We start from the raw sequence: 50,132 nt of genomic DNA, 5'->3' as shown, positions 1-50,132 counted from the left end.
AGAGGGGACATTTCTATTTCGCTAAGAACGGGGACATTTCTATTTCGCCTTGACACCCGATCCACCTTTTCGTTGACGACGGCACAGGCGGGTGTTACCCTTCCCGCCCAGCACCGCAGGCACTCTGCCCAGCGAGGCCAACAGGCCCCGAAACACCACGGCCTGAACGCGAGATGAAAAGGGGAAGGGTCCTCTTTTCGTAAATGGTAGGACACGGCACGTGAGCGCGCCGTTCGGACGCTTGGGGATGCGTCCCTACCGAGCCATCGGAGAAGGAGGCGGCCTCCGTTCGCCGATGGTGATCTCTCTTCACCCTACAGGGGTAATGGATGGTTCGGGTCGTGCGTACGTGTGTTGTTCCGCGCTCGTTTTCAGCATGGCCTTGGACGGTGGGAGCGCCTAGATGCGAAGACCAGCCGGCTTGCCGGTCCTAGTTTTCTGCCTCACGTCGATTTCAGCTTGTAGTTTGATTCCCGGTGTCGGCAATCCGCGGGCGGCCGACAACGCACGCCGGCCCGCCGACAGCGCCCCCAAGGCCCAGAACGCGTCGACACACGCGCGTGATCGAGCAGCCGACGATCCCATCGCGGCGGTCATCACGACGTCGGAACGCCACTACGTCAACGGTGAGCGTGAGCTGGAGACGGGTCACCTCGATCGCGCTCGTGAGGAGTTCGACCTGGCGCTTCGGGTGCTGACCGAGTCGCGGTGGGGGGCGCGGTCGGATGTGCGCCTGAGTCAGCAGTTCGATCGGCTCGTCGACCGGATTAGCGCACAAGAAGCGCTTGCCCTCGCCAGGGGGGATGGCTTCACCGAGAAGCCTTCGGAGCCAGCGCTCATCGACAAGGTCCTCGAGATTACGACCTTCAATCCGCCGCTGCCGGCGGAGCCAAACGTGCACGAAACCGTGGAACGAGACCTCGCCGCCACGACGCACGACATCCCCATCCCGTCGAACGAGCGGGTCCTGCAGTACGTGCAGCTCTTTCAAACGCGGCTGCGCGATCACATCGAGGGGGGCTTGACGCGGGGTCAGCAGTACCTGCCGATGATTCAAGAGGTGTTCCGTGCCGAGGGCATTCCCCTCGACCTCGCCTACATCCCGCTCATCGAGAGCGCCTTCAAGCCTGCGGCGTTGTCGCGCGCACGCGCCAAAGGCGTGTGGCAATTCATGCGTGGAACCGCTGCGGAGAACGGCCTCAAGACCGACTGGTTCATCGACGAGCGCGCCGATCCGGAAAAGGCCACGCAAGCGGCGGCGCGGTACCTGAAGACGCTCAAGCAGATGTTCGACGGGGACTGGCTGCTGACGCTGGCGTCGTACAACGGAGGGCCAGGACGCGTGCAGCGTGCAGTGCAGCGCGCCAAGACGGCCGATTTCTGGCGACTGTCGAGCAACGCGAAGTATCTCCCGCGTGAGACGCGCGAGTACGTCCCCATGATTCTGGCGGCGATCATCATCGCGCGAAATCCGGCGCAGTACGGCTTCACATTGAGTGACGACGAGCCGCTTCGCTACGAGAAGGTACCCGTCACGCGTGCCGTGGACCTTCGGCGCGTGGCGGAATGGACCGGTGTCCCCGTCGATGAGATCCAAGCGGCGAACCCGGAGCTGCGCCGCTGGACCACACCGCTTCGCAATTCGAGCTACGAGCTCAAGGTCCCAGAAGGGACGGCTGCCCAGCTACGCACACGGCTGACCCGCGCGGAGCGGGATGAGCTCGCGACCCTGCAGTGGTACACGGTGAACCGCGGCGACTCGCTGAGCAAGATCGCCAGTAAGCTGAAAGTACGACAGGCGGATCTTGCGGACGCCAATAGCCTCTCCAAGCCCTACGTCCTGCAGATCGGCCAACAGCTCGTCGTGCCGCGCGCGCCGGCGTCCACACTGCTCGCGTCCCGCGCCCAGCGTGGGGGCACCAGCCTCGCTGCCGCGAAAGACAACGGCACGGGCGACCCCAACGGCGGTCCCCTGACGTACCGCGTACGTCGAGGCGATACGCTCTACGGCATTGCCCAGACCTTCGACGTTTCTATCGCGGAGCTCAAGACCTGGAATGGCCTCAGTGGCAGCCGCCTCGATCCGGGGGATCGGCTCACCGTCTACACAGCACGCAGCGCCCAATAGGGACGCCTCGGCGAGGCGTCCCTACCTTCCATCTCTGGCAGGGCGCGTTCGCCGAACGCGCCGGTTGCAATCACCACCGCTAGGGCAGGGCACGTTCGCCGAAGGCGCTGTGTTGCAATTACCACCACATAGGAGTCCCGCGAACGCTGCAGTTTCCGCATGCTCGTTCGCGACCCACGATCAGGGCAGCGAGCGCCAAGTGACTGGAGCGGAACACCTTCAGCGCGGTTTCTGGCTCACGGGAATCGTGGCGGCATCGTGCATCGCTTCTTGCACTCAGGAACCGCGTGCTGGCGCGACTGCGGACGGCTGTCCTGCACGGGCTCGAGGCCCAACTGGTCGACGTCGAAGTCGACGTGTCGTCCGGACTGCCGCGCTTTGCCATGGTCGGTCTACCAGACGCCAGTGTGCGCGAGAGTCGCGACCGTATCCGCAGCGCGATCAGGCACTCTGGTCTGGAGTTCCCACAGCACCGCATCACCGTCAATCTGGCTCCCGCGGATATCCGCAAGGCGGGTAGCGCGCTCGATTTGCCGATTGCTCTTGGCGTTCTCGCGGCGCAGGGCATCGTGGAACGACGTGCGATCGACGACATCCTGGTGGTCGGCGAGCTGTCACTCGACGGCGGCGTGCAGCCCGCGCACGGCATCCTCTCTGTGGCAGCCGCGGCCAGGCGCCACGGTATTCCGTCGCTGCTGCTCCCGAAGGACAATGCAACAGAAGCGGCCGTGGTGGGCGATCTGCGCGTCCTCCCCGTGGACTCTCTTTGCACCGCGGTCGAGCTCGTCACGCATCCGGATCGTGCTCCAGCGCTGCCTGCCGCACCAAAGCATCCCGTCGCTGCGGAGCCCGACTTGGCAGACGTTCAGGGCCAGGCGTTTGCCAAGCGCGCGCTGGAGATCGCCGCTGCCGGCGGTCATGCCATGCTGCTCGTCGGTCCGCCTGGTGCTGGCAAGACAATGTTGGCACGACGCCTGCCAGCCCTCCTGCCACCGTGGAGCTTCGAAGAAGCACTCGAGACGACAGCCGTCCATTCCGTGGCGGGCACGCTTCCGCCTGGCGCCGGCCTGCTGCCCTGTCGTCCGTTCAGGGCGCCACATCACACGGCGTCGGCAGTGGCGTTGGTGGGTGGTGGCTCGCATCCCCGGCCCGGCGAGATCAGCCTCGCACACAACGGTGTCCTCTTCCTCGACGAGCTCCCAGAGTTCGAGCGGCACGCGCTGGAAGTGCTGCGCCAGCCGCTCGAAGAGGGCCAGATCGCCATTGCGCGCGCCAGTCGGACCGTGCGGTTCCCCGCGCGGTTCCAGCTCGTGGCGGCCATGAATCCCTGTCCCTGCGGCTTCCTGGGTCACCCCATCCGGACGTGTCGCTGCACGCCTCGGGACGTCGCGCGCTACGTGCACCGTATCTCCGGGCCGCTGCGCGATCGCATCGATCTCGTCGTCGACGTGTCGTCGGTCACCGTGCGGGAGCAGCTCGCCGAGCCGACGGGCGAGCCCACGACGGCCATTCGTGACCGTGTGGCGCAGGCGCACACGCGCCAACGGGCGTATTGGCCGGATAACGCCATGGGCGTGAATGCCATGCTCGAGGCACAGCAGCTCCGTCGGTGGTGTCGGCCTGGCCGGGCGGGCTTGCATCTCCTCGAGCGAGCCAGCGAGCGGCTCGGTTTGAGCGCCCGCGCGCACACACGGGTCCTGCGAGTCGCGAGAACGATTGCGGATTTAGCCGGAGATGCGGAGCTTCGCACCGAGCATATTGCCGAAGCTCTGCAGTTCAGGGCCGACACCCTCAATCACCCGCGCGACCCCTAGTGGGCTGTATCAGTCATTTGTGAAGTGGCTTGCGGAGCGCGGCGCCCGGCTGGCCAGGCGCGAGGAGGGAGCATACAGGCCGTATGTGACCGACGAGCAACGCCGCCAGGCGGGATGCCCCGCCCGCAAGGCGCTTTACAAATGACTGATACAGCCCACTAGTGTCAGCACGCAGAGCGTCAGCACGCTTGACTGCCGAGAGGGTCGATGCGTCGACGGAGATGGCAGCCGCTGCGGATGCCTCGCGCGGCCGCACGTTGGTGCCTGGGATCGGCGCGGGATGGAGACGCGCGCTGCGCCTCTCTCACGCCGCCGCGTGCGGGTCGGGAAACGGGTCAAACGTGGCGAGGTTCTCGGTGAGGTGGGCTCCACGGGCCGCGCGACAAGTGCACATCTCCACTATGAGGTCTCGACCAACGGCCGGCGCGTCAATCGCATCAGTCTCCTGGTCTCACGGCAGTGACCTTGTCACAGCCCCCACGAGCCCGTAAAATGACGGGAGAAGCGGGGCCGCCCTGAGGCCCTACGTCCACCTGGTAACACTCCTTGATCGTCGATACCCTTCTCGCCAAGGTCTTCGGGACACAGAACGAGCGTGAGCTCAAGAAGCTGACGCCCGTCGTCGCGCGCATCAACGAGCTCGAGTCCTCCATCCAAGCCCTGAGTGACGAGGATCTCCGCGCGCGCACGCCGCAGCTGCGCGAGCGCGTGGCGGGCGGCGAATCATTGGACGACCTGCTGCCGGAGGCATTCGCCATCGTGCGCGAAGCGGCACGGCGGGCGCTGCAGATGCGCCACTACGACGTGCAGCTCATTGGCGGCATGGGGCTGCACCACGGCACGATCGCGGAGATGAAGACCGGTGAGGGCAAGACGCTCGTTGCCACCCTGCCGGCGTATCTGAACGCTCTCGAAGGCCAGGGCGTTCACATCATCACCGTCAACGACTACCTCGCCAGACGCGACTCGGAATGGATGGGACGGATCTACCGCTTCCTCGGTATGACCGTTGGCGTCATCCAACACGAGCTGAACGACGCGGACCGCAAGGCGGCGTACGCGTGCGACATCACGTACGGGACCAACAACGAGTTCGGCTTCGACTATCTTCGCGACAACATGAAGTTCGAGCTCGGCTCGATGGTGCAGCGCGGGCACCGGTTCGCAATCGTCGACGAGGTCGATAGCATTCTGATTGACGAGGCGCGGACGCCGCTCATCATCTCGGGCCCCGCGGAGGAGTCCACAGACCTCTACTACGAGGTGGACCGCATCATCCCGCGGCTCAAGAAGGGCGCGGTGATCCAGGGCAACGTCAAGGCCGAAGAGCGCGAGGCGCTCGAGCAGACCGGCGATTTCATCATCGACGAGAAGCACAAGACATCCTCGCTCACCGAGAGCGGCATGGCGAAGTGCGAGGAGCTGCTGGCGCAGCGGCTGAGCCCCGGCGGGCTGTACGACCCGTCGAATATGCCGTTACTACACCACATCAACCAGGCGTTGCGCGCCCATACGCTGTTCCGTCGCGACATCGACTATGTCGTCAACGAGAATGGCGAGGTGATCATCGTCGACGAGTTCACCGGGCGCTTGATGCCGGGACGTCGATGGAGCGACGGCTTGCATCAGGCGGTCGAGGCCAAAGAGAACGTCAAGATCGAGCGCGAGAACCAGACGCTCGCCACCATCACGCTCCAGAACTACTTCCGCAAGTACGCCAAGCTCGCGGGCATGACCGGCACGGCCGAGACCGAGGCAGAGGAGTTCGGCAAAATCTACAAGCTCGACGTGGTCGTCATCCCAACCAACCGACCGCTCATTCGGCTCGAAGAGCCGGATCTGGTCTTCCGCACCGAAGAAGAGAAGTGGGACGCGATCGTTGGCGAGATCATCGAGAAGCACGAGACGGGCCGTCCCGTGCTGGTCGGCACGGTGTCGATCGCGAAATCAGAGCGCATTGCGGGGCTCCTCCATCGGCGGGGCACCAAGCACGTGGTGCTCAACGCGAAGTTTCATGCCAAAGAGGCAGAAATCGTCGCGCAAGCCGGGCGCAAGAGCGTTGTGACGATCGCCACCAACATGGCAGGCCGCGGCACCGACATCCTGCTTGGCGGGAACGCGGAGTTCCTGGCGCGGCAGGCGTGCCTGCGTGAGGAGGGCGCCGAGCGGCTCGCCAAGGGGCAGGAGCGCTTCGTCGACGACGAAGAGTTCGTCTACTTCTACCACATCGATGGCTTCTTCCGCGTGCCCGCGCCGATCTATCAACGCTATCTCGAGGCGTTCAAGGCACAGTGCGACGCTGAGCACGACGAGGTAGTGGGGGTTGGAGGGCTCCACATCATCGGCACCGAGCGGCACGAGGCGCGGCGGATCGACAATCAGCTGCGCGGCCGCGCGGGCCGTCAGGGCGACCCCGGCTCATCGCGCTTCTATCTGTCGCTCCAAGACGACCTGATGCGGATCTTCGGGTCGGCCAACGTCTCTGGCTTGATGCAACGACTCGGGATGGAAGAGGGCGTCCCGATCGAGAGCCGGATGGTGACCAAGGCCATCGCACGCGCACAGAAACAGGTGGAAGCGCAGAACTTCTCGATCCGCAAGCATCTGCTCGAGTACGACGACGTGATGAACAAGCAGCGCGAGAACGTCTACGCGCTGCGCCGCCAGATCCTCGAGGGCAAGATTCGGCTCGAGGATGCCGACGTAGGCATGCGCGAGTACCTCCGGGTGCTCGGCGAGGAAGCGCTCGATTCCTGCATCGACACGTACTGCAGTGCCGACACCGACCCCGCGGAATGGGACATCGGCAAGCTGCGTGAAGAAGCGATGCAGATCTTCGGTCTCGAGGCCGCGGACCTGGACGGGATCCCCTTCGAGCAGCAGAGCGATGAAGAGCTGAGCGACACGCTCTGGGCGGTCGTCTCGAAGAAGTACGACGCCAAGGAAATGACCGTCGGCCGTGAGATCCTCGCGCTGCCCGAGGATCTCGCGCTCCGGATCATCGATCGAGCGACGCTCGAGCGGGTGTCGGCCCTCGAGCCGGGCGCGCGCGACGCGGCAGCCGGACGGGCGGTTCTCGAGCCCATCGAGCGGAGCCTGGCGCTCCAAATCGTCGATCAGCAGTGGAAGGATCACCTCTACAGCCTCGATCACCTCAAGGAAGGTATCGGGCTCCGTGGCTACGGCCAGCGCGACCCGCTCGTCGAATACAAGAAAGAAAGCTTCAGTCTGTTCCAGGCGATGAAGGAGCGGATCGATGACGAGACGGTCAAGTACCTGTGGCGGCTGCGGCCGGTCCTGACCATGGGACCAGAGATGCCCGCCCGGCGGCAGACGCCCCGGCGACCGGCGGCGGCCCTGGAGGCGCGGCACGAGGCAGCGCCCGCCTTCGTGGGCGGAGGACGTGCCCCAGCATCCGCCGGTCAGCCACGGCCGGCGCGGACTGGTGGCGATGACGTGGTGCGCACGGTCCGGCGGGATATGCCAAAGGTCGGACGGAACGACCCGTGCCCGTGCGGCAGCGGCAAGAAGTACAAGAAGTGCCACGGCGCCGCCGCACAGGAGAGGTCAGCGCATTGAGGTGGTAGATGGTAAACCTATGGAGCTGATGATCACCGCGCTCACGCCAGGCTCGCAGATCGAGCGAGGCCTCGTCACGGCGCTGACCTTTGACGATGTACTGTTGGTGCCGCGCGGGTCGGATGTGCTGCCGAGCCAGGTAGACGTCTCGACACGTTTCACACGCCACCTTCGACTCAACGTGCCGCTCGTCACGGCGGCCATGGACACCGTCACCGAGTCTGAGATGGCCATCGCCATCGCACAGCAAGGTGGTCTTGGAATCATTCACAAGAACCTGTCGATCGAGGAGCATGCTCGAGAAGTGGACCGCGTCAAGCGCTCCGAAAGCGGGATGATCGTCAATCCAATCACGCTCTCACCGCAACATCGGCTGAGCGATGCGCAGACGCTCATGAGGCAGTACCGCATCTCGGGCGTGCCGATTACCGACGACGGACAGAAGGAGGGCCATCTCGTTGGCATCCTCACGAACCGCGACCTCAGGTTCGAAGCGAGGCTGGACCGCCCGATTGCCGAGGTGATGACGCGACGGGATCTGATCACCGTGCCTGTCGGAACGACCCTCGACCAAGCGCGCGAGATCCTGCACGAGCACAAGGTTGAAAAGCTGCTGGTCGTGGATCAGGAGTTCCGGCTCAAGGGCCTCATCACCGTCAAGGACATCCAAAAGGCCATCAAGTATCCCCGGGCCTGCAAGGACGAGCTCGGTCGCCTGCGTGTCGGCGCCGCGATTGGCATCGCCAAAGACACGATGGAGCGCGCCGAGGCGCTCGTCACGGCACATGTCGATGTGCTGGTCGTCGATACGGCGCACGGTCACTCGCAGGGTGTGCTCGATGCGGTGGCCACCTTGCGCAAGCGCTTCCCGGACATCGACCTCGTCGCCGGCAACGTGGCAACGGCCGCCGGCACCGAAGCCTTGAGCCGGCTCGGCGTGGACGCAGTGAAGGTAGGTATCGGATCCGGATCGATCTGTACGACGCGCGTCATCGCCGGGATAGGCGTGCCAATGATCACGGCCATCGCCGAGTGTGCGCGTGCCGCAGAACAGTTCGGCGTGCCGATCATTGCAGATGGGGGCGTCAGATACTCCGGCGATATTCCGAAAGCGCTCGCCGTGGGCGCGAGCTCGGTGATGATCGGAAGCCTCTTCGCGGGGACCGACGAAAGCCCCGGCGAGATGATTCTGTATCAGGGCCGGAGCTTCAAGGACTACCGCGGGATGGGATCGATTGGCGCGATGCGCCGAGGCAGCCGCGACCGCTACTTCCAGGACGAGTTCGAGCTCGAGGCGATGGCGGACGGTGACGGAGCGGAGAAGCTCGTGCCGGAAGGTATCGAGGGACGTGTCGCTCACAAAGGGAGCGTGGCTGCCATGGCGCACCAGCTGGTCGGCGGCCTGCGGGCGAGCATGGGCTACTGCGGCGCCCGCACCATCGAGCAGCTACAGCGCGAAGCACAGCTGATTCGCGTCACCCCGGCGGGCCACCGCGAGGGCCACGTCCACGACGTCATCATTACCAAGGAAGCACCGAACTACCGCGTCGAGTGAGAAGTCACCACGAAGGTCACGAAGGCTCAACCACGAAGGACACGAAGAAGAATTTATTTGATGTCCTTCGTGCTCTTCGTGGTTGAGCCTTCGTGACCTTCGTGATCTTCGTGGTTTAACTCTCGTGACCTTCGTGGTTGCTCCTCGCGATCTTCGTGGTTGCCGACGCCTCTCGAGGAAGGTCGAGGCCAACGATCGTCACCTGCCGGTTGTCGTCACCCTCGTCTTCCAGTCGCACTTCGACGGCGCCAGGAATCGGACGCGGTAGGCGATCGGCCCACTCGATCGCGATGATACCGTCTGGTGCGAGCGCATCGAGGCCGAGGTCGTCGACCTCGCCGGGCGATAGCCGGTACAGGTCGACGTGGTAGAGCGGAAGCTTCCCGCCACGGTATTCCTGGACGAGCGTGAAGGTGGGACTACTCACCTCCTCCGCTGGGACGCCGAGCCCCTCGGCGAGGCCGCGGACGAACGCCGTCTTGCCGGCCCCCAAGTCCCCGAACAGCAGGAGCACGCCGCCGGGCTCGAGGCGCGCCGCCAGCCGCGCCGCCAGGGCGATTGTCCCTGGCTCACTGATGGTGACCGTGCGGATCAGATGGGATCTCCTCGAGCCTCGTCTCGGCCGTCATGGCCGGCACCAGACTGCAGCTCCAACACGGCGTCGCCCAAGTGATCGAGGAGGTCCGAGGCGCTCATCGCCACCTCGCCACAGTCCGCCTGCGCAAGATCACCCGCGAGCCCGTGCACGTAAGCGGCCAGCCGAGCGGCCGCCTCCGGATCGAGAAGCTGCGCGAGCCATGCAGCGACAACACCGGTCAGGACATCGCCAGTGCCGCCGGTTGCCATACCTGGATTGCCCGTGACGTTGATGGACACGGCGCCGTCTGGCGACGCGACGAGCGTTCGGTGCCCCTTGAGAATCACATGAAGGTCGCGCTGCTCGGCGAGGGCACGAGCGGCGGCCACGCGGTCGGCCTGGACTTCGTTGGTCGGAGATCCCAGAAGACGCGCCATCTCCCCCGGGTGCGGCGTGATGATGATGTCCAGGCCATCGCGGGCGTGAAGGCGCAGCGGATCGGCCGCAAATGCGTTCAGCGCATCGGCGTCCAGTACCAAGGGGACGCCGGACTGCTCCAGGAGGCTTATCAGGAACGTCGTGATCGCGTCGCTCGTCCCAAGCCCTGGGCCGATGGCAATGACGTCGGCCGGTTGAGCCAAGACGATCTCGAGCGCTTCTGCGATGATGCGCCCCTCCTCGTCCTCCGGCAATGCGACCGTCATGTACTCGGGCGCCATGACGGCGAGCAGCGGCTGGCAAGAGCGCGGCGTGGCAATCGTCACGAGGCCGGCGCCCGACTTGATGGCTCCCATGGCCGCGAGATGCGCCGCGCCGGTCTTCCCCATCGAGCCTGCCACAATCAGGATGCGGCCGAAATCCCCCTTGTGCGCGTCCGGATCGCGCACCTCGACGTGGGCGCCCAGCATCTCCTGTGTGACGACCTCGAGGCGCGGTCCCTCGACGGCATCGATGACCGACGGAGGAATGCCAATGTCGGCCACGACGAGGTCACCGCAGTGGCGTGAGGCCGGTGGCAGCACATGCGCCGGTTTTGGGGCGCCCATCGTCACTGTGAGCGTGGCCTGCACGGCCTCGCCCATGACCATGTGGGCGTCGCTGGCCAAGCCGCTCGGCACGTCCACGGCCACGACCGGCACGCCGGAGGCGTTGAGGTCCGCGACGACCGTCTGCAGCACGCCGTGAAGCGGCGCCTTGAGGCCGGTCCCAAAGATCGCGTCCACGACGATGTCGGCGGCCAGTGCCTCGGAGGAGTGGAGCTCCCACGATTGCTCGTCGCCAACCTCGACGACCGACACTCCCAGCCTGCCGAGGATCTCCAGGTTGGCGCGAGCGTCGCCCGCGACATCCTGCACGCGGCCAATCAGGAACACCCCAACGTCGAGCACGCGGTCGAGGAGCGTGCGCGCTACCACGAACCCGTCACCGCCGTTGTTGCCACGGCCTGCGACCACCGCGACCCGCTTGTCGGCGAGCGGTTTGAACCACGCCTCCATGGCAGAGACGACCTGGCGACCGGCGTTCTCCATGAGCACCAGGGAGGGAATGCCAATCTCGTGGATCGTGTATCGGTCGGCCTCACGCATTTGCGTGGTGTTCAAGACGCGCATAGCGGGTAATCTACCATGCTCACCCAGGCCCTGCCGTCGCTTGCGGCTGCCATCCGAAGCGAGTACAACTGAGACAGGGTCCGCATCGACGAGGAGCATGCATGGCAGCCACGGTGAACATCGATGGACGCATCTGTAGCGAGCGTGAGGCCACGGTCTCGGTCTTCGACCACGGCCTGTTGTTTGGCGAGGGCGTCTACGAGACGCTGCGAACCTACGATGGCACACCGTTCCTCTTCGCGCAGCACCTCGCACGGCTCCGCCAGTCGGCCGAGCGGATCGCGCTTGTTCTGCCCTTTAGCGACGCCGAGCTTCTCGACCGTCTGCACGCGACCATGAGTGCGGCGGATCTTCCGGGAGAAGCGTACGTCCGGATTCTCTTGACGCGGGGCGTCGGCGACATCATGTACGATCCCCGAGCCTGCCCCTCCCCTACGCTCATCATCATCGTCAAGCCGTTCGTGGCGCCACCCGAGGTGACGTACCAACGCGGTGTGAAGATCTCCTTGGTGTCAGTGGTCCGCAATCACCCGGAAGCCCTCAACCCGCGCATCAAATCGAACAATCTAATCAACAACGCCCTGGCCATGCAGGAGGCATACAAGCACGGCGCCTTCGAAGCCCTGATGCTCAACTACAGGAGCGAGATCTCCGAGTGCGCCCAGAGCAACTTCTTCATCGTCCGCGACGGCGAGGTGCTCACGGCTCCGCTCGAAGCCGGGATCCTACCGGGCATCACGCGCGGGCTGGTGTTCGAGCTCGGCGAGCAGCTCAGTCTGCCGGTACGTGAGGCGACGTTGCGCTACACAGATCTCCCGGTGGCGGACGAAGCGTTCCTGACCAGCACGACACGTGAGATCGCACCGGTCGTCATGATCGATGATCTCACCATTGGAACAGGGCGCCCTGGGCCCATCACAACGCGACTTCTGTGGGCCTTTCGAGGTTCGAGGCTGGAGCTCGAAAGAGCGAGGTTAGAGGTTAGAGGTTAGAGGCTCATGTGAACTCTGCGCTCAGACCTCCTCATACTGCTCGACTGGTGGGCAGACGCACATCAGGTTGCGATCGCCATACGGGTTGTCGACGCGGCCGACCGGCGGCCAGACCTTCGAAGGCTTGACCCACGGCAGCGGAAAGGCCGCTTCTGCTCGAGTGTACGCGTGTGACCAGTCGTCCGAAGCCACGGCGGCTGCGGTGTGCGGCGCTTGCTTGAGCACATTGTCCTTTGGATCCGCCTGGCCATCGATGACCGCCTGGATCTCCTCACGAATCTGCAGCAACGCGTCGCAAAACCGATCCAGCTCTCCTCTCGGCTCGCTCTCGGTCGGCTCGATCATCAGCGTGCCGGGCACGGGGAATGAGACGGTCGGCGCGTGAAAACCGAAGTCCATGAGCCGCTTGGCCACATCTTGCTCGTCGATGCCGGAGGCGTGCTTGAGAGGCCGCAGGTCGAGAATCATCTCGTGCGCCACCCGATCACGGGCGCCCGTGTAAAGAATCGGGTACGCACGCTCGAGGCGCGCCTTCATGTAGTTGGCGTTGAGGATGGCGATTCGCGACGCGTCGGTCATCCCATCCGGGCCCAACATTCGCATATACGCATACGATATGAGAAGCACCAAAGCACTGCCCCACGGTGCCGCAGCGACGGCCTGAACCGCTCGCGCGCCGCCGCTCGGCACGATCGGATGCCCCGGTAAGTACGGTGCCAGATGCGACGCCACCGCGATCGGTCCCATCCCTGGCCCTCCCCCGCCGTGGGGGATGGCAAAGGTCTTGTGCAAATTGAGATGGCACACGTCGGCACCGATGAGCGCTGGGCTCGTCAGGCCGACCTGGGCGTTCATGTTGGCGCCGTCCATATAGACCTGCCCGCCGTGCTCGTGCACGACGGTGCAGATTTCTCTGATGCGCGTCTCGAACACCCCGTGCGTGGAAGGATAGGTAATCATGAGTGCGGCGAGCGAGGGCGCATGCTGCGCCGCCTTCTGGCGCAGATCATCGACATCGACGTTGCCACGCTCGTCGCAGGCGACCACGACAACGCGCATGCCGGCCATGACCGCGCTTGCTGGGTTCGTCCCGTGGGCAGACGAGGGAATCAGGACGACGTTGCGCTGTGAGTCACCGCGGTCGCCGTGCCAGGCGCGAATCACTAGGAGACCTGCCAGCTCGCCTTGAGCTCCAGAGTTCGGCTGCAACGACACGCCGGGGAGGCCTGTTATCTCTCGGATCATGCCCTCCAGCTCACGGAGCACCTGTGCATAGCCCTGCACCTGTTCGAGCGGAACGAAGGGATGCACGCGTCCGAGCTCTGGCCATGTGATCGGCAACATCTCCGATGCGGCATTGAGCTTCATCGTGCAGGAGCCGAGGGGAATCATCGACGTGTCCAGGCCGATGTCCTTGCGCTCGAGCCTGCGGATGTACCGCATCATCTCGGTCTCGGATCGATGCGCCGTGAATACCGGATGCGTCAGGTATCGGCTCGAGCGGGCGAGCGATGCCGGATAGCGCCGATCCTCTTCGGCCCGCCAAGGGGCCGGCCGTCGATCGTCGGCCAGCGCGGGCGCGGTCCCCGTGTGAGAGTCCGCAGAACCGGCATCAGGCGCAGACTGACCGAGCGCCTGCGCGAAGGCGCCCACGATTGCCGCGACATCGGCGGCACCGGTCGTCTCGTCCAGGCTGATGCCAACGTCACCGTCATCGAAGTAACGCAAGTTCATTCGCGTCTCGAGCGCCGCCTCCCGCACGCGGTCGAGCGGCAACCGGCCGCCGCTTGCGCCGCCCATTCGCAGCGTGTCGAAGAAGTCCGTATTCCGCTGCACACACCCGAGTGCGCGGAGCCCTTCCTCGAGCGTACAGGCGCGTCGGTGCACGCGATGAGCGATGTCGCGGAGTCCGTCAGGCCCGTGATACACGGCGTAGAAGGCGGCGATGTTCGCGAGCAAGGCTTGCGCCGTGCAGATGTTCGACGTGGCCTTGTCACGCCGGATGTGCTGCTCGCGCGTCTGTAGTGCCATGCGGTACGCCGGCTCGCCATGCGCGTCGACGGAGAGGCCAATGAGGCGCCCCGGCATCTGACGGACGTACGTGTCTCGGGTGGCGAAGAACGCCGCGTGCGGACCGCCGTAGCCAAGCGGCACGCCAAACCGCTGTGCCGACCCCACCACGACGTCTGCGCCCATCTCACCGGGCGGTACAAGCAGTGTGAGCGCCAGCAGGTCGGTCGCGACAGCAACGAGCACCCCCGCTTCATGCGCCTGCTCGATGATGGGCCGCAGATCTGTGGCGAGGCCGTTGCCGTCGGGGTACTGCAGCAACACGCCAAACACACGCTCATCGAGGTCGAGCTCCGATGTCGGCACCACACGCACGTCGAGGCCGAGCGGCTCGCCGCGGGCTTGGACGAGCGCGATGGTCTGCGGGAAACAGGTGTCGGCGACGAGGAAGAGGTTCGCATCCCTACGCGCCTGTACGCGTCGCAGCATCGTCATGGCTTCCGCTGCGGCGGAAGCCTCGTCCAACAGCGACGCATTGGCTACCCCCATGCCCGTCAGGTCGCTCACCATCGTCTGAAAGGTGAGCAGCGCCTCCAGCCGCCCCTGTGCGATCTCGGCCTGGTACGGCGTGTAAGGGGTGTACCAGCCGGGGTTCTCCAACACCATGCGCAGGATGACGCTCGGTGTGATCGTGTCGTAGTAACCGAGGCCGATGTACGAGCGAAAGACCTGATTGCGCGCCGCGATGTGTCGAAGGCGCTCCAAAAAGGCGAACTCAGACTCGGCGGGCGGCAGGTCGAGCGGACCAGCGCGACGAATATCAGGCGGAACGACCTCGTCTATCAGGGCATCGAGCGATGCGGCTCCAACGAGGCGGAGCATGTCGCGGCACTCATCGGGCCTGGGACCAAGGTGGCGCAGGGCAAACTCGTTCTTCAACGGGGTGGCCTCGGGGTCAGGGATCTACTCTTCCACCAATTCCGTGTAGCGCTCGCTGGAGAGGAGCGCGTCAGCCTCGTCGCCATTGGCGAGACGCAGCTTGATAATCCAGGTCTCATGCGGACTGGAGTTGATCCGTTCCGGATGCTGTTGCAGCTCGCCGTTGATCTCACTCACCTCACCGGCGACGGGAGAGAACAGCTCCGAGACCGCCTTCACTGATTCTATCGTGCCGAAGGCTTCGCCTTTGGCCACGGTGCGGCCCACCTCGGGCAGCTCGACGAACACGACGTCGCCCAGTTGCTGCTGGGCGTAGTCGGTAATGCCTACCTCCGCGTGGCCATCACCCAGGAGGCGCAGCCACTCATGGTCGTTGGTGTACTTCAAGTCAGCTGGATACATCAGCGTCCGCTCCTGGAGCGTTTGTAGAAGGGTAGCGGCACGACGCGAGCGGCGACTCGACGGCCGCGTACGTCCACTTCGAGCTCACGGTCCACGACAGCATCAGCCGCCGGTAGATACGCCATGCCGACAGCCTTCTTCAGGAAGGGAGTCTGCGTTCCACTGGTCACGACTCCCGCTTTCGTGCCGTTGAGATAGACCTCGTAGCCGTGTCGCGCGATGCCGCGGCCCAGCATCTCGAAGCCGACGAGCTTTCGCGGCACACCCTCGCTCTTCTGCGCGCGCAGACGGTCGGATCCGAGGAACTGCTCCTTCTGCCATCCAACGATCCAGCCAAGATCCGCCTCGAGCACCGTCGTGGTCTCGTCCATGTCCTGGCCATAGAGACGCATGGCCGCCTCGAGACGCAGCGTATCGCGCGCACCCAGGCCACACGGCCGGAGATCGACGCCAGCGCCCGCCTCGAGTACTGCGTTCCAAACGCGCTCTGCCGTGGCTGGGGGAACGAAGACCTCGAAGCCGTCCTCACCCGTGTAGCCCGTTCGAGAGATGAAGCCTCTCACGCCGGCAACCTCACCGTTGGCGTAGCGGTAGTACTTCAGACCAGCCAGCTCGACACCGGTCAGCGGTTGCAGAATCTCGGGCGCAGCGGGCCCCTGAAGCGCAACGAGGGCATAGCGGTTGCTCGTGTCGACGACGACGACATCACCGGCGTCGGTCGTGTGCTTGCGGATCCACGCGATGTCTTTCTCGATGTTGGCGGCGTTCAACACGAGCAGGAAGTGCTCGTCGGCCAGGCAATACACCAACAAGTCATCGACAAAGGTGCCTTCGGGCGTCGTAAGCGCCGAATATTGAATCTGGCCCGGGCTCAGGCGGCTGGCGTCGTTGCTGGTGAGGTATTGGAGTGCGGCCAGCGCGTCTCGGCCGGCAAGCTCGACTTCACCCATGTGGCTGACATCGAAGAGGCCCGCACGCGTCCGAACACTCATGTGCTCGTCGACGATACCCGTGTACTCGACAGGCATCTCCCACCCGCCGAAGGACATCATCCGAGCGCCGTGCGCGAGATGTCGGGCGTGGAGAGGCGTTTGCTTGAGTGAAGGGACCGGCTGCGTCATGGGTCAGGGTGCGCAGCTGGTGGTGACTCTCAGCATGGAGGCCGGCGTCCCTTGGAGGACCTTCCCCAGCGGCACAGCCCAAGAACGGTACTATGGCGCTCTTACAGGGTCAAGGCGCTCCTCCCCCACGGCAACCTCGCCTTGTGAATCGGCCGGCGAATCGGCGCCAACCGATTGTGGATCGTGGCCGTTGCTCGATTTCAGCGGGTACCGAAGGTAGGCCTGCAACGTGTGGTAGCTGATGTCGAGGATGCGGCAAGCTTGCCGCTTTCTCCCGCCGCAGCGCCTGAGCACGAGCCGTGCGTACCGGCTGCCCCACGCTCGCATGGTGTCGTCCGTTTCGTCCTTTGGTAGGAGCACCTCTCGATAGCGGCCGGTGATTCCAGGAGGAAGGTCGTCCAGCTCAATCACAGGGCCCTCGGCGAGAGCAACGGCGCGCTCGATTACACGCTCCACCTCGCGTACGTTGCCCGGCCACTCATAACCCAAGAGCGACTCGAGCGCCTCCGGCCCGATCTCCGCCGGTCCCAACGCTCGGTGGCGCTTGAGCAGAGCCGTGGCGAGATCGACGATGTCCTGGCGCCGCGTGCGGAGAGGTGGCACGTAGATCTCGAGGGAGTTCAGTCGATAAAAGAGATCCAGTCTGAAGCGCCCTTCCGAGACGAGCTGCAGGAGATTGCGATTGGTCGCGGCAATGAGGCGAATGTCGACCGTGCGAGTCCCGTGGCTACCCACCCGCTCCACGGACATTTCTTGCAGCGCGCGGAGCAGCTTGGCCTGGGCACGGGGCGTCAGATCCGTGACTTCGTCGAGAAACAACGTGCCACCATCGGCGTGCTCGAACTTGCCGCGCCGCCCCTTGACGCCGGTGGCCGTCCGCTCCTCGATGCCGAAGAGCTCCGCCTCCACCAGCGTGTCGACCAACGCGGCGCAGTTGACGGCGACAAACGGCCCACGTCTCCGGCGGCTCAATGCATGGATGCGGCGCGCGACCAGCTCCTTGCCCACACCGCTCTCCCCCTCGATCAGCACGGCAAAGTCGGTCCGCGCGACCCGCGCCACACGATCGAGCAGGAGCCGAAAGGCAGGGCTCGACCCGATGAGCTCTGGCACTTGCATGGGTGGACACAACAGGGAGGGTATGCGTAACGTGCCCGTGCGCCACCGATCCAGCTCCACGACGAATCCCGCGGCCAGGACACCTTGCTGCAAAATCGCCATCTGACGCGGTCCAAAGCCTGCGCCGTCACGGGGCACCGCCTCGAGCACCACCCCCGGCATGACCTCGAAGAGCACCCCATGCTCAGGCGGTGCGGGCGACGCCCCGCCAGGTGCGAGTGTGCCCTCGCGGATGTGCGCCCAGGCCGCGTCGGCCATGTGCGTCAGCGCCGCCTCGAACTGCGCCCGCAATAGCCCGCCTGGCATCGTCCGCCACGCCGTCGACAGTGCCGTCCAGACCTCGAGCTCTGACTGATCGCCCGCGCCTGAATTGACTCCTACGTCCAAGGTTCTGGTCATCGAAGATCTCCGGTGGTCGCCGTCATTGCGACCACCGTGTGACAAGTGGGATGCCACGGGCTCTCGTGATGGCTCAAATGGGACGCGTGGGTGATTGCTGGTATGTTTTGCAACGTCTCCGCTCCTCCGCGATACTTACTTCCCCCATTCCTCGCAGGATTCTCAGCCAGAAGCTGGGAAGCATGTTCCCGCCCTGGGCAGCCAGTTCTCCCTCCTACGCACGAGGTGGCGGAAACAGCAGCAGTCCTTCGTACAAAGGTGGCCTCCCCTGCCGCACCTCGATTAGCTCACTGCGCAGAATTTGCGCCGTGTTGTCGTCGCCGACCGTCCGCTCGTTCGAACGGACCCTGACGACCGTGCCCGGTGCGAGCGGCCATTCCGTCCATATGCGACCTCTCCCGGCCGACCGTTCGACCAGCCAGCCCATGCCGCCGGGGACGAGCTCCACTTCGACCAACGGCGCCGCGCTATCCGGATCCTCGGTGCCCAGCCCAGCGTTGCCCACGAGGGGACGAGCCCCGTTCACCTCGCCTGCCACACGCCCCTCACGCGATCGAATTGCAAGACGCGAATGCGCCCCGTCGCACCCAAGACACGGACCGCATACTGCTCCTGGTCCGAGCCGCAGACGTAGATGGTCCCGGGCGTACTGGTCCCGCGCGCAGAAAACGACGCCACGTCCGAGCTGCCGAAACGGACGGGATTGGCTCCCGCAGGAAGCGAAGGCGCGTCATCAATTCCTGGCAGAGCGGTGGCAACGGCGAAGCGCGCGCCCGGAACAAGCTCATCGAGACGAACCGGCGTGCCTACACGGTGGTCCATGCCAGTGTCCAGATCCTCCGTGCGAAGACCATTGCCGTTTCGATCCAAGACTCGTTCCATGCGAATCGTGCTCGCCGTCCGATCGAACCGCACACCGGCCGAACGGCCGCTGCTGAGGGCCTGTGCCCGTGACCACGCGAGCCACGCCGCCACCTGTCGTGCGCCTGCTTCCCCCCGCACGCGCCCGAGACCAGCATCGAGCCTGGCCATCGCCGGCAGCGCCACGACTGCGACAAGGCTGGTCGCGACCAGGAGCTCCAGCAGCGAGAAGCCAGGATCGGCCACGAGCGAACGGTCTGTCGTTCGTGGGTAGGCAGTGGTCACAGACGTGTCCCCTTGGCTTGGCGTGCAGGGGCGCCGGGTGTGACCGTGATTAGCGGTTTCAGCCGCAAGAAGCTCTTCTCGCCGATGCCGCGGATGTTCATGAGATCCTCGACTTTCTTGAAGGGCCCGTGCTTCTGACGGTACTCGACGATGCGTGCGGCGGTGCTGACGCCAATACCAGGCAGCTCCTGGAGTTGCGCGGCCGACGCGGTATTCACGTTGAGGACGCGAGCCTTCTTCGACGGCTGCGGGGACGGCTTCTCACGCGAGGCTTGTGCGTGCAGAATGGGTCCGCAAAGAACCAACATGAGGCCAGCGGCGAGAAGCCAGGGACGCGAGATCGTGGTTCGCATATCACCCTCCTCCTGATGTCCTAGCGTTACGACCAAACCACGGGGCACCGGCTGGCCGGAACCAAGGAGTCAGGTCGTCCCCTTGATCGCCGCGGCAGAAGCCCGCGCCCCGCTCGCCCCTGGTCACGCAAGGGACGGGCCAGGCGACGCGCTGAAAGCGGCGCTGCGCCAAGTCATTGAGCCGGCAGCAGATCAGGACAACAGACGAAGGAAGTGTGCTTCGCGGGTCAACGCTCTCTCGCGCGAGCGCAGCCTACGGTTGGCGCTATGCCGGGATCCAGGGCCGGGGCCAGGTACCAGTGTTTGCGGGTTGTGGAGGCGCGCGAACGAGGCAGACGGGACACGTGCAGCCAGAATGGCCGCGTCACGCTCCGGGCAACTCGTGCACCGGTTGATTGTGCTGCGCCCAGTCGATTGTGCGCTGGAGACCTTCCTCCAAACCGACGAGGGGAGCGTAGGCAAGGAGCGTTCGGGCGCGCGTGAGATCGGCTTGAGAGTCGCGCACGTCGCCCGCTCGAGGGTCGCCGTACACCGGTTCGGCGCCTTCGGCGCCGGTAAGCGACCGCACGACCTGGAAGAGCCGGTTCAGCGAGATCCGCTCACCTGTGGCGACGTTGATGACCTGTCCGCGTGCCTCGGGAGCGTCGCACGCGCGGAGCACGCCGTCGACCACATTGGCGACGTACGTGAAGTCGCGGGTCTGCTCGCCGTCTCCATAAATCGTCGGGCGGCCACGGTTGCGCAGCGCTTTGACGAAGAGCGAAATTACCCCGGAGTACGGCGACGAGGGATCCTGACGCGGGCCAAACACGTTGAAGTAGCGGATGGTCACCGTCTCGAGGTCATAGAGCTCGGTGAACATCGCTGCATACTGCTCACCGACGAGCTTCTGCAAGGCATAGGGCGACAGCGGATGGGTGGGCATCTCCTCACGCTTGGGCAACGTGTCCGTGTTTCCATACGCCGACGACGACCCCGCATAGACCACGCGTCGAACGCCAGCATCACGTGCGGCCACGAGTACGTTCAGGGTGGCATCGACGTTGGCGCGGTGCGAGGTGATGGGGTCGGTTACCGAACGCGGCACCGAGGGAATTGCCGCCTGATGCAGCACGATGTCTGCGCCCGTCACCGCTTGCCGTGCAACGTCGAGCCGTGCGAGGTCGCCTTCGAGAAGCTCTACACCCGAGAGATGCGCGAGATTCTCACGCCTCCCCGTACTGAGATTGTCCACCACGCGCACGCGCTCGCCGCGGCGCACCAACTCCTCGACCAGGTGCGAGCCAATGAAGCCAGCACCCCCTGTGACGACGTAGATGCCCATGGAAATTCAAGAGGTATGAATAAGGTCGCAGTGGTCCAGTAAGCCGAATTCTGTTCCGCGCCCACCTCCCGGCGAGCTCGGTGGTGATCATTCCTCTCGGACCGTCATCGCTGACGGTCTCTAGCGACCTACCCGGAGGCTTCGAGCGGGCAGCCCTCCCGGCGAGCTCCGTGCGCGGTGACCCGCCTTCGCGCGCGAGGCGCGCTACGGCGAGACAAGCCCGCGCCGGCCCGCCAGCGCCCCCCTATTTGGTCTTGCTCCGCGTGGGGTTTAGCCTGCCACACCCCTCACGGGGTGCGCGGTGCGCTCTTACCGCACCTTTTCACCCTTACTCGCCTCCGCGCGCTACGCGCGCTATGGCGAAGCAAGCTCCCCGACCACCGGGCTGCGCTGCCCAACAGCCTCAGGGGCTTGCCTCGCCATAGCGCGCGTAGCGCGCGAAGGCGGGCGGTATGTTTTCTGTGCCACTTTCCTTCAGGTCACCCTGACTGGGCGTTAGCCAGCACGCTGCCCTCTGGAGTTCGGACTTTCCTCCGCTACCGGCGCCCATCGCGGGCGCCGCCCGCGGCGATCACCTCGGACCACTACGGCACATGTTGAATTCTACCACTCTCGTCCACAGGTCGTCGGCCGGTCCTTAGCTCACGGCGCGATCACCCACGCACAACACCGAACCGCTGGTCGGGTGCGTCATGTATTGCGTAGTTGGCAGTGTCGTATTACACTGGGGCAGTGAAACACTGTTGGGAAGGTGTGCCGTGAAGAAGAGTCTCACCGTCAGGCTGCCGGAAGCGCTCGTCGCCGACATCGAAGCCGAGTCCCGTGGGCGGAAGGTTTCGAAGTCCGATGTCGTTCGCGAGCGCCTCACGTCGCGCGGTGATTCGCGCTCCGGACGCCCCGCGATCGATGCCATTGCTGATCTGATTGGCTCGGTCGACGGGCTCCCTCGCGATCTGAGCGCGCGCCGGAAGGAATATCTTCACAAGACCGACTATGGCCGGAAGCGTGGTCGTTGACGCCGGCTTTCTCGTTGCGCTGCTGAGCCATCGCGATGGATACCACCGCTGGGCCGCGGCCCAAGCGGAGCGCTTTCCGCCGCCGTGGCACACGAGCGAGGCCGTGCTTTCAGAGACGTTTCACCTGTTGGAGTCTCGCGGTGAGTCTGCACTCGTTGCTCTTCTCCGCCGCCGGGCGCTCCTCGCCGCCTTCGACCTCAACGACGACCTCGAGCGACCGCTGAGGCTGATGGAGAAGTACGCGGACGTACCGATGAGCCTGGCGGATGCGTGCCTCGTGCGCATGACGGAGACCTTGGCGGACGTGGTACTGCTCACCACCGATAGGGATTTCCGCGTCTATCGTCGTCATGGGCGGCAAGCCGTGCCGTGCATCCTGCCGGTCGGACGGCAGCGCGCCCAGTGAACAGCAGTGCCCGTCAGTCCCCGGTTGGTGTCACCTGCTCTTGTGCAGCAATCCAGCGATCGATCTTCGCTTCCAACACATCGAGCGGCAACGACCCATCTTCGAGCGCGGCGGCGTGGAATGCCTTGATGTCGAAGCGGTCTGTAAGCGCCTGTTCGGCCCGCCTGCGCAGCTCTTGCAGCTTGAGCTCGCCGATCTTGTACGCCAACGCCTGCCCCGGGATGGCAATGTAGCGCTCCGCCTCGGCAACCGCTTGCGTCTTGCTCGTCGCAGAGTTGTCGATCATGTATTCGATCACCTGCTCGCGCGTCCAGTCCTGGTCGTGCAAGCCGGTGTCCACGACGAGGCGGATGGCACGCCAGAGCTCCGCCTGCAAGCGGCCGAAGTACTGATACTGATCGGTGTAGATGCCCAGCTCCTTGCCGAGTGACTCGGCGTACAGCCCCCAGCCCTCGACAAACGCGGTCTCGATTCCAAAGCGGCGAAACCGCGGCAGGTCGGCCAGCTCCTGCTGCAAGGCGATCTGGAAGTGGTGGCCCGGGATCGCCTCGTGCAGGAACAGATTCTCCATATCCCATGTCTTCCGCGTCGGCAGGTCATACGTGTTGACATAGAAGATGCCTGGGCGCGACCCGTCCTCGCTTGGCTGCTGATACTCGCCCCCGGCGGCCGAGGCGGCGCGAAACGGCTCGACGGGACGGATCTCGAACGACGCCTTCGGGAGCAGGGAGAACAACCGCGGCACACCGGCCTCGACGCGTGCCCTGAGGCCGTTGTACGCCTTCAGTAGCGCGTTCTCGCTGGCGAATCGAAACTGTCGGTCGGTGGTCATGAACTCGAAGAAGGCCGCGAGATCGCCTTTGAAGCCCACCTGCTGCATCACCTGCTTCATTTCACCGTGGATGCGCGCCACCTCCTTCAGGCCGATGCGATGGATCTCGGCCGGTGTGAGATCGGTCGTCGTCGAGCGCTTGGCGTTGAAGGCATACCAGGCGTCGCCGTCTGGGAGGGCAGACAGCGCCACGGTGTCGCGACACGCGGGAAGGTATTCGTCCTCAATGAAGCTACGCAGGCGCCGATAGGCAGGCACCACGTGCTCGCCGATCATCGCGCGGTAGGCGCTGGTGAGACGCTTCCCGTCGGCGTCACCAAACTCTGGCGGCATGCGCGCGATTGGCCCCCAGAAGTCCGTGTCCTCCGGCTCGTCCGCAATGATGGCGTCGAGCTGCGGCACGACCTTCTGCATCAACACCTTGGGCTGCACGACGCCGCGCGCCATCCCCTCGCGCATGTTGGCGATTGCCTGATCGAAGAGGTTGGGCAAGCGTTGGGCACGCTGGAGCCAGTTGTCATAATCGCCGACCTCCCTGAACGGCTGGGCGCCCGTGCCAGAGCCCAACTGCACGGCCAGGCTGGCCACGCTGTAGAACTGATTGATCGGCTGCATCCAGTCGGGGAAGCGCTCCGTCTCGAGCTCTCGCTCGAGATTGCGCACGAAGATGTCATAGCTCAGGCGCGCCTGCTCATCGAGCGTCCGGCCGTCGAGGGCCTGCGCGCGCTTCAGCCATCCCGCGTTGAAGTCGTGCATCCGCTTCCGAAAATCGGCGGCCAGGAAGTTCGGCAACTGATCGTTGTAACGGGTGTCGCCGATGAAGGTCGCCTGGATTGGATCGAGCCGAAGCAATTCCTCCCAATACTCAGCGTAGAACTTGTCGAGCTCGGCCGCGGCCTGAGCCAGGTCGCCCTCGGTTGCCGACGACCGAGCGGAATCGGAGGCTTCTTGACGGCAACCAAGAAGGGAAACAACGAGCGCGAGAGCCATCAGGATGCGATTCATGAATTTTCCTCAATTGCCGTAGCACAGAGCCTATCGCGGACGCGCGCGGCAGAACCACGAAGGTCGCGAAGAAGAGAATTCAACTTGGTTTTCTTCGTGCTCTTCGTGTTCTTCGTGGTTGAATCTTCGTGTCTTCGTGGTTGATCCTTCGTGCCTTCGTGGTCTCCCTAGCCGTCGCGCTCCTGGCTGATCTGGTACTGTTCAAGCTTCTTGTACAAGTTGCTGCGGGGCGTCCCAATGACCTCGGCGGTCTTGGAAATGTTCCAGTTGTTGTCGCGGAGCCGCTCGACCAGGAACGCACGTTCCGCCTGCTCCTTGAACTCCTTGAGGGTCGACGGCCGTGACGGCTCCGGCGCGGGAGGCGGCATGGCATCTCCTGAGCTAGACGCGTCCGGCGCCACTCGGTCGTCGATTGACGTGCCTGCCGGGGCTGGAGCGGCGCGATCCGCTCCAGAGAGACCGCTTGCGGCAGTTCCCGGCGCGCGCTCCAGCCCACCGGTTGGCGCCTGCGGCTCAGCGGCCGAAGGGCCGAGGCGCGTCTCGAGCCTGAGGATCTCCCGTAGCTCCGCCTCATCGATGCTCTCGCCCCGCGACATGATCAGGGCGCGCTCGACGGTGTTCCTGAGCTCCCTGATGTTGCCCTTCCAGCGCTGGTGCTGCAGGAGCGCCATGGCCGGCGGTGTGAAGCGCTTCGCCCGAAAGCTGGCACCTTCACGTGCGAACAAGTCCATGAAGTGGCGCACGAGCGAGGGGATATCCTCTGCGCGCTCGCGGAGCGGTGGCACTGAAATCGGGATGACGCTCAGCCGAAAGTAGAGGTCCTCGCGGAACGTGCCTCGTGCAATCTCCTCCTCGAGCCGCTTGTTCGTCGCAGCAATCACACGCACGTCGACCTTGAAGGTCTTGGCGGAGCCGATTCGCTCCACCTCACCCTCTTGCAGGACGCGCAGCACCTTGGCCTGGGTCTTCGGGCTCATGTCTCCGACTTCATCCAAGAAGATCGTGCCGCGGTCCGCCTGCTCGAACTTCCCGAGCTGCTTGTCGGAAGCACCGGTGAAGGAGCCTTTCTCGTGACCGAAGAGCTCGGATTCGATCAGCTCCTCCGGAATCGCTGCACAGTTGACTTGGACGAAGCGCTCCTTCGCGCGCTGACTGTTGCGATGGATGGCACGAGCGACGAGCTCCTTACCGACGCCGCTCTCGCCGAGGATGAGCACCGTTGCGTTGGTCGGCGCCGCACGCGCCACATCGTCCAGGACCCGCCTGAGCGCCGGGCTGTCACCCGTGATCCGATACTTGGCCTCGGCGTCCTGTCGCAGGCGCCCGACCTCGGTCTTGAGACGGCTCGCATCGATGGCATTGCGCACGGTGACGAGGACGCGCTCGCTGGCGAGCGGCTTCTCGATGAAGTCGAACGCACCAAGCTTGGTGGCGGTGACGGCATCGCTGATCGTCGCATGGCCGGAGATCATCACGACCGGCACCCCTTCGTCCAGGCTTCGGATGCGGCCGAGCACCTCGAGCCCATCCATGCCAGGCATCTTGATATCCAGGAAGACGAGATCCGGCATGGCGCGCTCCATCAGGGCGAGCGCCTCTTGGCCGGTCGCCGCCACGAGACAGTCGTAGCCTTCGTATTCGAGGATCATCCGCATCATGTCGCGGATGGCAGCTTCATCGTCGATGACTAGGATGCGTGGCTTCATGGATGATGGAAGTTGTGAGTTGTGAGTTATGCGTTGTGAGTTTAGGTCGGGCCGCCTCGCCGAGGCGGCCGTGACGGCGCGGGAGGCCGACGCACCCTACCATCGCAGAGAGTGCTGAGCTCAAACACTTACAACTCATCACTCCTCATGTCGCAGCAGTTGCAAGAACGCCGGCTCGTCGAGCGTGGCGACACCGAGCTCGCGCGCCTTCTCCAGCTTACTGCCTGGCGAGTCGCCGGCGACCACGAAGGCGGTCTTTCGGCTTACTGAGCCCACGACTTTGCCGCCGAGCCGTGCGATCGCCTCCTCTGCTGCCTCTCGCGACATCGACGTAAGCGTGCCGGTCAGCACGAACGTCTTGCCCTCCAGTGTATGCGACACTGCCGGCGTCAACGGCGCCACCGTTGCCGATCCCATGTTGACCCCGGCGGCCTGCAAGCGGTCGATGAGGTCACGATTATGCGGCTCGGCAAAGAACTCGCGGATGGCCGCCGCAACCACCGGGCCCACATCACCGACATCCTGCAACGCTTCGAGACTGGCTGCCGCGAGCCGCTCCATGGTTTGAAAGCTGGTCGCGAGCGCCTGCGCGCCGCGCTCCCCGACATGACGGATCCCCAGAGCATAGACGACCCGCCAGAGGTCGACGCCCTTGCTGCCCTCAATCTCGTTCAGCAAGCTGCGGGCCGACTTCTCACCAAAGCGGCGCTCTTCCTGGCGAAGCTCCCATTCCGGCTCACCGCCCGCTTCGCCCCTCGACTCCGCTCGTCCCTCGACTTCGCTCGGGACGACCCTGAGCCTGTCGAAGGGTCGGGGCGACCCTGAGCTTGCCGAAGGGTCGCGCGGCGGTGTCTTCCGCCGCACCGCGGCAACGAACCGCAGGCCCGTGAGGGTTTGGAGGTCGAGGCGATAGAGATCGGCCACGTTGGTGACGATCTGGTCGCCGGTCAGCTTTTCGATGAGCGCCGGCCCCAAGCCTTCGATGTTCATCGCGCGACGCGACGCGAAGTGCTCGAGGCTGCGCCGCAGGCGCGCGGGACAGGAGGTGTTGGGACATCGCCAGACCGCTTCGCCCTCAGGGCGCACGAGGCGGCTCTCGCACGACGGACAGACGCTGGGAAAGACGTAAGGCTGAGGGGCATCTGCGCCTTCCGGCCGCACGCTCACGATCGGCTTGACGATCTTTGGAATCACGTCCCCGCTGCGCTCGACCAGCACCATATCGCCAGGTCGGATGTCCTTGCGCTTGATTTCCTCCTCGTTGTGTAGCGTGGCGAACGTGATGGTCGCCCCGCCGAGCGCGACCGGCTCGAGCACGCCGACCGGCGTGACGGCGCCCGTGCGTCCGACGTTCACGTCGATGCGAATGAGCTTGGTGGTCGCCTGCTGCGCCGGGAACTTGAATGCGGTCGCCCAACGCGGAAACTTCGCCGTCGCCCCCAGGCGGAGACGCATCTCCAGCTCGTCGACCTTGATCACCACCCCATCGGTCTCGAACGGGAGCGTGTGGCGCTGGTCGGCCCACAGGCGGCAGTGGGCCACGAGCTCCTCGACGTCAGCGCAAACCCGCCAGTGGGGCTCAACGGGAACGCTCCAGCGACCGAGTTGCTCGAGGGTCTCGACGTGCGTCCGCGAGAGCGGCGGATCCTCTGGCGTCGCGGGCGCCCTCACGACCTGGTAGAAATAGGCGCCGAGACGCCGCCTGGCCACGAGCGCCGGATCGAGGTTGCGCATGGTGCCGGCGGCGGCGTTGCGAGGGTTGGCAAACGGGGGCTCGTCGGCTTCCAGCCGCTGCTCGTTGACCCGCGCGAACTCGGCCAGAGGCAGATACACTTCGCCGCGCACCTCGAAGCGACCGGGCTGAGGGTCGCGGAGCACCAGCGGCACCGCACGAATGGTGCGGACGTTGGCCGTGACGACCTCGCCACGGATCCCATCGCCGCGGGTCACGCCGCGTACCAGCCGGCCGTCTTCATAGGTGAGCGCAATGCTGAGACCGTCGATCTTGAGCTCCGCGACATAGCTGTACGACGCCTCTGGACCCAAGGCACGACGCAGGCGCTCGTCGAACGCTCGGAGCTCGGCTTCGTCGTAGGTGTTGTCGAGGCTGAGCATCGGTGCGACGTGCTCGGCGGTCTCGAAGCCTTCGAGCGCACGTCCGCCGACGCGCTGGGTCGGCGAATCCGGCGTGACGCGCTCTGGGCTCGCCCGCTCGAGCGCTTTCAGCTCGTCCACCAACGCATCGAACTCGGCGTCAGAGATGTCCGGATCGTTGTGGATGTAGTACCGCTCTTCGTGGTAGCGAATGAGCCTGCGGAGCTCGTCGATGCGATCTTGCGGTGGAGAGGAGGGAGGAAAGATGCGTGTCATCTTTCTCTTTCTCCATTCAGCGGTCCCTGGCAAGCACGTAGTCGACGAGCCCGGTCAAGGCTTCCCGCTCGCGTGACGGCTCGAACGCGCGGAGCTGCTGCTTGGCACGAAACGCATACTCGCGCGCCAGGTCGATCGCCCCGTCGAGCGCGGTGTGCTCGCGAAGCAGCGTCATGAGCCGCCTCCAGGCGTCCGGCGTGAGGCGACGCTCGCGCATGGCCTCATCCACGAAGGCGCGCGCGTCATCACCACCACGCCTCAGCAACGTGATGATGGGCAGCGTGACCTTCCCTTCGCGGAGATCGCCGCCGACAGGCTTGCCGAGGACGGTCTCGTCGGCCGTATAGTCCAACAGATCGTCGACGAGCTGAAAGGCAACACCGAGATTGAACCCGTAGTCCCACAACGCCTGTTCTTGCGCCGGCGAGAGCCTGCCGAGCATGCCGCCGATCTTCGCGCACCCGGCGAACAAATAGGCGGTCTTGCGCCGGATGATCTCGAGATATTCCTCCTCGGTGATGTCGATGTTCCCCGTCCGGGTCAATTGAAAGAGCTCACCCTCGATCATGCGGAGCGTGACGTCGCACAAGAGCCGAATCACCTCGATGCGGTCGTGCGTGAGGGCGAGCGCCATCGACTTGATATAGAGGTAGTCGCCGAGCAAAACGGTGATGTCGTTGCCCCAGCGCGAGTGCACGGCAAGCCGGCCGCGCCGCACCTCGGCCTCGTCGATGATGTCATCGTGGACCAGCGTCGCGGTGTGGATGAACTCGACGACGGAGGCGTAGGTGATGCCGCGATCGCCGTCGTAGCCGGCGAGCCGCGCAGCCATCAGCAGCACGGCGGGGCGGATGCGCTTGCCGCCACTCGACTGGATATAGCGCCCCATCTCCGGAATCAGCTCCACGCGTGATTCGATCTGGTGAACGAACTCTCGTTCGACACGTTCGAGCTGCTCCCGGACCGGCTCGAAGAGCTGGCCGAGATCGAGAGGCAAAGACGATGGCTGCTGCACGGGACCGCTCACAAAAACCTCTGCATAGTAACGCAAAAGAGACGCAAACTGGGCTCGCGGCTCCCTCCTCCGGGGCTCGTCATGGCCTGAACAGCTCCTCGAAGTTGGCGGTGGTCTCGGCCGCCACCACCTCTGGCGAGGTCTCCCGCACGGTGGCGAGCACCTCGACCACGCGCGCCACCAGGGCGGGCTCGTTGCGCTGCCCACGGTGGGGCGGGGGGGCGAGATAGGGGCTGTCGGTCTCGACGAGGTATCGGTCTCGCGGCACCTGTTTCGCCACCTCGCGCAGGCCGTCCGCACGGGGAAACGTGACGATCCCCGAGAACGACAGATAGAACCCGAGATCGAGCGCCGCCGCCGCCAAGCGGCCGTCGCCCGTGAAGCAGTGGAACACGCCTCGGAGGGCGCCACGATTCTCCTCGCCGAGGATGCGCGTCGTATCCGCGTCCGCTTCGCGTGTATGGATCACCACCGGCAGATCCAGCTCCTGCGCCAACTGGATCTGCGTGCGGAACACGGCGTGCTGCACCTCGCGCGGAGCGAAGTCGTAGTGGTAGTCCAGGCCGATTTCCCCCAGCGCGCGAGCGGCCTCGTTGGTGCGGAGCGCCGCGCTGACCGTAGATGTGACGCGCGCCGGATCGCTCCCGTAGGGCCCCGCGTGATGCGGATGGATCCCCGCGCTGAAGCGCACCGCTGGCCACAGCGCGCGCAGGCGGGCGACACGTGCGGCTTCATCGCGGTTGCCAGCCTCGAGAATGCAGAGCGTCCGCGTGACGCCCGCAGCCTGCGCCCTCTGAATGACGCCTTCGACGTCCGCGGCGAAGACATCATCCGCCAGGTGGCTATGTGAATCGATGAGCGGCGGTTCCATCTGATCAGGGCGCGAAGGACGGACCAAAGCGAAGCGGGCCCGCGCCTAGCGAACGCGGCTACCCGGCGGCAACGGCGAGTCGAAACCAACCAGCTGCGGCTTACCACCTTCGGGACTACTGGCCAGGACCATCCCATTCGATTCGACGCCCATCAAGGTCGCCGGCTGCAGGTTGGCGACAATCGCGATCGTTCGGCCCACCAGGGCCTCCGGCTCATAGGCTTCGCCAATGCCTGCCACGACCGTCCGCTGCTCGAAGCCGAGATCGACGGTCAGCTTCAGCAGCTTCTTCGACTTGGGCACGCGCTCCGCGCCCAAGACCTTCGCCACGCGCAGGTCGACCTTCATGAAGTCGTCGATGGAAATGCGCGGCTCACCTACCGGGCTCCCTGGGCTCGGGACGGTCGCCTGGGCCGCAGCGCTGGGCTCGGGACTCGTCTGGGGACTCGTCTGGGGGCTCGTCTGATCCTGATCGTGTTCGGTCACATCAATCTCCACTCGTGGAAAGAGAGGCTCCACGGGGCCAAGCGACCGCCCCACCGGTAAGGTGGAGGGCCTGAGGTCGACCCACGACTCGGCATCGATACCGAGCATGCGCCGGATACGGGTGGCGGTCGCAGGTACCGCGGGCTCGATGAGGGCGGCAATCACCCGGATAGCGTCCGCCGCATGATAGAGCGTCGTCTCGAGGTGCGAACGGCTTTCCGGCCGCTTTGCGAGCTTCCACGGCTCCCGCGCCACCAAGTAGCGGTTGGTCCCGGTCACCAACTGCCAGGCAGCGCTCAATGCCGTGGCCGTATCGAAGCGGCGGGCTGCGTCCAGTGTGGTCTCGATCCCCCGCGCCAGCTCGCCCCGGAACAGGGCGTTCTCGGCCTCCACCTCCTCCGGGAGATCGACGCCAGCCGCGGGGACACGTCCATTCACATACCGGTGGATCATCGTGACAACGCGGCTGACCAAGTTGCCGAGGTCGTTGGCCAGGTCCGCGTTGTAGCGACCGACGAACGCCCGATCGTTGAAGCTCGCGTCGTTGCCGACGGTCATCTCGCGCAATACGAAATAGCGCAGCGCGTCCACGCCGAACGTCTCCATGTACCCTTGCGGCTGAATGACATTGCCGACGGACTTGGACATCTTGGCGCCTTCCATGAGCCAGTGCCCGTGCGAAACGATGCGCTTGGGCAGCGGCAAGCCAGCTGACATCAAGAACGCCGGCCAGTAGATGGCATGCTGTCGCACGATGTCCTTCCCGATCAGGTGCACGTCGGCAGGCCAGACGGCGCGAAAGCGCGCCGCCGCCTCTGGACGCTCGTCTCCAAAGCCGGCGGCGGTGATGTAATTCGTCAAGGCGTCGAACCACACGTACATCACGTGTCCGGGGTCGTCTGGCACCGGAATCCCCCAGCGGAATGATGTGCGGCTCACACTGAGGTCCTTCAGGCCCTGCGCGACGAACGACACCACCTCATTGCGCCGAATCTCTGGCGTGACGAAGTCGGGGTTGGCGCGATAATGCTCGAGCAGCGGCTGCTCGTACTTCGAGAGGCGAAAGAAGTAGCTCTCCTCGCTGAGCCGCTCCACGACGTTGCCACAGAGCGGGCAGCGATCGCCGTCGACGAGCTGCGTCTCGGCGACGAAGATCTCGTCCACCGTGCAATACCAGCCTTCATAGCTTCCCTTGTACAGGTCCCCCCGATCGCGGACGCGGCGCCAGAGAGCCTCCGCTGCGCGATAGTGCCGCGGCTCCGACGTTCGGATGAAGTCGTCGTTGGAGATGTTGAGCGCCTCGAACAGGCTCCGAAACGCCGCCGAGAGCCCATCCACGTAGGCGCGCGTCTCCACGTTTACCTTTTGCGCTGAGCGCTCAATCTTCTGACCGTGCTCATCGGTTCCTGTCAGAAAGAACACGTCGTCACCGAGTAGGCGATGTGCTCGGGCAATGGCATCGGTCAGGATCGTCGTGTACGCGTGACCGACGTGCGGCTCACCATTCGTGTAATAAATAGGCGTCGTGATGTAGAACGGCGGCATAAGCGCTACGAACGAAAGCGTGCGAACGCAACTTCGGAGATGGTAGGAGGAAAAAGGAACCGGGTACCTTTTTCCTCCTACCTAGATCTGTCCCGCCTCGCGAAAGCTGAAGTACGTCGTGTCACCGAGGATGACGTGATCCAGTACGTCGATCCCCATGACGTCACCGGCCATCAGCAGCCGGCGCGTCAGCTTCACATCATCGCGGCTCGGTGACGGATCCCCGGACGGATGATTGTGGAACAGGACGATGGCAGCGGCACCGCGCAGGACCGCTTCTCGAAACACTTCCCGCGGGTGGACGAGGCTTCCGTCCAATGTGCCGCGCGAGACCGCGGTCGCCTTCAGGACGCGGTGCTTCGTGTCGACCATCACGATACCGAACTGCTCGACGCGATGGCCTCCGAAGCGCGGCAGCAGATACGCAGCCGTCTCACGCGGCGTCGCCAGCTGTGGACGTTCCGGTGCTGCGCGGGTCAGCGTCCGTCGGCCCAGCTCAATCGCCGCCAGCAGCCGTGCCGCCTTGGTGGCGCCAACGCCAGGCACGCGATCCAGATCATCACGCGAGGCCCGGGCCAGCCCGTGCAGTCCTTCAACCTCGGCAAGCAAGCGATCCGCGACCTCGAGCGCATCCAGGCGGCCGATGCCATGGCCGACAACGATGGCGAGCAGCTCGTTGTCGCCCAAGGCGGTTGGTCCCAGCCGATCGAGCTTCTCGCGCGGCCGATCCTCCTGGGCCAGCCGTTTCATCCTGACACCAGCACGCCGCCAACCAGCACCCGCACACCCTCGTGCTGACGGCCACGCTCGTCAATCGTACTACAGATGAGGACGCCCCTCGCGATGCGAGCCGGCGCCCAGTGAACGTCACGAAGTAAAACGCTGTCGAGGTACATAAGCAACCTCCATCTGGTAGGGTATGCGGCGGGATGATGAACTTGATTCCTTGATCCCTTGGCCCCTTGAACCCCTGCTTCCTTTCAAACCATGACACTCGTTTCCCGTGTCTCTCGTCCCTTGCCCTTCGTGGTGCTCTCGCTCTCCTACGGGGCGCTCTTCCTCGCCGCAACGCTCCTCGCGTCCGCCTGCGGTGAGCCGCCCAGCAAAGAGCTCCATCAGGCCCAGGGCGCGATCGATGCAGCACGGGCCGCCGGCGCCGCGGAGTACGCGCCGGAAGGGCTCGACGCTGCGCTCGACGCCCTGAAGCGCGCTGGCGACTTCGCCAACCAACGCGACTACCGCCAGGCGCTCAACTTCGCCCTCGAGGCGCGTGAGCGCGCGCGCAATGCGGCTGCACAGGCCGCAGAGGCGAAGGCACGGGCGCGCGGCAACGCCGAAAAGGCCCTCCAAGCCCTACAGACGCGCCTCGAGCATGCCACCAGCCTCCTGGCCAGCGCCAAGGAAGCGCGCGTCGCTCCGCGAGCAGTCCGTCCCCTCGCCGAAGCGGTTGGCGCCACCGCCAAGGTCTTGCAAGAAGCGCGCTCAGCACTCGACCGAGACGACTTCGAAGGTGCGATCGTGCTGCTTGGAGACAGCGGAGAGAAGTTGGGGACAGCCATGGACGGCGTAAGCAGTGCGCTCGTAGCACGCGCAAAGGGAGCGGGAAGGAGATGAAACAATGAGGAATCGTACGCAAGAATTCGCACGCGCGATCCGCGGTTTCGATGCAGTTTCTACCACATCGATCTTAGGGTTCGTCTAGGAATACGTGTGCCATTCTGGCCGCCGATGCGTCCCACCTGGCGGCGTTGCTCGTCGCTTACGTACGCCTCGTAAACCAGGTCCCTTCGAAGAGGACGTCGGCCCAGCCCGTCAGATAGACGGTATCGTCGCGCCATTCGACGCGCTGGGCTCCGCCAGGCGCACTGACCTGCAGATCGCGCGCGGTGCCGCCAGAGGTCGCGGCCGCTACGGCAGCAGCGCACGAGCCCGTGCCGGACGACGAGGTCGGTCCCACCCCTCGCTCGTAGATGAGGATCTGCACCTCCTGGTGGGAGACAACGTCGACCATTTCGAAGTTCGTTCCACCGGGACAGGCCGGATGTGACTGCAGCGCCGCGCCCAAGCGCACCAGTCGATCGACGTCGAGCTTCGCGAGGAGCACCAGTTGTGGGTTGCCCATCGAGAGCTGTACTGCCTCGATGCGCTCACCTGCCACGTCCAGCGTGATCGTGCGGAGCTCCTGCGGTGTGCCCATGTCGGCCCGGAACAGGAACCGATGCTCCGAGTCGACCTGCACCAAGGTGAGCAACTTGCGACCGGCGTCGGTACCGATGGCAACGGTCCGCCCCGTCAGTGCCCCGACATCCTGCGCCGCCAGCCACGTCCTTGCGATGAGCGCCGCGAGACCGCGCACGCCGTTCCCCGACACTTCCGCTGCGCTCCCATCCGCGTTGAGCAGTCGCATCGCAGCGCCATCGGCGGTACGCGTATAGAGGATCAGGCCGTCGGCGCCGAGGCCGGTATGACGATCACAAAGTCGCCGCGCCAGGGCGGGAAGGTCAGGGCACGCCGTGAGCGCCGCGGCGTGGGGCACGTAGAGAAAGTCGTTTCCGTAGGCATGTGCTTTGGTGACGTGCAGGTCGAGCATATCTCTGGCGGCCGCCTCGGCGAGGCGGCCCTACCCTCTTCGATCTCTGGCGGCCGTCTCGACGAAGCGGCCCTACCCTCTTCGGTAGGGCGCGTTCGCCGAACGCGCCGTGCCCGCGAGCCACGTCACGGCACCGCGAAGGCGTTGAAGACGTACGTGTAGCCAACCGTGAAGCCAAACCCTGGCTCGTTTTCAGTGAGACCGAAGATGAGACCGCCGTCGATGCGCCCCGGTCCATGGGTGTAACGGAGCCCCATGCGCAGCGCGCTTCGGCTCTCGGTCCCTGGCACATCGAGGTCCCCGGTGTCGAACCGGCCGTTCAGCTCGCCGACAATCTCGACCCCTCGCGCCACGGCGTTGGCGACCGAGGCACCGTAGGTGAACGCGGTGACCTGGTCGCCGCCAACTGGATTGCCCAGCCAGCCGACGCCGAAGTTCCCCACCACGCGGGTCGACTGCGTCGTCTTGGCCAGCAGCCCCTGCACGAAGAAGTCGCTTGTCCCGAGGCCGAGGCCGCTCGACTTGCTGGCGGTCGACAAGCGCGTCACCAGGCGTACACCGAGCCCGGGGCGATCAGCACTTTCACCGACCAGGCGCAGCTTCAAGCCGACTATCGTGTCGTCGAAGCTCCGCGTGCTGGTGCCATCGATTTCCAGATCGTCGGTGAGGGGGGCGTCTTCACGCTCGGCGATCGCCAGGCGGGTATGGACACCCGTGTCGAACTGCAGCTCTGCGATCGAGCTGATGCCAATGCTGACGCCGAGCGTGGGCAATCGCAGCCGGTTGCCGGTCAGGCCCGACGCCGGATAGAGCACGTCGCGGCCGTAATCAGCGCCCGCTTCGATGAGGATGTTCCCACTCCCGATGGTCTCGGGATCCTCGGTGACCAGGGGACGCTGCTGCGCTGCGCTCGGTGCAGCAAAGAGGCCCCAGAGGAGCGTGGCAGGCGCGCAGACGCACACCAACCGACGCCAGAGCGTCGCGTGACGTTCCACGATGGTCGGTCCTCCTCAACACGTGCAGGTGCCCCGGTCAATGGAAATCATATCAGAGCGGCGAGGGATGCGTGACAGGGGTGACAAGGTGACGGGGGTGACAAGGTGACGGGGGTGACAGGGTGACAAGGTGAACGCGTGGTTCGAGCTGTCGAGGCCGGCCGTCGAGCGACGTTGAAGCGTCACCCGATTTCCACCCGGAATTCTCGAACAACCCCTCACCTTGTCACCCGCTCACCTTGTCACCCGCTCCCCGGCCCTCGCCCCTTGCCCCTGCTTAGAAGGTCCTGCGGCTGTCGAGGAGAATGGTGACCGGGCCGTCGTTCACGAGCTCGACTTGCATCGTGGCCTGAAAGACTCCTTCGGCGGCGGCGAGGCCGCGCTGGCGGAGGCGACGCCCGACATCCTCGTAGAGCGCACGGGCTGGACCGGGTGCTTCCGCGAGGTCGAGTGAGGGCCTTCGTCCCCGGCGACAATCGCCATGGAGCGTGAACTGAGACACCAGCAGGACGGCGCCGTTCACCTCCGTCACGGCCCGATTCATCTTCCCCCCGTCGTCGTTGAAGATGCGAACCTCGGCCACCTTGTTGGCAATGTAGGCGGCGTCCTCCGGACCATCGCCCTTCTCCACTCCGACGAGCACGAGCAGACCGAGCCCGATCTCAGCGGCAGTCTCCCCTTCCACGCGAACAGCCGCGCGGCTCACGCGCTGGACGACAGCCCTCATTCTGTGCCGAGCGCTTCTGCCTGCAAGACACGCCGGCGAAGCGATGCGGGTGGATTCAGTCGCGTGTCCAGCAAGTGCCGCGGCATGACGTTGCCGAGCGCTCGAAGCATGGAGCTCTTGACACCCGTGTGCTCGCGCTCGAGCTCCGCCAGGAGACGCTTGATGCGTTGACGCTGAAGGCCGAGGTCGCCGCACGCGGGGCAACAGCAGCCAATGACGGGGAGCTGACATTCCTTCGTGTAGCCACGGGCCTCGTCTTCGGCGACGTAGACCAGTGGTCGAATCACGACATGTCGACCGTCATCGGAGACGAGGCGGGCCGGCATCGCCTTGAGGGCTCCGCCGAAGAACAAGTTGAGGAGCAAGGTCTCGACGAAGTCGTCCGCATGATGGCCGAGCGCGATCTTGGTGGCGCCGACCTGCGCGGCGAGGCGGTAGAGGGCACCTCGACGCAGGCGCGCACACAGCGAACAGGGCGTCGCATTTGCCTCGAGCAGATCATCCATGATGCCGCCGATCGCCGTGTGCTCGATGTGGTGCTCCCAGCCGTGCGCCTCACACGTCGCCTTGATGAGGTCGTGGCGGTACCCGTCATAGCCGGAATCCACGTTCACCGCCACCAAGCTGAACGCAATCGGCGCACGTCGGCGCAGCACATCGAGAATCTGGAGCAGCGCCCAACTGTCTTTCCCGCCGGAGAGGCCGACCATGACGCGATCGCCGTCCTCGATGAGCCCGAAATCGGTTATCGCCTTTGTCGTCTTCCGGGCAATCCGTGCCTCGAGGGAGCTGCGGTAGGACATCGGGTTGAGTATACAGGGTCAAGGGATCGAGGGAACAAGGGGTCAAGGAGTCAAGGGATGGTTCTTCGGGCGTACGTAGCGCGGGGCCTTCAGGCCCCGCGGCCGACGAGCCGGAAACGTCGCGCTCACCCCGCTGAGCGAACCACCCTCCCTTGACCCCTTGACCCCTTTTTCAACGATAGAGTGGCGTCAGCCGAACCCGCGCGCCCAGGAAGCGCGGGTCACGCGAGCCGGGCATGGTGAAGAGTGGGAAGAAACCGGCGCTCGAGGAAAGCTTCAAGCGATAGATATAGTTGAGCGGCTCCCCGGGCATCGGCTTGTATGGAAATCCGCGCGGCATCTGCACGCGGACCTCCTTGAACGCATTCTCGGTCAGTGCAACCTCGAGGCGTTCTACACCGGTATCGATGCGGACGGTCGTGGGGAGCTCGCCAGACATGAGATTGATCAACAACGCGCCGAGGCGGGCCGGCCGCGGCCCGTCTGGTGACGGGATCCAGACCGGCGCGCGCAAGAGGATCTCCGCCGTGCCCTCACCGCGAATCCAGAACCAGGCGTTCGGCTCGAGCTTGTAGACCTGGTCGTCGAGAAAGTACGCCACGAGCGGCGGATTGCCAGAGAGCTTGACCTTGGCGCGCGAGGGCTGGACGTTGACGGGGAGATCGTTGATGAGCGAGAGCTCGACCGGCAGCCAGCGGAACAGCGCTCGCTGCGGGTGCGCCCAGGGATAGAACGAGGTGTAGAACGGATCGATCACGAGCTGTCCGCAGAACAGCCCACCAACGGTCATTGCCGTCAGCGCGCTCCGCGCGCTGAACAGCGCTGGCGCGACGAAGAGGAACAGGCCGTAGTACGGCAGGAAATAGCGATTGCCCACCGGTGCGCCGCCGCCAGAGTAGGTGAACGGCATGTAGAGCAGCAAGGTGAGCGCGCCGAGCAGGATGGTACCCGCCACGAGCCACTGAAAGCCCTCACGCCGCTGCCGGCCCGCCCACAGGAACAGGAGGACTATGAGCACGCCCGGGAAGAAATACGGGACGAGGCCCGTGTGGCGGCCAAACACGAAGTAGACGACATTGTGCGGGAAGACCGTGAGGAGCGCGCCGCGATTGAATAGTACGTCGGTAGGGACCGTATCGGTGGCGCGCCGCAGCCCGCTGTTGCGAAACGTACGGTCTTCCGTGAGGAACGGGAAGCCGTTGTCCGCATAGAACGTCGCCCGATATCCGCCCTGGTAGTTGAACTCTCCGGTGATGACGGCGTTCATCGCGAACAATCCACCGACAACCACCGTGAACACGACCGTCGTGAGACAGGCGCGCTTCCACTGGCGGCGAAGGAGTGACAGCGCAACGAGCGGCATGAGGGCAAACACGTTGGTGGGCTTCGAGAATGTCGCCACACCAAGGAGCGCCACACCAAGCCACGTGCTGGCATCCGCACGCAGGAAGCGTCCCCACTCGTCCTTCAGGTGGCGGCTCGGCACCAGTGGGCTGGCGACCTCCTTGTAGCACCAGAGGAAGATGCCGAGCAGGAGCAGCGCGAAATTGAAGAGCTCCGGCGTCAGCCAGACGAAGTACACGGGCACGACGGACGCAAAGAGAAACGCCATCGCAAAGGCGAACGCCGTGATGGAGGAAGTGCGAGTGCGCAAGAAGGCATAGCCCGCGCCGAGGCACAGCGTGAACAGAATCGCGTGCAGAACCAGAAAGCCGTTCGTCCCGAGAAAGAAGATGAACGGCGCTGCCACGAGGGGGTAGATGAAGGCCTTGCTGATGTACAGGCGCTCCCCGCGATCCGGATCGTCGTGCTTGATTCGCTGAGCGAATGGGAATTCCGAGGTCAGCGCGAGCTCGACATCCTTCCCCTCCTTGAGGAAGATGCCCTGCGGTCCGGACGGGAACTCCCGCCAGACACGCACGAGATCTGCGCGCCGATACTCGAAGTCGAAGTCCTCGGCCAGGCTGTGACCGAGCACGTAGTACGTGGCCTCGTCGCCTTGAAAGCCGACAGCCTTTCGCGGGAAGTCCACCGTGAGGGCGAGCGTGGTCAAGAATGCCCCCACGAGCAGCACGCCCACCACACCTGGCTCTTGCCACATGGGCGCGACCCTCGGTGTGCGCGGCGCGTTCACCAAGGCGCCCCCTGGGGGGGCCCGGCCTCGGCCGGTCCGCCGAGAAAGCTCAGGTCCTCCCGAAGCAGCCCTTGCCGCTTCGTTCGGCGTGAGACGCGGTGCATCAGCTCGTAGAGCCGCTCCATCTTGTGGACGAAGGCCTGGATGTCGTACTGCATGCCGGTCGCATGCGCGTGGCGCCCCAGCTGCATCCGGAGCTCTGGATCATCGTGGAGCTCGAGCACGGCGGCCGCGAGCGCGCCTGCATCCCGACGCAAAACGATGCGTGCGTCGCGCCCGTCGGTCAGAATGTCCATCAGGCCATCGGCATCGGTGGCCAGGATCGGCTTCCCCATGGCCAGTGCCTCGAAGGCGGTCAGCGGCGTCCCTTCCCACAACGACGGAAAGACGACGAGGTCCAGTGCGGCGAGCGCGCCCGCGACATCCCGCGTGAAGCCAGTGAAGTGCACGCAGCCCGAGACACCACGCGCCCGCGCCTGTGCTTCGAGCTCCGCTTGCAGCTCTCCCTCGCCAACAATGAAGCAGCGCGCACTGGGCAAACGCTCGCGCACCACTTTCATGGCGTCGACGAGGTATGTGTTGCCTTTCGACGGCATGAGCCGCGTCACCGTACCGAGGGCGAACGTATCCGCGTCGATGCCGAGGGCCGCACGCGCCGCGCGAATCTCCTCGCCGCTTCGCGGTCGAGCAAACTCCTCCAGCGGGACACCGAGGTAAACGACCTTGATCTTGGTCTCGGGCACGAGCCGAGCACGCACGACGAACTCAGCCGTCGACTGAGACACGGCGAGCGCCAGGTCCGTATAGGGCTGAAGGATTCTATCGGCAACCCTTTGGAACCACGGCGTGTCCGTGTGGTTCGCGTGCTCGTGCAAGAGGACCGGCAGCCCCCGCGTCGCGGCCGCCAGGCGACCAAACGTCGTCGCCCCATAGCCGTGCAGATGGACGATGTCGGCGCGCTGGGCATCGAAGACCTTGCCAAGGGCCGTCCACGTCGACGGATCGAACCGCCCTTTGTGCAGGTAGGTCACATCGACGCCAAGCTGCTCGAGCGTGTCCTCAGAGAGATCTTTGCGGCGGAGGCTGACGAGCGACACATTGAATCGGCTCTTGTCGAAGCGCGGGATCATCCACGCAAACAACCGCTTGACACCGTGCATCCGGGAGCCGGGCCACCCGAGATGGTCGCAGACTTGGACAACGTTCAGCATCTAAACAGATTCAAGGACCTACAAAAGCCCTTCCGCCCGATACCAAGCGACCGTCCGCCGGATCCCCTCGGGGAGATCCACCTTGGGCTCGTATGCCAGCTCCGTGCGGGCGCGCGTCGTGTCGAATGCACGGCTCTTGGTGTAGAAGTCCACGCGCCGCCGATAGAGCGGCGGCTCCACGCGCAGCGGCACGCACACCAGCTCGCACACCGCCCCGGCGAGCCAGAAGGGCCAGACCGGCAGCCGTAGCCGCGGTGGCTTGACCTTCAGCTCGTCCGCAATGAGCCGCGTCAGCTCGTTGAGGGTTGTATACCGAGGCCCCGCGAGTAAATAGGTCCGCCCGGCCGCCTGCGGCAGCTCGCCGCAGAGCCGAAACCCCTCGACGAGGTCATCGATGTACGTCAGATGATAGAAGACCTCGCCCGATCCGAGAATGGGGAATCGGCCCCGCGCGATCCCACGGAACATCTTGAGAAACCGTGTGTCACCCGGGCCGTAGATACCGATGGGCCGAGCAACGACCACCTCGACGTCGCCGCCCTGACCGGCCCGGCGCGCCTCCTCTTCCGCTTCCAGCTTGGTTTGCTGGTAGATGTCGCCCGGATTGAAGGGCGCCTTCTCGTTGGCCGGCGGATTCGCCACGTGACCATGGACGCCTCCGGTGCTGCAATACACGAGGCGCCGCACGCTGCGGGATCGGGCGTTGTGAATAATGTTCAGCGTTCCGCCGACGTTCACCTCTCGGTACATGGTCGCCGGCTGACCTGCTTCCCGATAGGCTGCCGCCACGTGATAGATGACCTCTGCGCCGTCGCACGCCTCTCCCACCATCAGCGGATCGCTCAAATCCGCTTCTGCGATCTCGATGCCGGCCGCGCGCAGATCCTGGACGACCGGACGGCTGGCGCTCTCCGGCCGAACGACGCCGCGCACCTCGGCGCCACGGCTCTTGAGGTACCGAGCCAGGTGGCCACCGGTGAATCCCGTTACGCCCGTGACCAGTGTCTTCACAGCTTCGAGCTCCTTGCGCGCACCTGGCCAACCGGCGGGAGCGGCGTGTGGCCGACGGGCCGCGATGAGCCGTCCATGAGCAGCTCGTACGCGCGCCGCGTGCGCTCCACGTATCCCGCGCGGCTGTACTTCGCGCTGGCCAGCTGGCGGGCGCCGTCAACGATGCGGGCGCGTTCGGCTGGATTCCGCAGCAGCACGGTCAGGCCATCGGCGACCGCCTCGGCATCTGGCCGCACCAGCACCGCCGACGTCTCGTCGAGCACCTGACGATGCGTCCAAAGGTCGGTCGCAACGATTGGACGGCCCGAGCGCAGATACGAGTAAATCTTGAGCGGCGTATTCGTGCCGGCAATCCGTGGTGAGACCAGCACGTCGCAGGCATCTACGAAGTGCGGGATCTCTTCGGGCGGCCGCTGTCCTACACAAAAAATCGGTGCGCCGCGTGCAGCCGCTCGCTTCTGATAACCGCTGACCTGCTCGGGCGCCCCACCGACGATCACGACCACGGCATCAGGCACACGCGTCCGAAGATGCACCGCAGCCTCGAGCAACAGGTCGAGCCCCTGATACGATTCGAAGGTACCAGTGTAGAGCACGACGGGCTGCTCCGGCGTGATGCCCCAAGCCGCGCGCAACTTCTCGCGTCCAGGCCCCGGCACGTCGTCGACGTCGCCGCCCATGACGTTCTCGATCAGCACCGCCCGCTCGCCCGCGCCCATCGTGCGCACCTGATCCTGCAGCTCCTGGCAAATCGTAATGATCACCCGCGAGTCGCGGACCATCGTCTGCTCCATCCAGTCGAAGACACGACGCAACAGACGGGACTGCGAGAAGTGAAAGTTGGCGAGCTGCTGCGGCAGGCTCGAATGCATGTCATACAGGTGCGGCACGCCGAGCCGTCGACTCAGCCACACACCCAGCAGGCCCGCTTCCTCGTGGGAATGGATGGCATCGTAGCGATTGCGGCGGCCGAGCGCCCAGCGCAGCGCAGTCGCACCGAGGCAAACATCCAGAATCGCTTTGCGAAGAGAGGGACCGACAGGCACGCTGTGGACGAAGGGCGGCCGCGCACACCGCACGATGCGGACGTTCGGCAGCTGCACGTCGCCGCCAAAGGGATAGGTGACCAGATCGACCTGGTGCCCATCCTCGACCAGCGCTTTAATGCGGTGATACTCGCTGAATGGCGTGCCACGCGGCTCAAAGAACGGCTCCGGAGCCAGCATGAGGATCCGGAGCGGAGCGGCGGGGGCAGTCACAGAATTCAACCCATGCGTTGCGGCGTCGTAGCCCAGCAACAATGTCGGCATTATAGACAGTGGGTGACACGGTGACAAGGTGAGAGGGTGACAGGGTGACAAGGTGAGGGGGTTCTTCGGGCATAGATGTGGCGGCGAACAGAATTTCCGCTTCCGACCTGGCACTGTCCTGCGATGTGGGCTGCGTACGCCTGGATGACCCTCTCACCCTGTCACCCCCTCACCCCTTCCGTGCTACCCTGCTCGGTTCGATGTCGGGAGCGCGAGAAACGGGCAATTCACGGCGGGTCCTGTTCCTTATCGTGAAGATCGGGGTCAGCGCGGGCCTGCTGTGGTTGCTTTTCTCGCAGACCGATGTCGCCGAAGTTGGCGGGCGGCTACAAGGCATGGACCCCGGCTGGCTGCTGCTCGGCGTTTTCGTCTATCTCTTGCATCTCCTCGTCGGCGCCTGGCGCTGGCGCCTCTTGCTGGATACGCAGCAAGTCGGCGTCCCCGTCTCGATGCTGTTTCGTTCGTACCTGGTCGCGACCTTCTTCAATAACTTCCTCCCGAGCAATATTGGCGGCGACGTGGTCCGCATCGCCGACACGGCACCGCTGACCGGCTCCCGCACGGTTGCCACCGGCGTGATTCTCGTCGATCGGCTGATTGGCCTCGCGGCGCTCACGGCCGTCGCGGCAGCCGGATCAGTGCTCGCCCACCACGGGCGAATGCCGGTACCCGGAGCCAGTTATCTCTGGATGGCCCTCGCTGGCTTCGTGGCCGTCGGTGTGCCGGTACTCTACTACCCGCATCTCGTGACCAAGCTGCTCGGACCGCTCCGTGTCTTGCATCCAGAGTGGGTAGAGCATCGCTTGGCGCGCATCCATACTCTGCTCGAGCAGATGGCCCGTCGTCCGGGGGCTGTCGCGATCGCTGGAGCCGGCGCGGTAACCGTTCAGCTCCTGCTCGTCCTCGTCTATGTCGCTGTTGCCTACGGCCTCGGGATCCCTTTCCGCGTGCGCGACGCGCTGATCATCGTGCCCGTCAGTCTGGTGGCGCAGCTCCTGCCAATCTCCATCAACGGCTTGGGCGTGCGGGAAGCGACGTTCAGCTATTTCTTCACGCGGCTCGGCCTGGGTGTCGGCGCTGCGCTCGCGCTCTCGCTCGCCAGCGCGGGTCTCATCATGGTGTTGTCGCTCGCCGGTGGCGCTCTTTTCCTGCTCCGACGAAGCCCACAGCCCGCCAGGGAACGTGCGGCTCTCCATCGCGATCACAAGCCCCGACTGCTCGATCAAACCGATGATGTCAAGCTCGACACGTAACCACTGATTCCCGAATCCTAATTCCTGAATCCTGAGTCCCGATTTCCGTTGACTCGCGTGTGAGCTGCTGAAAGAATGTCGCCGCTCATGCGGAACGTTGCACTATTGCTTTTCCTAGGTCTCATCGTCGCGCTTCCTGCGCACGCGCAGACGCCTCCTGATACACAACCGGGCCTGCTGGGCCGAATTCCGCAGACGATCATGCGGCCATGGGAGCATGACCTGATCGTGAGCGTGGGATTCGGCGGTGAGATCTTGGGCTCGTCGGTGAGCGAGGGCTTCGACTTCGCGGTCTACAACGAAACGGCGAGCGTGCAAACATCGCAGCGCTACGGCGGCGCCTTCCTCTTCGGTGTGGGGGCCGGATGGCGCGTCTGGCGCAATGCGCTCATCGGCGGGACATTCACGCGCGTCTCGGGAGACGCTCGATCGGCCGTGACGGCCGTCGTCCCACACCCGGTCGATTTCGGCAGGACGCGCACGACCGCCGGAAGCAGCGACTCCCTCCAGCACCAGGAGTCGGCGTTTCACCTGAGCGCCGGCTGGATGGTGCCGGTCCGTGACGACATCGATATCGGCCTGTCGGCCGGCCCGTCGTTCTACTTCGTCTCACACGAGTTCGTTGGTGCGCTCACACCGGACAACCTCGACGAAAATGATCCACCCGACTTCGAGACCGTGTCCATCCGCAGCCTTCAGCCGCGCGAAGAGAGCGACTGGACCGTTGGGTACCATGTCGGCCTCGACGGCACCTACCGCCTGCCGTGGAGCCTCCCGGGCTTCACCGAGCTCGGCGCCAACGGCTTCGTGCGCTGGGCCACCGCCTCGGTCACGCTCGATGCCGTCAGCGGCCCGCGCAAGGTGCGGGCCGGCGGTGTCCAGGGCGGCCTCGGCATCCGTATGACGTTCGACGACCTGGGCTTCCCGAGAATCCCCCTCCCCTGGTGAAAGTAGTGGATAGTGTCAATGACCCGTTGTAGAATGCGTGCGTTCCTGCCATTGGTTCGCTCTCCCAGCGCGGGCCGCGGGCGAATTTTGTGTGTTCGCTGTCGGTCAACCAAGGGGAGAGCTATGCGACTTGCAACAAAATTAGGCTTGTTGCTCGCGGTGAGCGTTGCCGCGGGCTGCAGTGAGCAATCGCCGGCGGCACCGGCGGCAGTACCGGACGCCGGGGGCGACGGCTCGCGGACCGCGGAGTCTGGCAGCCAGCCGCAGCTGAAGCTGACAGCGCCGACGCCAACCGAGCCGGCCAACGGCCACACGTATCCGAAGGGCGAGCGTCCCAAGGCCCTCGAGGCAGAAGCAGCCACGGGGGAGTTCGCGGAGATCAAGGGCGTCGTGCATCGCTTCCAGGTGTTGCGGGGCGACCGGCGCGTCGTGGACCGCGTCGTGCCGGCTCGCGGCGAAACGGCCGTCCTCGAGCTCGGCGGCGCGAGTCTCGCCGCCCGGACGACCTATCAGTGGCGCGTCCGCGGGGAAAACGAGGAAGGCGTGGGGCCATGGTCGGCCACGGCGACGTTTACGACCGGTGGAGGCGTCCAGCCGCGCACACCGGATGGCCAAACCAGCGAGGCGAAGGCACGCGCTCAGTTGGCCGCGGTTGGAGGCCAGCTCGTGGCTGCGCAACCGGATCTCCTGTACAACCATTCGTGCCAGGAGCACACGCCGACCGGCTGGCGCTTCCTGGACACGCTGGTCGACCGCCTGCGTCAGGACGACAACCGCTGGGGCTTCAATGGAAAGCGTGGGAACCCCAGCGACCCGTCGAAGGACGTCGTCGCGTATCACCACGGTCCTGGCCGGAGCGAGAACAGTCGTGACGTCTGGATTTACGACGTGATCATTGGGCACTGCGGGAGCCCGAGCTACGGGGTCAACGAGGTGCACAGCATTACGCCGGCGGGCATGTACATCTGGATCACGCGTGGGCGGTTCAAGAACGAATACTGACCTTCGTGGCTGACACGTTCTACCGGTCGTTCAGGGAGAAGCAGCTCACCGATTACGGCGCGGGGCGACGCAACCGCATCGAACGGACGCGGCTCGAGCTGCTCACGCGCCATAGCCGTCCACCCGGACGTCTCCTCGAAATCGGGCCGGGGCACGGGTCGTTGGGCGAGGCGGCAATCGCGGCCGGCTGGACATACGTCGCGGTCGAGGCAAGCGACCTCTTGATCGAGGTATTGCGAGCCAAAGGCCTGGAGGTCCTCAAGGCGTTCGTGCCGCCGTTACCCGTTGACGATGCCGGCTACGAGGTGGTGTACGCAGACCAAGTCCTGGAGCACATGTCGGGGATCGACGCCGCCCGCGCGTTCACGGCGGAGGCGCTGCGCGCGCTCAAACCGGGCGGTGTGCTCTTCATCGTGGTGCCTGATTACTTGAAGGAGCGCACCTTCTTCTGGGACGTCGATTACACCCATAACTTCGTGACCACCGAGCGGCGGGTCCGACAGCTGCTCTACGACGGCGGATTTCGGCTCGAGCAGGTCGTGCGGAGCATTGGGGTGGCCACAGGGCTCGGACGCGACCTGCTCGCGGGGGCTGCGCTCCTCGTGAACCTACCGGGCGTCGACGCCTTGTCGCGCTATACGCGCTCGGAGGAGCTGCTGTTCAAGGTCCGCAAGAATCTGTTCGAGACCCTCACCTTCGTCGCGCGCAAGCCGCTGCCGTGACTCGCCTGCTCCGGTCGACGTGGCTCCGCGTCATCATCACGTCGGCCATCCTCGTGTATCTCGTCCGCCAAGTGGATGCCGGCGCCGCCGCGCGGGCCATCCTGGGCGTGTGTCTCTGGTCGGTTGGTCTGGTGGGCCTGCTGCTGGCGCTCGACCGCGTCACGATGATCTGGCGTTGGGTGCTGCTGCTGAAGGCCAGCGAAACGCCGGTTGCCTTCGGCCCAGCGGCGAGGATCTTCCTGGTCAGCTCCTTCGTCGGGAGCTTCCTCCCGGCCGGCGTCGGCGGAGACGCCGCGCGCGCATGGTCGCTGGGCCGGCACACCGCGCACAACAGTGCGGCGCTGGCGTCGGTGGCCGTCGACCGCTTGCTGGGCGTCATCGCGATCGTTCTCCTTGGGACCATGGGGGCCCTGATCTGGACGCAGGCGGAGGAGTCCGCGCTTCGAGACGGGATCCTTCTGCTGACGGCCGGCGTCGCCATCGGAACCGTAGCCGCCCTTTGGGCGGACCGCCTTGTGCAGCGTTTTCTGCAGACGGGCTGGCAAACGCGCCAGCTCGGCCGGATCCTGCTGCGGCTCGCCGACGCCGTGGCCCGTTATCGGCGCGCGCCTGGCGTGCTTGCATCGGTGTTCTGCTTGTCGCTGTTGGTTCAGGTGCTCCGCGTCCTACAGGCGTACGTGCTGGGGCTCGGCCTCGGGATGGAGGTGCCGTTCACGTACTATCTCGTTTTCATGCCGATTGGCTTGCTCATGCTGCTGCTACCACTCTCGGTCAGCGGATTCGGCCTGCCCCAAGGCGTGATCGTCTGGCTGCTGCACCGGGTCGGCGTCGCGGATGAGCTTTCGTTCGCATTGTCGACCTTGATCGTCCTCTCGGGAATTGCGGGAAATCTGCCGGGCGCATGGCTTTATCTCAGAGGGCAAGGGGTCAAGGGTCAAGGGGTCAAGGGATCCCTTCTTTGACGTCGGCCCCGAAATTACGTAAAATGAAGGACTTAATATGGCTCAAACCTATGCAGCCAGATATCTGACCAAGGCGGCGTTGAGCGCACCCCGGGACCTGCTGAACGGGTACGTGGCCCGGCGGCATCCGATCCACCCCACCGTCCTCATCTTCCACATCACGTTCGTCTGCGACGCCCGCTGCAACATGTGCAGCAATTGGCAGCGCGGCGATCGCAAGCAGGACATCACACTCGAGCAAATCGAGCGCGTGCTCGACTCCTCGCTCTGGAAGAATCTCGAGATCTGCAGCATCTCGGGTGGAGAGCCCACGACGCGCAATGACCTCGTGGACATCTGCCGGCTGGTCACCGACAAGTTACCTCGCCTCCGCAAGCTCACGCTCAACACGACTGGCCTCACACCGCACCGGGCCATCCCGATGCTGACGAAGATCGTCGAGCTGTGTCACGCGCGCGACGTCATCTTCAGTGCCCGTGTGTCGATTGACGGTGTCGGCGAGGTCCACAACGACGTGCGGCGCGTCAAGCGCGGCTTCGACAAGGCCAGCGAAACGATCGCGGCCATGAAGGCGCTGCAGAAGCAGTATCCCTTCAATTTCGGCATCTCCTCCACCATCTTCTCGATGAACCTGGACGATGCGGAGAACATCTTGGCGTGGGCACGGCGCGAGAAGCTCGACATCGTGTTCAACATGGTCCGCTTCACCGAGGCGATGCTGGGCAATGCTGAGCTCGAAGGCGACATCAAGCCGGTCGCCAAGGAAGAGGAGCAGATGCGGCAGTTCTTCTTGGACCGCGTGCGCCAGGATCCGCTCCTGGACGGCCAGAACTTCATCTACATGCACTACGCCGACATGATCGGCAACGGGTATCATCGTCTGGCGCCGTGCCCCTTCCAGTCGCAAGGCGTCATGCTCAACCCCGACGGCGGCCTGTTCTTCTGCGAGAACAGCCGTGTGGTGGGCAACGCGTGCGAAGAGGACCCGGAGACCATCTACTTCCGAGAAGCGTCCCAGGCGCATCGAGAATGGATTAGAAGCGAGAAGTGCCCTACCTGTCTGAGCCCGTGCCAGATGAACGTCGCGGCGATCAAGCAGGTTGTCCCGTACGCGAAATTCCTCGTTCGCGCATCGGCGGAAAAACGTCGGTATCGGAGCCGAGAGTTGGTGCCTGCGTCAGCGTAACGGGCGTCACTTCCTGTATAGCGCCATCAGATGCCACCCGAACCGCTGGACGAGCGGGCGGGGTAACGTGTTGAAGGTTCCCACGAAGCAGGTGTTGTAGAGGGCCCCCTTCCAGCCACCGTGGAGGCGCGATCGTACCGGAAAGCGCTCGGGGACGATGCGCCCGTCGCGAAAGCCAACCTGCTCCAGAAGGTCGCGAAATTCGGGAATCGAGTATTTGCGAAGCACCGGCGCGTCGGCGTGCTCGAGATCGACGCGCATCACCTTGGACAGCGCGTTCAGCCACGAGACGCGGTTGTACACCATGAACAGGCCGTGGCCGCCGCGCTTCAGCACGCGGTAACATTCAGACAATAGCCGAGCTGGATCGCCTGTGTACGGGATGACGCCGTGCCCGTACACGCAGTCGAAGTGATCCGCCTCGAATGGCAAGGCTTCTCCGTCCGCCACACGTAGCGTGGCGCGATCGGCCACACCGTGCAGCGCGACGTTGCGCTGCGCGAGGTCTATCGCGGTCTCGGAGAGGTCCACGCCCGTCGTGCGCGCACCGCCGCGGGCAAATCGCACCAAGTCGGTGCCGATGCCGCAGCCAACCTCGAGGAGCTCCCGCCCAGCAAACGCGCCGAAGTCGACGAGCTGCGGTAAGTAGCGCAGCTTGTCGAAACGGTACGCCTCGAGATCGTCGAAGAACTCACGCGTCCCAATGGGCTGCGTCGTCATCTCCAGGTCATGAATATGCGCGTTCCAGTAACGCTTGATCTCTTCGTTCAAACTATTCACCCTCGCCCTTACGCTTGGAAACCCTCGAGCCTTGCATTGAACCTTGTCCCTTTGCCCCTTGTCGCTCGCCCCTGTCCTGTGGCCCTCGATCCCTTGGTCCCTTGATCCCTTGGTCCCTCGATCCCTTGATCCCTTGATCCCTCGATCCCTTGATCCCTTGATCCCTCTATCCCTTGAT

40 protein-coding genes and 1 other RNA gene are annotated in these 50,132 nt (G+C 64.9%); 14 read left to right on the top strand and 27 right to left on the bottom strand.

The window, feature by feature from the left end; all coding sequences use genetic code 11:
• Window positions 1-403 precede the first annotated feature (403 nt).
• The 5 genes from GEV06_17065 to guaB all read left to right on the top strand — a co-directional run bounded on the left by GEV06_17065 (window position 404) and on the right by guaB (window position 9,076).
• Window positions 404-2,128, top strand: coding sequence for a LysM peptidoglycan-binding domain-containing protein (locus GEV06_17065; protein MPZ19609.1), 1,725 nt, complete (start codon window positions 404-406; stop codon window positions 2,126-2,128).
• A gap of 287 nt (window positions 2,129-2,415) precedes the next feature.
• Window positions 2,416-3,942 carry a YifB family Mg chelatase-like AAA ATPase gene (locus tag GEV06_17060; protein MPZ19608.1) on the top strand — a complete coding sequence of 509 codons (1,527 nt, stop codon included), beginning with the start codon at window positions 2,416-2,418 and terminating at the stop codon, window positions 3,940-3,942.
• Window positions 3,943-4,222: 280 nt separating this feature from the next.
• Window positions 4,223-4,405 carry a peptidoglycan DD-metalloendopeptidase family protein gene (locus GEV06_17055; protein MPZ19607.1) on the top strand — a complete coding sequence of 61 codons (183 nt, stop codon included), beginning with the start codon at window positions 4,223-4,225 and terminating at the stop codon, window positions 4,403-4,405.
• 86 nt (window positions 4,406-4,491) lie between these two features.
• A complete protein-coding gene (gene secA / locus GEV06_17050; protein ID MPZ19606.1) occupies window positions 4,492-7,521 on the top strand; it encodes a preprotein translocase subunit SecA in 3,030 nt (1,009 codons plus the stop codon).
• Between the two features lie 28 nt (window positions 7,522-7,549).
• On the top strand, window positions 7,550-9,076 hold the full coding sequence (gene guaB, locus GEV06_17045; protein MPZ19605.1) for an IMP dehydrogenase: 1,527 nt from the start codon (window positions 7,550-7,552) through the stop codon (window positions 9,074-9,076).
• 115 nt (window positions 9,077-9,191) lie between these two features.
• On the opposite strand, the gene tsaE is transcribed toward guaB, so the two are convergent.
• Both tsaE and GEV06_17035 read right to left on the bottom strand, forming a co-directional pair.
• Complete coding sequence (tsaE, locus tag GEV06_17040; GenBank protein ID MPZ19604.1) at window positions 9,192-9,671, bottom strand: tRNA (adenosine(37)-N6)-threonylcarbamoyltransferase complex ATPase subunit type 1 TsaE; 480 nt, start codon at window positions 9,669-9,671, stop codon at window positions 9,192-9,194.
• A complete protein-coding gene (locus GEV06_17035; GenBank protein ID MPZ19603.1) occupies window positions 9,668-11,362 on the bottom strand; it encodes an NAD(P)H-hydrate dehydratase in 1,695 nt (564 codons plus the stop codon). Before GEV06_17035 ends, tsaE begins: the two co-directional genes overlap by 4 nt.
• A 2-nt stretch (window positions 11,363-11,364) precedes the next feature.
• Here GEV06_17035 and GEV06_17030 point away from each other — a divergent pair, with 2 nt between their 5' ends.
• The gene (locus GEV06_17030) at window positions 11,365-12,255 is read left to right on the top strand and encodes a branched-chain amino acid aminotransferase (GenBank protein ID MPZ19602.1); all 891 of its coding nucleotides are present in this window, start codon (window positions 11,365-11,367) and stop codon (window positions 12,253-12,255) included.
• A gap of 21 nt (window positions 12,256-12,276) precedes the next feature.
• On the opposite strand, the gene gcvP is transcribed toward GEV06_17030, so the two are convergent.
• From gcvP to rnpB, 9 genes are all read right to left on the bottom strand, one after another.
• On the bottom strand, window positions 12,277-15,204 hold the full coding sequence (gene gcvP, locus GEV06_17025) for an aminomethyl-transferring glycine dehydrogenase (protein ID MPZ19601.1): 2,928 nt from the start codon (window positions 15,202-15,204) through the stop codon (window positions 12,277-12,279).
• Between the two features lie 24 nt (window positions 15,205-15,228).
• On the bottom strand, window positions 15,229-15,609 hold the full coding sequence (gene gcvH / locus GEV06_17020; protein MPZ19600.1) for a glycine cleavage system protein GcvH: 381 nt from the start codon (window positions 15,607-15,609) through the stop codon (window positions 15,229-15,231).
• Window positions 15,606-16,727 carry a glycine cleavage system aminomethyltransferase GcvT gene (gcvT, locus tag GEV06_17015; GenBank protein MPZ19599.1) on the bottom strand — a complete coding sequence of 374 codons (1,122 nt, stop codon included), beginning with the start codon at window positions 16,725-16,727 and terminating at the stop codon, window positions 15,606-15,608. The genes gcvH and gcvT overlap by 4 nt, the downstream gene beginning before the upstream one ends.
• Before the next feature lie 90 nt (window positions 16,728-16,817).
• A complete protein-coding gene (locus GEV06_17010; protein ID MPZ19598.1) occupies window positions 16,818-18,245 on the bottom strand; it encodes an AAA domain-containing protein in 1,428 nt (475 codons plus the stop codon).
• A 214-nt stretch (window positions 18,246-18,459) separates the two neighbouring features.
• Complete coding sequence (locus tag GEV06_17005) at window positions 18,460-18,783, bottom strand: hypothetical protein (GenBank protein ID MPZ19597.1); 324 nt, start codon at window positions 18,781-18,783, stop codon at window positions 18,460-18,462.
• Entirely contained in the window at window positions 18,768-19,391 is a 624-nt protein-coding gene (locus GEV06_17000; protein MPZ19596.1) for a prepilin-type N-terminal cleavage/methylation domain-containing protein, read from the bottom strand. The genes GEV06_17005 and GEV06_17000 overlap by 16 nt, the downstream gene beginning before the upstream one ends.
• Window positions 19,388-19,744, bottom strand: a complete 357-nt coding sequence (locus GEV06_16995) for a hypothetical protein (GenBank protein ID MPZ19595.1) — start codon at window positions 19,742-19,744, stop codon at window positions 19,388-19,390. Before GEV06_16995 ends, GEV06_17000 begins: the two co-directional genes overlap by 4 nt.
• Before the next feature lie 364 nt (window positions 19,745-20,108).
• Window positions 20,109-21,068 (bottom strand): NAD-dependent epimerase/dehydratase family protein, encoded by a 960-nt coding sequence (locus tag GEV06_16990; GenBank protein MPZ19594.1) that lies wholly within the window; start codon window positions 21,066-21,068, stop codon window positions 20,109-20,111.
• Between the two features lie 23 nt (window positions 21,069-21,091).
• Window positions 21,092-21,656: RNase P RNA component class A (gene rnpB / locus GEV06_16985), an RNA gene on the bottom strand.
• 170 nt (window positions 21,657-21,826) lie between these two features.
• Between rnpB and GEV06_16980 the strand changes: the two genes are divergently transcribed.
• Together GEV06_16980 and GEV06_16975 are read left to right on the top strand one after the other, a co-directional pair.
• Complete coding sequence (locus GEV06_16980; protein MPZ19593.1) at window positions 21,827-22,084, top strand: ribbon-helix-helix protein, CopG family; 258 nt, start codon at window positions 21,827-21,829, stop codon at window positions 22,082-22,084.
• Entirely contained in the window at window positions 22,062-22,490 is a 429-nt protein-coding gene (locus GEV06_16975) for a PIN domain-containing protein (protein ID MPZ19592.1), read from the top strand. The genes GEV06_16980 and GEV06_16975 overlap by 23 nt, the downstream gene beginning before the upstream one ends.
• Window positions 22,491-22,503: 13 nt before the next feature.
• On the opposite strand, the gene GEV06_16970 is transcribed toward GEV06_16975, so the two are convergent.
• The 7 genes from GEV06_16970 to radC form a co-directional block, all read right to left on the bottom strand.
• Window positions 22,504-24,327 carry a DUF885 family protein gene (locus GEV06_16970; protein ID MPZ19591.1) on the bottom strand — a complete coding sequence of 608 codons (1,824 nt, stop codon included), beginning with the start codon at window positions 24,325-24,327 and terminating at the stop codon, window positions 22,504-22,506.
• Window positions 24,328-24,494: 167 nt separating this feature from the next.
• The gene (locus GEV06_16965; protein MPZ19590.1) at window positions 24,495-26,033 is read right to left on the bottom strand and encodes a response regulator; all 1,539 of its coding nucleotides are present in this window, start codon (window positions 26,031-26,033) and stop codon (window positions 24,495-24,497) included.
• 138 nt (window positions 26,034-26,171) lie between these two features.
• On the bottom strand, window positions 26,172-28,403 hold the full coding sequence (gene ligA, locus GEV06_16960; GenBank protein MPZ19589.1) for an NAD-dependent DNA ligase LigA: 2,232 nt from the start codon (window positions 28,401-28,403) through the stop codon (window positions 26,172-26,174).
• A gap of 16 nt (window positions 28,404-28,419) precedes the next feature.
• The gene (locus tag GEV06_16955; protein MPZ19588.1) at window positions 28,420-29,430 is read right to left on the bottom strand and encodes a hypothetical protein; all 1,011 of its coding nucleotides are present in this window, start codon (window positions 29,428-29,430) and stop codon (window positions 28,420-28,422) included.
• A gap of 67 nt (window positions 29,431-29,497) precedes the next feature.
• The gene (locus GEV06_16950; GenBank protein MPZ19587.1) at window positions 29,498-30,289 is read right to left on the bottom strand and encodes a YchF/TatD family DNA exonuclease; all 792 of its coding nucleotides are present in this window, start codon (window positions 30,287-30,289) and stop codon (window positions 29,498-29,500) included.
• Window positions 30,290-30,334: 45 nt separating this feature from the next.
• On the bottom strand, window positions 30,335-32,320 hold the full coding sequence (gene metG / locus GEV06_16945) for a methionine--tRNA ligase (protein MPZ19586.1): 1,986 nt from the start codon (window positions 32,318-32,320) through the stop codon (window positions 30,335-30,337).
• An 81-nt stretch (window positions 32,321-32,401) separates the two neighbouring features.
• Window positions 32,402-33,070 (bottom strand): DNA repair protein RadC, encoded by a 669-nt coding sequence (radC, locus tag GEV06_16940; protein ID MPZ19585.1) that lies wholly within the window; start codon window positions 33,068-33,070, stop codon window positions 32,402-32,404.
• Between the two features lie 237 nt (window positions 33,071-33,307).
• On the opposite strand from radC, the gene GEV06_16935 reads away from it, so the two are divergent.
• On the top strand, window positions 33,308-33,934 hold the full coding sequence (locus GEV06_16935) for a DUF4398 domain-containing protein (protein ID MPZ19584.1): 627 nt from the start codon (window positions 33,308-33,310) through the stop codon (window positions 33,932-33,934).
• A gap of 145 nt (window positions 33,935-34,079) precedes the next feature.
• Here GEV06_16935 and dapF read toward each other — a convergent pair whose 3' ends face one another.
• From dapF to GEV06_16895, 8 genes are all read right to left on the bottom strand, one after another.
• Complete coding sequence (gene dapF, locus GEV06_16930; GenBank protein ID MPZ19583.1) at window positions 34,080-34,910, bottom strand: diaminopimelate epimerase; 831 nt, start codon at window positions 34,908-34,910, stop codon at window positions 34,080-34,082.
• 125 nt (window positions 34,911-35,035) lie between these two features.
• The gene (locus tag GEV06_16925) at window positions 35,036-35,905 is read right to left on the bottom strand and encodes a hypothetical protein (GenBank protein ID MPZ19582.1); all 870 of its coding nucleotides are present in this window, start codon (window positions 35,903-35,905) and stop codon (window positions 35,036-35,038) included.
• Window positions 35,906-36,182: 277 nt separating this feature from the next.
• Window positions 36,183-36,632 carry a D-tyrosyl-tRNA(Tyr) deacylase gene (locus GEV06_16920; GenBank protein ID MPZ19581.1) on the bottom strand — a complete coding sequence of 150 codons (450 nt, stop codon included), beginning with the start codon at window positions 36,630-36,632 and terminating at the stop codon, window positions 36,183-36,185.
• A complete protein-coding gene (ttcA, locus tag GEV06_16915) occupies window positions 36,629-37,435 on the bottom strand; it encodes a tRNA 2-thiocytidine(32) synthetase TtcA (GenBank protein ID MPZ19580.1) in 807 nt (268 codons plus the stop codon). The genes GEV06_16920 and ttcA overlap by 4 nt, the downstream gene beginning before the upstream one ends.
• A 172-nt stretch (window positions 37,436-37,607) precedes the next feature.
• Entirely contained in the window at window positions 37,608-39,536 is a 1,929-nt protein-coding gene (locus GEV06_16910) for a hypothetical protein (protein MPZ19579.1), read from the bottom strand.
• A 29-nt stretch (window positions 39,537-39,565) separates the two neighbouring features.
• Window positions 39,566-40,780, bottom strand: coding sequence for a glycosyltransferase (locus tag GEV06_16905; protein MPZ19578.1), 1,215 nt, complete (start codon window positions 40,778-40,780; stop codon window positions 39,566-39,568).
• Window positions 40,781-40,798: 18 nt separating this feature from the next.
• Window positions 40,799-41,905, bottom strand: a complete 1,107-nt coding sequence (locus GEV06_16900) for an NAD-dependent epimerase/dehydratase family protein (protein MPZ19577.1) — start codon at window positions 41,903-41,905, stop codon at window positions 40,799-40,801.
• On the bottom strand, window positions 41,788-43,101 hold the full coding sequence (locus tag GEV06_16895) for a glycosyltransferase (protein MPZ19576.1): 1,314 nt from the start codon (window positions 43,099-43,101) through the stop codon (window positions 41,788-41,790). The genes GEV06_16900 and GEV06_16895 overlap by 118 nt, the downstream gene beginning before the upstream one ends.
• Window positions 43,102-43,301: 200 nt before the next feature.
• Between GEV06_16895 and GEV06_16890 the strand changes: the two genes are divergently transcribed.
• From GEV06_16890 to GEV06_16870, 5 genes are all read left to right on the top strand, one after another.
• Complete coding sequence (locus GEV06_16890) at window positions 43,302-44,354, top strand: hypothetical protein (GenBank protein ID MPZ19575.1); 1,053 nt, start codon at window positions 43,302-43,304, stop codon at window positions 44,352-44,354.
• A gap of 87 nt (window positions 44,355-44,441) precedes the next feature.
• Window positions 44,442-45,302, top strand: a complete 861-nt coding sequence (locus GEV06_16885; GenBank protein MPZ19574.1) for a hypothetical protein — start codon at window positions 44,442-44,444, stop codon at window positions 45,300-45,302.
• 875 nt (window positions 45,303-46,177) lie between these two features.
• Window positions 46,178-47,026 (top strand): methyltransferase domain-containing protein, encoded by an 849-nt coding sequence (locus GEV06_16880; GenBank protein MPZ19573.1) that lies wholly within the window; start codon window positions 46,178-46,180, stop codon window positions 47,024-47,026.
• On the top strand, window positions 46,825-47,988 hold the full coding sequence (locus GEV06_16875) for a flippase-like domain-containing protein (protein ID MPZ19572.1): 1,164 nt from the start codon (window positions 46,825-46,827) through the stop codon (window positions 47,986-47,988). Before GEV06_16880 ends, GEV06_16875 begins: the two co-directional genes overlap by 202 nt.
• 37 nt (window positions 47,989-48,025) lie before the next feature.
• Window positions 48,026-49,174 carry a radical SAM protein gene (locus GEV06_16870; protein MPZ19571.1) on the top strand — a complete coding sequence of 383 codons (1,149 nt, stop codon included), beginning with the start codon at window positions 48,026-48,028 and terminating at the stop codon, window positions 49,172-49,174.
• A 6-nt stretch (window positions 49,175-49,180) separates the two neighbouring features.
• Here the strand turns inward: GEV06_16870 and GEV06_16865 are convergent, their stop codons facing one another.
• On the bottom strand, window positions 49,181-49,954 hold the full coding sequence (locus tag GEV06_16865) for a methyltransferase domain-containing protein (GenBank protein ID MPZ19570.1): 774 nt from the start codon (window positions 49,952-49,954) through the stop codon (window positions 49,181-49,183).
• Between the last annotated feature and the right edge of the window lie 178 nt (window positions 49,955-50,132).

The organism is Luteitalea sp. (genome assembly GCA_009377605.1).
Taxonomy (GTDB): domain Bacteria; phylum Acidobacteriota; class Vicinamibacteria; order Vicinamibacterales; family Vicinamibacteraceae; genus WHTT01.
This window is presented reverse-complemented; position numbering and strand designations above follow the sequence as displayed.

Coding starts and splice junctions, on each gene's coding strand:
- GEV06_17065 (MPZ19609.1), top strand. CDS start 404: ATGCGAAGACCAGCCGGCTTGCCGGTCCTAGTTTTCTGCCTCACGTCG.
- GEV06_17055 (MPZ19607.1), top strand. CDS start 4,223: ATGGAGACGCGCGCTGCGCCTCTCTCACGCCGCCGCGTGCGGGTCGGG.
- guaB (MPZ19605.1), top strand. CDS start 7,550: ATGATCACCGCGCTCACGCCAGGCTCGCAGATCGAGCGAGGCCTCGTC.
- GEV06_17035 (MPZ19603.1), bottom strand. CDS start 11,362: ATGCTCCTCGTCGATGCGGACCCTGTCTCAGTTGTACTCGCTTCGGAT.
- GEV06_17030 (MPZ19602.1), top strand. CDS start 11,365: ATGGCAGCCACGGTGAACATCGATGGACGCATCTGTAGCGAGCGTGAG.
- gcvT (MPZ19599.1), bottom strand. CDS start 16,727: ATGACGCAGCCGGTCCCTTCACTCAAGCAAACGCCTCTCCACGCCCGA.
- GEV06_17010 (MPZ19598.1), bottom strand. CDS start 18,245: ATGACCAGAACCTTGGACGTAGGAGTCAATTCAGGCGCGGGCGATCAG.
- GEV06_16995 (MPZ19595.1), bottom strand. CDS start 19,744: ATGCGAACCACGATCTCGCGTCCCTGGCTTCTCGCCGCTGGCCTCATG.
- GEV06_16990 (MPZ19594.1), bottom strand. CDS start 21,068: ATGGGCATCTACGTCGTCACAGGGGGTGCTGGCTTCATTGGCTCGCAC.
- GEV06_16975 (MPZ19592.1), top strand. CDS start 22,062: ATGGCCGGAAGCGTGGTCGTTGACGCCGGCTTTCTCGTTGCGCTGCTG.
- GEV06_16970 (MPZ19591.1), bottom strand. CDS start 24,327: ATGAATCGCATCCTGATGGCTCTCGCGCTCGTTGTTTCCCTTCTTGGT.
- GEV06_16965 (MPZ19590.1), bottom strand. CDS start 26,033: ATGAAGCCACGCATCCTAGTCATCGACGATGAAGCTGCCATCCGCGAC.
- ligA (MPZ19589.1), bottom strand. CDS start 28,403: ATGACACGCATCTTTCCTCCCTCCTCTCCACCGCAAGATCGCATCGAC.
- GEV06_16950 (MPZ19587.1), bottom strand. CDS start 30,289: ATGGAACCGCCGCTCATCGATTCACATAGCCACCTGGCGGATGATGTC.
- metG (MPZ19586.1), bottom strand. CDS start 32,320: ATGCCGCCGTTCTACATCACGACGCCTATTTATTACACGAATGGTGAG.
- radC (MPZ19585.1), bottom strand. CDS start 33,070: ATGAAACGGCTGGCCCAGGAGGATCGGCCGCGCGAGAAGCTCGATCGG.
- GEV06_16935 (MPZ19584.1), top strand. CDS start 33,308: ATGACACTCGTTTCCCGTGTCTCTCGTCCCTTGCCCTTCGTGGTGCTC.
- dapF (MPZ19583.1), bottom strand. CDS start 34,910: ATGCTCGACCTGCACGTCACCAAAGCACATGCCTACGGAAACGACTTT.
- GEV06_16920 (MPZ19581.1), bottom strand. CDS start 36,632: ATGAGGGCTGTCGTCCAGCGCGTGAGCCGCGCGGCTGTTCGCGTGGAA.
- ttcA (MPZ19580.1), bottom strand. CDS start 37,435: ATGTCCTACCGCAGCTCCCTCGAGGCACGGATTGCCCGGAAGACGACA.
- GEV06_16910 (MPZ19579.1), bottom strand. CDS start 39,536: ATGTGGCAAGAGCCAGGTGTGGTGGGCGTGCTGCTCGTGGGGGCATTC.
- GEV06_16905 (MPZ19578.1), bottom strand. CDS start 40,780: ATGCTGAACGTTGTCCAAGTCTGCGACCATCTCGGGTGGCCCGGCTCC.
- GEV06_16895 (MPZ19576.1), bottom strand. CDS start 43,101: ATGCCGACATTGTTGCTGGGCTACGACGCCGCAACGCATGGGTTGAAT.
- GEV06_16890 (MPZ19575.1), top strand. CDS start 43,302: ATGTCGGGAGCGCGAGAAACGGGCAATTCACGGCGGGTCCTGTTCCTT.
- GEV06_16885 (MPZ19574.1), top strand. CDS start 44,442: ATGCGGAACGTTGCACTATTGCTTTTCCTAGGTCTCATCGTCGCGCTT.
- GEV06_16870 (MPZ19571.1), top strand. CDS start 48,026: ATGGCTCAAACCTATGCAGCCAGATATCTGACCAAGGCGGCGTTGAGC.